The sequence below is a fragment of the Mucilaginibacter sp. NFX135 genome (assembly GCF_048565145.1).
Classification (GTDB): domain Bacteria; phylum Bacteroidota; class Bacteroidia; order Sphingobacteriales; family Sphingobacteriaceae; genus Mucilaginibacter.
Genome location: NZ_CP183412.1, coordinates 807,402 through 865,072 on the forward strand (window position 1 = coordinate 807,402; position 57,671 = coordinate 865,072).

Here is a 57,671-nt window from a genome sequence, read left to right on the forward strand (position 1 = left end):
CAGGGTATTAAACGAAATACGAACAGAAAGAATTATGAAGACCTGGCGCGCATGTTAAGCGAGATCAGTAACCGCCTTCCCTATACCAGCGAAACACTTTTCCACAATTATTACCCGCCGGGTGAAAACAATGCGTCTGCCGTTTACCCATTCCGCAAATATGACATAACCGGCGGTCAGCTAAAAGATGCTATTAATGGGATCGTGTCGAACCCACGGCCGTTTTTGGTTGATGCCTGTTACATTTATTTGTATGGACAGGGCAGAAAGGGTTTTGCACAAAAACCAGTTGATGCAGGGTTAGTGAATGACGCAGCAACTGTTGAAATGCCATATATTGATGTGTCTCCTACTGAAGGCAGTAGATTATCGCTGCTCAGAAAAATCAAAACATATCGGGCAATTGTAATCCTGCTTTGTTGTCTTTTATTAGCTGGAGGGATTTTTTTGGCTGAAGAAAATTCAAAGGAAAAAAAGCTCTTCCGTGATTTAAGCATTTTGCCCTACCAGCCCTCAAGCGCCGAAGTCGACAGCCTGGAGGGAATCTGGCTGTGCTATACCGGATCGCCGCAGGCGCGAACGTATGATGCCGGGCGGTTCCATAAAATTGTTTCTAATATCATGGATGTGAAATACCAGGATGGTTACTTCAAATTTATCCGTTACGGGTCTAATTTCGAGCATGCGGGCTTTATGCAGTTTGAAGCACCCTGGCTGGTTTCTATTCACTCGCACGTCGTTAACGCCCGGGATAGCATCGAGTCGCCTAAACTATCATTGATGCGTTTGGATGAAAGCAGGCCATATGTGGATGTCATATCCGCTTCCTGGAACTTTGACCAGGGAAAAAATAACAGGATCATCGGCATACGGGAGCTTTTCATCAAACAAGGCAAAAGGGGACGGATAGAGGAGATTATAAATACGCCGCAAAACGCAGCTTGCAGTTGTAAAATAATTAAATGGCAATCACCCGGCAATGCAATTCGCTTTTTTTATTTGAAAAATGAACTGCTGGATACGATTGGCGATAAAAGATTGAAACAAACACTCGATGAGAAAAGTATTTTACTTTCTCGGCCCGGTGATACATCCTTATTGCTGCCTAAACATTTTACAAATACGCATTGAGTTTTTATTCAAATTATCAATGGCTTGGATGCTGATCTGTAATAACGAGGCAATCTCGAGTCAGTTAACTTTTTCTTACCGCCAGGTTGAAAAGCTTCCTGAGGCTGGACTCAAGCCACAAAAAATAGATAATCTACATTTTAAAATTTCAGGCAGAAGAAATCTTGTTTTCAGCTTCCAAAATCGGCTCTACAGCTTCTAAAAACTCAAATAAGTGTTCTAAGAATCCTCTACGGGCCGGAATTTGTGTAAATTCGAGATGATAGGCATCTTTACCATCAACGGTTTAAGATGAAAGTATAACAGAATTGTTTACCCCGCCTTTCTGGAACCAAAGGCTACCACAGCATGAAAACTAACGTTATTGAAAAGCTCAGACGGGACATAGGTAAATTTAGTATTTTAAATCCGCCACATCAACAGACGATTTATAGCGCGTTGAAGCTATCCGTAACAGATTAACACCCATCAGGTAAAACATAACAAATGGAATGGCAGGCACACAGACCAAGTAACTCATGGTAGCAAAAGGTTCTGGGGCTGATGGTGGAAATAGGTTGACCAGTGCAGCACATAAGCTGATAATGACATAGGCGCGTGAAGCTGCCGGCTTGAAATACCCTGTTTTACCCAACGCCAATGCAAACATCGCCGTAGCTATATAAATCATCGAAACCTCCACTGTATTTATCAGCAGGAACAGTTCCTGAAAAGCGGGATACCAGTCAGGCCGGTTCGCTGTTTTAAAATGCCGGAATGCTTCGGTAAGAAAACTACCCCAATATGCCATGTTTATGACAAACATGGGTATGGATAAGGTCATCAGACCCATACCCAGGGTGGTAAATAATTTTTCTTTATTCCGTAACCAATGGTAAAGCAGCGCGGTTCCAAGATAAGCCAGTGTACTCCCTAATATGAGCAGGTTATACCGGGCATGCTGTTCGCCGGCAAGTTCCAGCCAGCGCCGGATGTTCTGCGGCGGTCGGCCCATTCCACCAAAAACAGGGAAAATGACCCAGGGTACAATAAGCAGCAGGGCAGCAAGGGTGAAAAGTGGGTTACCCGATGGCCGGTACTTTACCAACGGGTATAATATGGTAATCATCATCAGGGTATTGATGAGCCACCCCGACAGATACCATCGTGGATCCACATGACCGACGCCAAAACCTAACAGCATGGTCAGGAATGGGACCGACATTAGGTAAACGACACCGGCCCTTTGTATACCGCTGAATTTGTGGTGTTCATCAGATTTAAGCGTAGCAATGGTTTTCTGTCCCTCTAATTGTTGTTTTATTGTATTGCTCATAGTCAATTCAAATAGTATAGGAGCTATCACGGTAATAGCTATACAAAGCAATGCATTGGATACCGGAAAAACATTCGCATACTTTGCAAAAGCATTTGAATTTGTTTCGTTTATGGAAGTTGCCCTGTTATTTTCCAATATTGCAGGTTATAGAAACATCTGAAATTTTAAGTAATAAACGACTGATTAATATTATGTTATAACTTTATTATTACTATTGTCTCCACATTTGAAAGTGTTATTTTTGAGAACAAGGATTGCGGATATTTTGTATGTATACAAGGGATATTTTTTCATATAGGTATGTGAGGAGTTGCACGCTGCTGGGGTGTCTGGTATTATTGTGCCTGGTAAACCGGACCGTTGCGCAGCAGACAAGCATAATCCGTAGCAATGATTTTGGTAAAAATAACCAGATATTCACCAATGATTCGGTTTGGTTTTTTCATCCTGGCGATTTGCCAGGCGACAGACTGGCTGTAACTACCACCGCCGGCTGGGATACCCTGCACCACACCGTTTTTGGCAAGATCGATGCACCACCGCAATGGGCTGGCATGGGTTGGTTTGGCTTATGGGTAAAGGCCGATACGGGGCTGGTAAACAGGAAACTTTTTATCAGCATTAATCACGATGGTGCTTCAGAAATTTTCATGGATGGCAAACCCATGGGCGGCTATGGTAAGGTTGGCAATTCCGCTCAGCAAATGGAGGCCATCCGCGCCCCAAGGGAGCTAATTCCGCTTTGGTTTGCCGACACCCGCCCTCATCTGCTTACCATCCGGTATTCAAATTTCTTCGGGGTTTACTCCAACTTTTTGGGCTTCCAGCTTTCTATAGGTGATTATATAAAACGAGCCGAAAAAACCAGGGCAAGCAAAAAACTGCTTGATTACTTGCCCATGTTTGCCGCTGCGCAACTGATACTGGGCCTGCTGCATTTCCTGTTCTTTCTTTTTTATCCCCGGCAAAAACTTAATGCATACTATGCATTGTTCGTATTGCTGATAGGCATCAACGGGATGGCAGTTTATCAGTTTTACCTAACGCCTTATCCCACGGTTCAATATATTGCTGATTTTACAACGAATGTTTGTAAAGTATTAATTATGTGGTCGGCGGTGGTATTACTTTACGTGGTTAATTACCGAAGAGTACCACGCTGGCGCATGGCGGTTTTAACGGGCGTAACCCTCGTTTACCTTATAAAATATATTTTAAAGTTTTGGGTATTTAGGATAGAAACAGGGGCTGACTATTTTTCAATAGCTTACGTTATTTGTATGCTGGATGGCTTGTGGTCGGCAGTTCAGGTTATTAAAAGAGGGCAAAAGGATGCCTGGCTTATTGGTATTGGCGTAGGCACAATAATATTGGTTTACGTTTTTGCCTGGGATGATATGTTCACAATATGGCCATATGGGCTTAATTCCTTGCGTTTGTTTGTAATGGGTGCGGGGTCATTAATATTGCCGCTTTGCTTATCGCTTTACCTGGCGCTTGATTTTGCCCGTACCAATCAAAAGCTTACGTCAAAACTGAGGGAGGTAGAAAATCTATCGGCCCGCGCCCTTGCCCAGGAAGCCGAGAAAACAGAACTGATAGCCACCGAGGCCCGCCGGCTGGAGCAAATTGTACAGCTGCGTACCGCCGAACTGAAAGAACAAGCGGATAAACTACTGGAATTGGACGCGGTTAAATCGCGCTTTTTTACAAACATTACGCATGAGTTTAAAACACCGCTTACGCTGATCATGAACCCGGCTAAGGAATTGTTGTATGCACCTGTTGGGGATACCAATAAAAACTTAAAACTAATTATTAGCAATGCCGAACGTTTGCTGCGATTGATTAACCAGCTGCTTGATTTAAGCAAGGTTGAGAGCGGCCTGATGGACGTGAACCGGGCACCAGTTGATTTGGTTGCGCTTATTAAATTGCACATCCTTTCCTACGAATCGCTTGCCTTACAAAAAGGTATCAATCTGCATTTTACTGCCGACCGCGATGCTTTGTGGATACTGACCGACCGGGATAAAATGGATAAGGTGGTCTTAAACATCCTCTCCAATGCTTTAAAATTTACCGACAAAGGAAAGGTGGAAGTTACACTGTGCCAAAATGAAGAAACACCTTACAGCGCCTTTATTTTCACAGTAAGAGATACAGGAAAAGGAATCCCGACGGGCAAGCTGCCTTACATTTTTACACGCTTTTACCAGGCCGATCCGTCTGATACACGCTCGGCAGAGGGTACGGGTATCGGATTGGCGCTTACCAAAGAGTTGGTTGAACTGTTGGGTGGACAAATAGCGGTAGAAAGCATTGAGGGCTTATATACACAGACCCGGATTGATATGCCATACCAGGCTGCGGAAGCGCTTCCCGAACCAAAGGCAGAAACATTAGGTATGGAGCTATTTACAATGATGCCCGACATGGTTGAAACGTTGGTTGCCGATGAAAGCAGCCCGCTGATCCTGTTAATTGAGGACCACTACGAACTGCGGGAGTTTATGAGGCAATCGTTGGCAGGCAGATACCGGTTAATTACCGCGGCAGATGGTGAGGAGGGTATAGTTCTTGGGCTGAAACAAATCCCAAATTTGATTATTACCGACCTGATGATGCCCAAAGTAAGTGGTTATGAAGTGAGCGTGACGTTTAAAAAGGACGAAAAAACAAGCCATATTCCAGTAATTATACTAACCGCAAAAGCCGACCTGGACAGTCGTATACAAGGCATTGAGACCGGGGCAGACGCTTACCTGGCCAAGCCGTTTGATCAGCGGGAGTTGCTTGCTCTTATTGAAAACCTCATTACTCAACGTGAACAATTGCGCCTGCATTACAGCAGCCGGGACCTGTGGCTGAAAGATATCACTGCCCTGCCATCTATTGAGCAGGATTTTATCTCACGGGTACGCCTTGCTGTAGAAACACATCTGAACGAAGAAGGCTACAGCGCCGATCAACTTGCGGTAGACATAGGGCTTAGCCGCACACAGTTGCACCGCAAACTCAAAGGTCTCATTGGTCAGGCTCCCGGCGAGCTGATCCGCATTGTTCGTCTTCAATATGCCCATGACCTGTTGGAGCGTCGCGTCGCTACCGTATCCGAAGTGGCTTATATGGTTGGCTTTGGCAGCCCTGCCAGTTTTTCGGCCAGTTTTTCGCGTCATTTTGGCTTTGCCCCAAGTAAGGTGATAGAAGCCTAATCTTTAACCAATTACCTTATTGCTTTTAAGCAAAATGGTTGTTTGCCCATAAAAACGCAACAAAATCGAAAGGATTTGCAACATGTGCGAAAATGTATTTTTGATGGAGTATGTTTATTTGTGAAATGATAACGACTGCATTATAGCTTGTTTTGATATGGTATAACGCAGTTTCAAATCATTTCACAAATATGCTTATCTACCTATGAAAAACCTAAAAACAACCTTATCAATACTGCTTACCACGCTATTAAGCTGCCTGATATTTATTGGGTGCGATTTTAGTAAAGGCGTTAAAAAAGACCTGCGCACCGGTTTATCATTCAGCTATAATGGCTTTATCGTGCAGGATGTTTTATTGATAGATCCGGCTAATAAACGAATGCCCGATAATAAAGTAAATTTAAATACCCGTATAGCTATAGCAGCAATCGGACTAAACAATTATGGCCTTAAGGACGGTAAAGTTTTTCCGGGGACAATGCTTTTGGTGACCGATAAAAAAGGAACTCCCATACTTAAAGCCGACGACTTGTTTGCCGGCGACCAGGGTCATCTGCCGGCGGAAGCATCCGAGCTGCGCGGAGCCATCACCATCGCAAGGCCAATGATAGCCGGCGAAACCTATCACGTAAAAATGCATGTTTGGGACAAAGTGAAAGCAGACAATGAATTAAATATTGAAGCTGACCTGGTTGTACAATGAGTTGTTACACCCCTAAAAATTTGTTAACCATTTAAATTATTTACGATGGCCATTTTATTGCCGAGAAAACCGACCCTTATTTGCATGGCAGTGCTGGGCCCAATTTGCGTGGTGGACGGCATTGTTAAACAAGACACCAAAGAGATCCTTGCAATGTTGGCCGTATTCATATTTGCCATAGTAACCCTCATTATGGATAGCAGAAAAAAGAAAAAGCTTATAAATACGAAAAACCAGGAACATAACAATTTCCTTAATCCAAACCGATAAACCTAAACAAACAGCATTATGCCCGATGAAAAGAGCTTTAGGACAACCAAACCAGTAATAACTGCAGCATTAAGTAGGGCAGGCTTATTCTGCAAATCGGCAATGGCAAACAAGTCTTCCGCCGAAACAAAACCGGGAGTTAAAAAAGATGCGGATAGCTTACCTGGTCTGAAAAAGCCGGTGATCAATTTTTTTAAGGAGGATAAGAGCCGGTTGCCGACGGCGAAAAAATAACAATTAGCTGACAGGTGACACAGTTAGATCAACTGGAAATTTATAAAAATATAAAGACTATGAAAAACATCTGCCTGCGTTTTCTATTTCTTCCCGCATTGCTATTATGCCAGTTTGCCGGTGCGCAGGTTTCGCTGGGCGATATGGCGCTTACCACCGTTACCATTATTGATGCTAATCACCGTACTCCGCTTGCGATGCAAACGGTGCTCATTGAAGGGGGGATAATCAAGGATGTTTTTACAGATGGCAGCAAGCCCATACCCGCTTCTTATGCCGTGCTGCCGCTGAAAGGAAAGTTCCTGCTCCCGGGTTTGATCGATACCCATGTACATCTGGCTACAGACCCATCAGGAGTGGATAACCGCGCCCATACATTAAGCATACTCCGGCAAATGTTGTATAGCGGCATTACAACCGTGAGAGATATGGCAGGCGATGCACGTACGCTTGCGGGCTTGTCGCGCGATGCGTTAACCAACAATATGATATCCCCTGATATTTATTATTCTGCGCTGATGGCGGGACCTGCTTTTTTTAGCGATTTCAGGACAGGCAGCTCCACCCAGGGCGCCATATCAGGTAAAATGCCCTATATGCTGGCAGTTACAGATAGCACCAATTTGCTATTAGCCGTCGCCGAAGCAAAAGGTACAGGAGCAACGGGGATAAAATTATATGCTAATTTATCGCCGGGGCTGGTTGGCAAAATTGTTAGCGAAGCAAACAGGCAAGGCATAATGGTTTGGGGGCATGCCTGGTTACAGCAATCCAGACCGTCTGACCTGGTTAAAGCTGGTGTAAACTCCATTTCGCATGCGCCACTCATAGTGCATGAAAAGTTTGACAAGCTCCCGGACTCATGGAAGAAACAACATACAAACCGATTTTGGGACGACTCAATACCCAATCTAAACGCACTGTTTGTTCTAATGAAACAGCATGGCACCATACTGGATGCTACGCTGCTTACCTACAAAAAATGGGCTCAAACAGACACGGCCATGCAGTATGATTATGAAATTGGGAAACACCTTACTATCGCGGCTTATAAAGCTGGGGTAACGATATGCGCAGGGACCGATGACGATCAGGAGGCTTTTGTACAGGATGAAATAAGATTGCTGGTTAGTGATGCGGGTTTTAAACCTATAGACGCAATTATAGCGGCTACCCTAAACGGAGCAGCAGCGCTAAACATTGCCAATACGCATGGCACCATAGCGCCCGGAAAAACGGCAGATATATTAGTACTGGACAAAAATCCCCTGGTAAGTATGGATAACCTCACATCGGTTTATCTTGTTATGAAGAAAGGCCTTATCTTCAAAAAGTAAAAGGCCGGAATGAAAACACTTCCAAAAGCCGATAAGTCGTCTCCTTATACGGACATCTCAAGATATTGGAAATTTATAGGCGAAGATTTTAGTGCCAATAACCTGAATAAGGTCCGTTTTTGGGTAGGTTGCTGCGTTATCCTAAGCAAGAATAACCCGGTTAAAATTACCGGAAGACTGATAACCGCCTGCGGCGGCAGACGTTGACGCTACCCTTGCCTATCAACATAATGATAAAAGCTTGCCGGTTAACATGGCCATTAATGGTTCAGGTACAAATGCTTTTACTTACACTGCAAATAGGTCTTGGTATAAGCACCTGTCTTATCTTAAATAATGATGCGGCGCTCGTGCTAACAGGGAAAAATTAAATGCCTATTCGCATAGTTGCCTAAGTATGCAACAAACTCAAAAGCATTTGTAACAAACGCGAAAGTATTTTTCAAGCTATTTATGTCTCTTTGAGCTCCCTGACAGGCTTTCCTAATTAAATGGGTTCAATTATTAATAAACAACAAACACCTAATACCTATGAAAAAGATTTATAAATCTAATATTTGCTGCTTCGTAACGAGTGCACTAAAATTTACCAAATTATTGGCTGTAGCCGGCTTGCTCCTTTTTGCGGGCTGCGGTAAAGACACGCCTTCAATAACTAAAACGGATACAGGTACGGGAACAGGTACAGGTACGGGAACAGGCACAGGTACAGGTACAGTCATTGATACGCTTGCTGCCAGTAAAGTTGCCGTTGCCGCTTTAGATGACGAGGTAAATGCCTTTATGACTACTTATAACGTTCCGGCAGTATCAGTGGCGATTACCAAAGGCGAAAAACTGGTTTATCTGAAAGCCTATGGTACAAGTGATCAATCCAGAAATGTTAAAGCTGCTATCAGCGATAGATACCGTATAGCCAGCCTTTCAAAACAGTTCACCTCCGTTGCTCTCATGAGGTTGCTTGATCAGGGCAAGATAACGCTGGATGACAAAGTATTTGGCGACGGTGGTATATTAGGTAAAACCTATGGTACTAAAACCTACGGCCCGCATATTACCGATATTACGGTTAACGAACTGCTGCATCATACATCCGGAGGTTGGGCTAATGATGACAACGACCCGATGTTTACCAATCCAACCATGACAGCTGCACAACTCATCACCTGGACTTTAGATAACCGCCCGCTTGACCACACGCCGGGAAGCAGCTATGCTTACTCAAATTTTGGTTACTGTATATTGGGGCGGGTGATAGAAAAAATTACCGGACAGCCCTATGAAGAAGCTATAAAAACATTAGTATTGACACCTATCGGCATCACAGACATGACTATTGGTGGTAACACACTTGCTCAAAAACTACCCAAGGAGGTTACATATTACGGCCAGTATGGTGAGGACCCTTATGCTTATAATATCAGCCGGATGGATTCGCATGGAGGATGGATCGCTACAGCCGCCGACCTGGCCAGGTTCCTGGTTTATGTTGATAAATTTCCGGTGCGTAAGGATATCCTTACACCATCAACCTTAAATATTATGTATACAGGCTCAACAGCCAATGCTGCTTATGGGTGCGGATGGGGTATTACAGGCAATAACTATGTTCATACGGGAAGCCTGCCCGGTACGGAGACCGAACAGGCCCGTTTGGATAATGGATTTAATTTTGTGATTTTGACCAACACCCGCAGCTGGAAAACTAAGTTTGACTATGATTTGGACCAGATATTCTGGAGGGCCTATGCCAAAAATCCAACCTGGTCTGTAGACGATTTATTCACTAAATAAAAAAACTAAGTAACAGCTTCGATTTAAGTTTCCACTGTTCATTAAATTTTCTACAAGTTTTCTACAATAGCAACACCATTCAAATGAACAAAAAAATAATAATTTCATACGGCATGTATGCATGGCTGCTGACGATGATTACATGCACCGCCAGCTTTGCGCAGGACAAAAATGAAACCGCCCGGTTGGCCGCAACGAACCAAAATCATCAGTTGCTTGCCAGTATTACCGGCTCCTGGATTTTTGCCGGCAAACATACTTTTGCCGGCAGTAAGCATAAGCCCATTGAATTTGCCGGCACGATGGTAAGGAAGGCATTGTGGAACAACCGGTATTTTACATCAGAGGTTACCGGCCAGGACATCCCCATGCCGTGGTCTAATGGCGAATTGGTTACGCTGCACGAAATGACGACCGAAGGGTATGATAATGTGAAAGGGAAGTTTGTAAGCGCTTATATCAATAACGAATTTGAAACAGGCATTATCCTGTTGGAGGGCAGCTACGATGCCAGCGCAAAGATCATTACCTATGATGGCGAAACGCTATCTCCTCCAAGAGGCGATGCGCCTGCCGGTACCATGCGCAAATTTCATGTGCTTCTTAAATTTATAAATGATAGCCATTACACCCTTGAATGGCATGAAAGCATTGGTGGAAAAGAACTTTTCGACACCGTACTAAATTTTACCCGGCAATAAACTTTAAATAGAACACTATCATGAAACGCAATATTTTCCTTCGAATACTCTCCTTAACAAGCGCTGCAGTTTTTGCCAGTCCAATCGGCAGTATTGCTAAAACTTATATAATGTTTAGGGAAAAAGCTGGCTTTAAAACGGATGCCGGTGCAGATCGCTTTCAAAAACCTATTAACCTGTTTGACGGAGATACCTTTTATACTAAGGTATCTGCCAAAGATACCGATGGCGATATGTACGTGTATGAATCATCGCGCGTAAAAAAAGGCGGGCCAAATTTGCACGTCCATCCCAATCAGGACGAGTGGTGGTACATTTTGGAAGGCGAGTTTGTGATCAAAGTGGGCGATAAACTGCACCGCGTTAAACCCGGCGATAGTGTTTTTGGCCCACGTGGTGTACCGCATGCATTTTCAAAGATAGGAGACGGTGTTGGTCGAATGCTTACTACTTTTCAGCCGGCCGGTAAAATGGAAGAATGTTTTATAGCGATAAGTGAAGGGCAAATGAAAGGAAAGCCCGAGGCCGAGCAGGACGAGTTTAGAAAACAACATGGCTTTGAACGCGTAGGCCCTCCAATTGATATACTAAAAGCATTTTAATTTTAAACCACTTCACTTCATAATTAGCAGGTTAGGAAAGTTAGCAGGTTATGTTAATAATAGTTGGTATGTTGGTTGTATGGTTTTAAAACCTGCAGCCAGCAAAAGCATTAAAACCAGTGCTACTGATGAAGATATATTGAAAATAATATATACAGCAATGTATAGTAATTGATCGATCTTAAATGATTGATATATTGAAAGTAGGGTTACCTTCTGTAGTCGGTAATTAACAATGACGCTACTTGAAAGTTAATTATCTGTTAATAATGGAAAAGTATATTTGTTATCACATAAGTATACTTTTTATAGTATTATGCAGCCAATTTTTAACTTTTATAAACAAGGTCGCCATGTTTTCATTTGTCTGATGGCTGTTCTGTTTTTACAAAATTCCTGCAAAAAAGATAACTCTACACCCAATTATCCTGTTGGAAGTAATGAAAATATAAATACCTGGATACTGGATAGCCTAAAACGCTACTATTACTGGAGCGATGGGCTGCCTTCCAAACCTGCACTTAACCGGCCACCGCTTGATTTTTTTTCCGCCATACGAAATTCCAGTGACCGCTTTTCTTATATTTTATTGCCCGGTGATCCTTCCACCATTAGCCCCAGCAACAAGAGCCAGTACGGGTTTGATTATACTACGATCAAAGAAAAAATTACAGGTTTGGTTTTTGGAGTGGTTAAGCTTGTTTTAAGCGACTCTCCGGCCTCCAGAGGGGGGTTAAAACGAGGCGATTATATCAGTAAAATTAACGGTAAAACTATAACCCTGGAAAATGCCGCGGCTTTACAACAGGAATTGCTTTCGGGCAGCAAGGTTATCATCACACTGGCAGAGCTGAATGGGAATGACTTAAAAGATATGGACTCTGTTGAGTTAACAGCTGGATTTACTTTTGAACAACCCGCGGTGAGCAACATTACCGGCGTTGGCGGCTCCAAAATTGCCTATCTGTACATATATGATTTCAGCCCCGGATTGGCTACCTCGCTTTACAATACTTTTATGAGTTTTAAGAATGCCGGTGTAACAGAGCTTATTCTGGACCTTCGCTATAATTCCGGCGGACAGGTTGCTGAAGCCGCCGGGCTTTGTGCCATGATTGCATCAGGGGTAAATTATACCACTCCTTTTATCATTTATAAAGGGAATAAAAATGGAGGTTCCAGATCCGAATCTTTGGGTGATGCCGCCAGCTTTGATCATACTTTAAATTTTAATACACTTTTACAAGCAAACCTCAACTTAAAAAGAGTATTTATTTTAGGAACAGGTGCAACTGCTTCGGCTTCGGAGGTGATGATCAACAATCTAAAACCTTATATTGAGGTTATGCTGATCGGCGAAAAAACGAGAGGTAAAGACGAAGCCTCATTTAAAATTTCTGATGCCAGGGTCCCTAAACAAGTGGAATGGGAAATGCACCCGATTGTTTACAAACTATTTAACGCAGCTGGAAATGGAAGTTATAACGCGGGTATAGATCCCGATATTAGCGTTATAGAATTGAATGATCTTCCTTTGCAACCTTTTGGTGCCAGGGAAGATCCCTTGGTTAAAGCTGCCCTCAATAGAATTTCCGGGAATAATACTATCAGGATAGTACAACTAAAAAGCTCCAATAAGCGTAACCTTGCTGCCGGAAACATATTGGCCGATTCCCGTGCAATGCTTACTTCTGCAAGTACCGTGATTACTCATCGGTAAGCTGGTAAAGCTTCTCTTATAGTTAACATTAACTTCAAATTACCCGCTTAACTTGCAATGCTTAATCTCCTGCCGTATGAAACATTTGGACAACTTATCTATCAAGGAACTTTTGTGCCTTATCCAAACCGGGAATACCGATGCTTTTGGTGAAGTTTATAAATTATACAGAAGGAAAGTATATTGTTTTGCCTACCGTTTTGTACGTAGTGCTGAAGAAGCCAATGAACTAACCCAGGACGTATTTGTCCGTTTATGGGAAAACAGGATGAAAATTAATCCTGATAAAAATTTTGAGGCCTACCTGTTTAGTATGGTTCGAAGCAACTTTTTAGATGCCTTAAAAAAGCAAGCCAGGATGTCTGTTTACCGAACGGCAAACGCACAAGAACCGTCTTTTAATTCAACAGAAAGTTATATGGATTTTACCGAGTGCCGCCAGATAGCCATGAATGCTATTGAAACGCTTTCTCCGCAAGTTAAGGTAGCTTATCTGTTAAGCAGGGAAGATGGTTGCTCGCACGAGGATATTTCCAGGCAAATGGGCCTTTCCAAAAATACGGTGAATAACCATATTAAAAAGTCCTTAACCCATATTCGTACCAGGATGCGTTATTTATCTCCGGATACTGTTCTTCCTTTTATACTGCTGATGCTGGCATCCTTTCCCGAAATGTGTTAACCTGGCTTTTTATCTGCTTCTCTTCAATCTATTATTTATGTTATTTGCCCGAAAGGGCAATTATTATTTTATAACGTCAATAGCAAAACTCTGTTAAGGCTTTTCATAAAAAGTGTAAAATTATTATGTTGATTATAAGGTGTTTAATTCAAGATGAAAAATATATCGTCGGGCCATATAGCTGTTAAGTTCTTCCCGATCTTATATACATATATAAGTCGTTAAAAAATATTGAAATCATAAAGGTGAAACATCAGGAAGAAATCAGAAGGTTATTTAAAATGTACCTGGAGGGCAAAACAAATGCCCGTCAGAATACCATTTTGTTTCACTATTTAAACAACAACAAAAACGCAGAACAGGAACTGTCTGATCTCATGAGCGAAACATGGGAGCAGGAACCTGCAGTGAGGGATAACTCGGTTGAGGCTAATGAAGGGCTGGAACAATTATGGACCAAAATTGATCACAAAAAACAAAAAACCATTCAGCGATATCAGATACTTAAATACGCGGCTTCATTGGTAATGATCTGCTCTGCTGTGTTTGTATACAAAGCCAGCCAAAAAAAGCAGCCTGATGTTGCAAAATCAATTGCTGTTATCACTAAAATAACAGCAAGCGGCGAAAAAGTAAAAATGCTGCTGCCTGATAGCTCTGTTGTTTACCTGGGTAGCCGGAGTAAGATCTCCTGGCCCGAACATTTTGAAAAAGGAAAAATCCGGAGTGTTTCTCTTGAGGGCGAAGCCTTTTTCGAGGTGAAGCATGATGCTGCGAGTCCCTTTATTATCCGGTCGGGAAAAATGGAAACACAGGTTTTGGGGACTTCATTTAATATTTATGCTTACCCGGAAGATAAAATATTTACCGTATCTGTAAGGACGGGCAAAGTAGGTGTAACTGAAAAAAGCCCCCGAGCCCGTAAAATGCTTTCGCTTTTAACGGCAGGTATGAAGATCGTTTATGATACAGATAACGGAAAGTTCAGGGTGAATGTTGCGCAGGTTAGTGAAGCGGATAGCTGGACAAACAACCGCTTTGTATTTCACGATGAAAATTTAGGCTCCATGCTGGTTAAGCTTGAACGCTACTACAATGTTCATTTTGAAGTGAAGAGCGCTAAGTTAAAAGCATGCCGGTTTAACGCCACTTTTTCTGACATCAATATTAACGAAGTGATGCGACAGTTAAAAATTATGAGCAGCGGTCATATCAAATATAAAATTAGTGACGATAAAACAAAAATTGTCTTGTGGGGGGAGACTTGTGAATGAAAATTTAACACAGCTAAATCGCGTAAGCGAAAGCTTATACAAAAGAAATAGTAATTAAAATACGAAACCGCTCTGCGTCAACAGAACGGTTTCAAAGAAATAGTTTTTAACTCGTGAAAATTAAAAATCGTCGTAAACTTATGAATATAAGCTTTTACAAAAAAGTAAATAAGCATTTTTCCAGATTAAACTACAGGGCAATCCTGTTCATGTTCTTATTATTTTGCCATGTTTCCGGCAACACATTTGGTTCTGCTTTAAAACAAGAAAGAGCTCCCGGTAACATCAGTTTAAAATTAGTAGCTGTAAGTATTCCAGATGGGCTCGCCGCATTAGAAAGTAAGGCTGGTTGTGTGATCAATTATAACAAGTCTATTTTTAATGAAGGCAGTCGTATTAATATTGATGTAAAGGATGTAACCCTAACCCAGGTATTAAAACAAGTGCTGACCGGTACCCGGGTAGGGTTCAAATTTGCCGATGAGCACACGGTACTCTTATATAAACTACCTGCACCGATAAAACCAGGCAAGATCAGCGGGAAAGTGCTGGACGAAAAAGGGGAAACCCTTCCCGGAGCATCCGTCAGAATAATTGAAACCGGGAACGGTACGCAAACAAGTGTAAATGGCGAGTACATATTAAGTGTAGCTCCGGGTACTTATACACTGGAGATCACTTATATATCCTACCAAACCATGCGGATCAGCGGAGTGGTGGTAACGGAGGACAAGAATACCTCTTTAAACATCTCATTAAAACCGGCAAGCTCTGCTTTAAAAGAAGTAGTGGTAACGGCCAGCTACCGTAAGGCATCGGTTGATGGGCTGCTTATCCGCCAAAAAAACGCTTCAGAAATTAGTAATGGCATCAGTGCCGAACAGCTTGCGCGTACACCAGATAAAAATATTGGTGAAAGCTTAAAGCGGATCAGTGGTGTAAGTACCATTGATAATAAGTTTGTATTGGTTAGGGGTATTGGCGAACGCTATAATACCGCCATGATGGACGGAACTGTACTGCCAAGCACCGAGGCGCAGAGCCGCAATTTTTCTTTTGATATGATCCCCTCAAGTTTGGTTGATAACGTGGTGGTGAGCAAAACGGTCACGCCTGATATGAATGCCAGTTTTGGCGGTGGACTTATCCAGGTGAATACTAAGGATATCCCGAACGAAAATTTTATAAGTTTTACTGCCGGTGCGGCATACAATGATCAAAGCACCGGTAAAGATTTCCTGAGCCACAAACGCGGGAAATATGATTACTTCGGTTTTGACGACGGCAGGCGTGATTTGCCTACCGGGTTGGAACAAACTAACAGAAATACAGCGCCCAACGCTGCACTTTCTGACGCCGATTATCAAAAAAAGGTAACTGATCAAAGTAAAAGGTTTACGAATGATAATTTTACTATGTATAAATATAAAACGGCCCCCTCACAAAACTACCAGTTTTCTATTGGCCGTTTATTAACGCTGGACACTACCAGAAATAATAGGCTGGGTTTTACCGGCGCCATAAGCTATCGTAATACGCAAAATATTAATATTATAGATGATCAATCCAGAGGCGACTGGAATATTCAGCGTCCGGATTTGAATACAGGTGCCGCCTATGTATTTAACACCACTTTGGGCGCCTTGCTAAATGTGGGTTTGCAGCTGGGTAAAAATCGCTTTAGTTTGCGCAATACCTATACACATGTATATGATAATACATTGACAAGGATAGCCGGGTACAATCTCGTGGATGGGCCTGGTGCCGTGAAGGCGAATGAACCACCAAACCGGGTTGTGGAGGCAGATGCCCCCACCTATACTACCTTGCTGCAAAATAAACTGAGCGGGCAGCACCAGCTGGGTAAAGTAAAAATTGAATGGGATGCTGCCAGAACCTCGGTAAGCCGGCAGGAAAAAAATGTGTCTATTGCTTCGAGTGGCCCGGTTTTAATAGGCAATAGCTATCAGTATTTTTATGGGGGGGGCTCACTTACAGAACCCACGATATCACAAACCTCACGTCAGCATCTCAGTAATAAAGAACATCACTATTCTTGGGACGTGTCGGGTACCCTGCCTTTTACTTTTGCAGGTATCCGCAGCAGTATAAAAACGGGTTATTTTGGCATTCAGAAAAAAGCGGAGTTTGACTGGCAGATTGCTGTACTGGCTTATAATGGCCCCGATAGCTTAAAATACAAGCCAATAAGTGAAGCATCTAAACCGGAAAACCTGTCTTATGATAAATATAGTTATGGTATTCAACCCTTTTTTTTAGATAGTTATAAGGGTAAAAGCCAAACACACGCCGGTTATGTGATGTTGGATAACCGGATATTTGATAAGCTCAGATTAGTATGGGGCTTACGGGGCGAGTATTATAAATATACGGAGATCAAGTACGGGGCAAATATCAAAGGCGATAAAGGCGTATTCAGTGTAAAACCAGATAAGCGCTGGCAATGGCTTCCTTCGGCTAATTTAACGTACAGCCCGATCCAGTCATTGAATGTAAGGGCGGCGGTTTCCAGCAGTGTGGTGAGGCCGGAGCTGATGGATAATAACCCGTTTTTCAGATATAGCGCTTACCTGGATGGTTTGTATGGTAACAGAGGCCTGTACAGTACCCGCATCAATAGCTATGACCTTAAAACCGAATGGTTCCCTGGCCTAGGTGAGATCATCTCGGTAGGTGGTTTTTATAAGCGTTTTGATAAACCTGCCGAACTATCATATTTTTATAATGGCACAGATAATTATTACCTGCAAAGCGCGGATTGGGCAAAAGTGTATGGATTGGAGTTCGAGCTTCGTAAAAACTTCGGTTTTATAGCCGATGAGGGAATCCTGAAAAATATAACTGCTTATGGTAATCTTACGCTGCAAAAATCAAGGGTACAGGCTACCTATGCGGTTGATAATCCGGAAGTTGGCAAACCTCAGCTGCAGGTTCCTGTTGAGCAAAAGCGGGCCATGTACGGGCAGTCGCCTTACTTGTATAATGTGGGTTTACAATACATAGGTAATCATTTAGGTTTTAACGCGGCATATAATAAATCGGGCTATAAAACCTATATCGTTAGTGATGACCCAACCGCCATCGAGTATGAAAAGCCACGGGAGCAACTGGATATTCAGATCAGTTACCGGTTCCTGAAAAATAAAATAGAAATTAAGTTCAACGCGGGTAATCTCACTAATAATATTTCTACGTTTTATCGCAACACTGCCAGTTATGAAAATATTCCCAATTATGGAGGCGCGGATAAAAGCAAAGGCATGCGTTTAAAACCTGGCTTTACTAATAAATATGAAAACGGTGACCAGGTGAGGTTTCAACAGAAATTTGGCCGTACCTACAGCACATCACTTATCTATAATTTTTAACAACGAGAATACATCATGAATGTAGATATATAATGGTTAAACAATTAAAAAATGAAGGAAAAATAAAATCCTGCTGTGCTATAAAAAGTAAAACGAAGGGTGCTCAAAACCCTTCGTTTAAAAACCGAATAGCTTGCTCGCTAACGGCACAACCAGGATAAGAACCCTGAGAGTAATATAAAAATACCCGAAAGGATGCCTGTTACTAAGCCAAGGGTTTAGACCAGAAGATCGATACAGGTGAATTATGTTCAGCCGTAAAGATAATAAAAAATTAAGTCTGAAAATAGCTTCTCTTTTTGATCTTGAAAAATAAGAGATGCTATTATGCTGAATTACAGAGAATTCCAAGTAAACCGAATAACGGGGGTTAAAAATTAACTGCCTCCCTGAAAAACAAAAAAACAACAAAATGAAAAAAGTATCTTTAGTAGCCCTATGCCTGGCTGCAGGAATTTTAGTAACATCTTGTAAAAAAGAAGCCAATAATGGTGCTTCGTTTGATAACCGTAGCACTGCTGCTACCGATTACCCATCTTCAGTTACATCATTACCGGTAACTACTGTAAGTGGCGATATTACTACCAACACTACCTGGGATGCGGCTCATGTTTGGGAAATCAGCGGTGTTGTTACCGTAAGAAGCGGCGCTACCCTGACTATCAACGCAGGTACTTTCATCAAATCAACTGTAAATACCGCAGGTGTTCAAAATGGTGTATTGGTAATTGCCAAAGGCGCTAAAATTAATGCTGTTGGTACTGCAAGCAACCCTATCGTTTTCACCAGTCGTTACTTGTTAGATGGTAATAACGCTACTGTTGGAAAACCTGGTGATTTTGGTGGTGTTATCCTTTTAGGTAACGCTGTAATTAACGTAGGTGATAAATTAATTGAAGGTTTGGCTGATGATCCTAAATTTCACTATGGTGGTACCAATGATGCTGATAACAGCGGTACAATAAAGTTTGTTCGTATTGAGTTTGCTGGCTATGTATTAGCTCCAAATGTTGAAGTGAACTCTTTAACTTTAGGCGGTGTAGGTAGCGGTACTACTATCGATCACGTACAGGCTTCTTATGGTCTTGATGACGGATTTGAGTTTTTTGGTGGTAAAGTAAGCCCTAAATTCCTGATCTCATTTGCAAATGACGATGATCAGTTTGATTTTGATAACGGCTTTACCGGTACTATCCAGTTTGCTATCGGTGTAGTTGATGCTTACTCAACTCATAGCGCCAGCAGCGGTGCCAGTGATTCAAATGGTATCGAGTCTGATAATAATGCACCTGCAGAAGATGCAACTTTTAGCAAATTACCTAAAACTCACCCTACATTGTCAAATTTCAGTGTAATAGGTACTTCTGCTGCAACTTTATCACCAGCTATTACTGCTCCAGGCCTTAAATGGGCTTTCCGTAACCGTCGTGGTGCTGAGGCTACTGTAAACAATTCACTGTTTACCGGTTATCCTACAGGTATCGTAGCTGATGTTGACGCAAATGCTTCACTGGTAGCATTAAACAATGTTTCTGTTCATGGCTTTACTGCTGCAACTTCAGTATTGGGTACCGGTGCATTTGTCACCTCAGGCGTATTAAATACTTCAACTGCAACTGCCGCTCCTACCTGGGGTATGACTCAGCCGTTCTATAATTCAGGTGCGGTTAATTTGGGCCCTGCACAAACTCGTGGTGCCATTACTTCTGCTTCTGGTAACTGGTTAGCTACCTGGACTAAATTTACTTTCTAAAACTTAGCATAAGTTTTTTATTACAACCGGGGCATCATTTGATGCTCCGGTTTTTTGAAGAATAGTACATATTAAAAAAAATTCATGATCAAACTAAAATACCTAATCTTAGTTTTCGCGCTGTTTTTACTGGCGTGTAAAAAGGAGCAATTGCTCAATCCCAATCAAGGTAAACCGGTTAACCTTACCATTAAGGGTTATGTGATGACGGATACACTGGAGTTTGTGTTTAATAATAAAATATTAGGGCAGGCGATTGATGACGCATTCACAACAAGTAAAACCGGGGCCCTTTTTACCCCAGGAGATAAGATTCAGGTCCGTAAAAAAGCGGATGGCAAAACAGTTGGTAATATCGAAGTAGCTGCAAGTCCATTTAACCAGGTTAAAAAGATATTTTATGATGGCACCACTTTATCAAATAATTTAGTGCTCACTCCTGTCACAAACCCAGAAAATATGGGTTTACGGTTAAGGTTCAGTACGCCCTTTAAAGATTTTTATGGAGGCCCGGTGGATATTGAAATTTTTGAGTATACGGTTAATAACGATACATATGAGATTACTTATACTTCCGTAAAAGAAGTGAAAAATGTAACCGGGGTGTTTGGGGATTTCGTCGAATTAGAGCCGCTTATCAGTACAGAGTTACTTACTAAGCAATATAATGTAAAAGTATATAAAGCCGGGACAAAAGAGTTACCCTACACCAGTATGGACCATGTTTTTCTGGATGACCCGGATCCGAATAACAATTACAGCGAAGCTATAAGCTTCGAAAAAGGAGCAAGCAAATTAATTTCGATCTCTCCTAATGGAAACGATGATAAAACAGAGATTGGTTCTGGCTATAGTATAGCTGATTTTTCGGCAGCTTTTAAATAATAAACAATTTTTTCAATTCAAACTTTTAACTGATCTTACCAATTATATAAAAGAGTAGTAGGTAGACATGTTCGTGAAAGACAAACTCAAACAACAACATTCTTTAGAGGATTTTTCTGAACAGTGTTCGTCCAATAGTAATCCTCACCTCCTCGTCACCGGGAGCCTTGCCGCACTCGGTGGTTTAATTATATTTTCGCTGATCGTATGGTTAAGAAGTGTATGTGTACAATAAGACCATTCACTTCCTAACCTGGTTCAGCATTCCCCTCTTCACCTGCTGTATTATTTAAATAGACGCCCGCGTAAAGGCATAAAGCTCCTGGCAGCACAGAAATGTCATAAAAATAAATTTTTAAAAAAAAGTAAAAATAAATTTGCGTAACTCAGAAGTTACATATACTTTTGGGTAACTTAAAAGTTACGCATTATGGCAAAGATCATTCAACACCAATTTTTTTACCCTAATCCGCCTGAGCTGGTTTGGGAATATCTCACCAAGCCTGAGTTAATTGCTCAATGGCTTATGAAAAACGATTTTGAGCCCACCATAGGGCATGAATTTAATTTCCATGCCAGCCCGATGCCTGATATGGATTTTGATGGCGTTTTTCATTGCAAAGTATTGGAGATCGTTCCGTTCAAAAAGCTTTCGTATTCATGGGATTTTGGACCGGGCGACGGAACGTTAACCCGCTCGGTGGTGAACTGGACTTTAACAGAAAAAGACAATGGCACCGAACTGCTACTGATACATCGCGGTTTTGAGGGAACAAACAACTTCCTGTCTATGTTCAATTCAATGGAAAAAGGCTGGTTAGAGCTTATCCAAAAACTTTTAAAAGTAATTAACGCAACAGCAAATGGAACAACACAGGCTTGACGCATTCCAGGTAATTGCCGACCCGAGCCGGAGACAAATGTTATACCTGCTCTCGAAAGATAGCTTAACCATTAATGCCCTGGCCGACAATTTTGAAATGAGCCGACCCGCCGTGTCCAAGCATATTAAAGTGCTGTACAACGCTGGCTTTATTTCAATACAGGATATTGGCAGGGAGCGGCATTGCATCCTGAAACAGGAGGGCTTTAACGAATTACATAAATGGCTAGAGTATTTCGACGCGTTCTGGGGCAGCAAATTGAAAAATTTAGAGACCCTCCTTAATGAAAGAACCAACAAAAAATAAATCAATAGAAAATCATGAAAAATCAAAGTTTCAACACTGCCATTTTGGTAGACCAAACCCCAACACAAGCTTTCGATGCCATCAATAATGTACGCGGATGGTGGTCGGAAGAAACTAAAGGCGATACTGATAAGCTTGGCGCCGTATTTTATTACCATTATCAGGACCTTCACTCCTGCACATTCCAGATCACTGAATTAGTACCCGGTAAAAAAGTTGTTTGGCATGTGCTGCATAACTACTTTAATTTTGTAAAGGATCAGAACGAGTGGATAGATACAGACGTTGTTTTTGAAATTACCAGTAAGGGCGATAAAACAGAGATCCACTTTACACATGTTGGACTTGAATCGGCACATGAGTGTTATGATATTTGTTCAAACGCGTGGGGGACATACGTTACCCAAAGTTTGTATGACCTCATTACTAAAGGGAAAGGCCAGCCTAACCCAATAGAAGAAGTTGTAAAAAAAGCCCGTGAAATGAGTGCGGCGTTATAAAATAAGGAGAGAAAAAAATGAGAGATCAAAATTATACCATCGTTTTTACGGTTGACCAGTCGCCGGAAGAAGTTTTTGACGCCATCAATAACGTTTGTGGATGGTGGACAGAAAACATGGAAGGTGGTTCACAAAAGCTAAATGATGAATTTGAGGTCCGTTTTGGCGATGTGCATTATTCCAAACAAAAATTAATACAGCTGATACCCGGCAAAAAAGTTGTTTGGTTTGTAACTGATAGTAACCTCAATTTTGTAAAAGATAAAAGTGAGTGGACGGGTACCCAAATTATTTTTGAGATTGCTGAATATGGCAACAAAACAGAACTGCGTTTTACACACGTGGGGTTAACACCTCAATATGAATGCTATGGTGCTTGTTCAAATGCCTGGTGTGGTTATATAAGTAATAGCCTGAGTAGCCTGATCACTACAGGTAAGGGGCAACCAACCGAAAAAGAAGAAGTGAATTCTTAAGATTACCATAGAAATAACACAGTATCCTTACCTTAAAAGGTGCTATAAAGCCCCCGGTTTTCACTGGAGGCTTTTGGTCTGTGTGGTTGTTTGTGAGTTGCGATACTATTGCCGCTTTTATTCAGAATTGCCAGTATAATTTCAAGCTGCCTGTTTTATACCACGCAAACGTTTGTTTGCGGTTGGAAGCTTTTAATGAAAAAAAATAAAGATTGTTGGTCAAATGCAAAAAAAATGCTTTTTGATCGACACCATTTTCAGAAAGTAATGATCTTGGAAATCTTCATAAAACAAATGGCAGGTGCCCCTGAAAAAACGAAAAGGGCTTTCGGTCATCGCTTTATATTTTAGTTGAACTTTGTCGGGTAGCAGCGGAGCATTAAATTTTTTAATTCTTTCAATAATAGTATCCATGTTGTGCAGCATTTAAAATATAAAAAATAATGCAGGGCAGATGAAAAAGGATTTTTATGAGGGGCTACCACTCAAAGGATTGGACCATGTTTTGCTCCAGCAGCCATTCATTAAACAACTCGAGTTGTTTCCCTTTACCGGATACCAGCACTTCCAGGATCACCTGCTCTCCGGAGCGTAACAGCTTGGAATTGGTAACCTGCAGGTTCAGGGTTTTGATTTGCTGTTGAATAGCAGCCGAAGGATATTTATCCTTAAAGGTGATCTTATAATCGCGGTGCTGAAAACGAAGATCTATCCTTAACTGGATAAAATCAAGCGCATAGAGTATAAATAATGATAATATCAATGATATTCCGGCCAGTACATATTCGCCAATACCTATTAACATGCCTATGGCGGCGGCTATCCAGATAGAAGCGGCGGTGGTAATGCCCGAAACGCTCACATTGTTACGAAATATAACGCCCGCCCCTAAAAAACCCACGCCGGTGATGATGTTGGCGGCTATACGGTCGCGGTTAGAGTCGACACCTAAAAGGTAGGAGCAAATGGTAAATACCGTTGAGCCAAAGCAAATGAGCGCCAGTGTACGGAAGCCTGCCGATTTACCCCTTATCTCCCGCTCAAACCCCAGGATACTGCCGGCTATAACGGATAAAATTATTTTTAATACCTCATCGCCGCTAATAGCATGAGAGGTATTGATAACTGAGCTAAATAACATTTTAGGTTTAACATTAAATATTTTTCGAATAGCAGGTTTCGTAAATATAAATAAAATAAAGTGATGAATGATGGCCTAATGTCGACTCACCCTGTCATCACTGCGCTCGACATCCCTCTCTCCGCCTTCGGCGCAAAGAGGGTCGCCCAGCGAAGCTTAGGCGGGGTGAGTCGACACCGTGTGCTAATCTCGCGGAAGGATAAAAAAAATAACCGTTTTAAACGTTTATACCTAAACAAAGTCATATACACGTCTGTTGAAGCCGGGATGAAATATTAATAATATGCTATTGTTAAATCATCTGTTATTAAATTCTTCAACCCCGCATTTTTAATACATTTGGTCGGCAAAGTTTGCATTACCAATTTGCAGACAAAACGATTATAGGCCTAACCAAAATGATGATAGCCAAGAGCTTACTAAAAGGGACTGAACGACCTGACTTTATTAAAAACGAAACCATTGCCGACATCTTCAGGACATCGGCATCACAATATGCCCAAAATACCGCCCTCATTTTTGGCAACAGACAACTGAATTACGCCCAGCTTGATTCCTGGAGTAATTATATCGCTGCCTTTATTGCTTCAAAAGGTATTGGCGAAGGCCATTCCATAGGGGTATGGCAATCACGAGGGCTCGAACTGCAGGCCGTTATTTTGGGAATTGTAAAATCGGGTGCAGCCTATGTTCCGCTGGACAGGGAAATGCCTGAGGAAAGGTTGCAGATCGTATTGCAGGAGATTGGGGCTGCCGCTTGTTTCAGTGATGCCCAACCCGCGCTGGATTGTCCTGTTTTTGCCGTTCCGGAATTTAAGGACGAATATGGAGACTATGTGTTGCCTATTGGTCCGGATGCAGATGATCGTGCCTATGTGCTGTATACATCGGGCAGCACGGGTAAACCCAAAGGCATTCCCATCCTCCATAAACATATCTGCCACCTCATCCGCTCGGAACAAAGTGTGCTCGGGATAACCCCGCAGGATAAAGTATACCAGGGTTTTTCGGTATCATTTGATATGTGGTGCGAAGAAACCTGGATAAGCCTTTTTGCGGGCGCTAATTTATGGATAGCTGATGCCACTACGGCAAAATCTATCGATGAGTTGAGTGACATATTAAAGCAACAACAAATTACCATACTGCATGCCGTACCCAGCTTGCTGGCTGTTATGGATGATGATATACCATCCCTGCGCCTCATTAACGCGGGTGGAGAAGCCTGTACCCCAGCTGTATTAAACCGCTGGAGCAAACCCGGCAAAAACATATTTTACAATAGTTACGGTCCTACCGAAACAACGGTAACCACTACTATGGTTCCGCTGGTTCCCGGTGATGCCATTACCATCGGTGGCCCGTTACCTAACTATGACCTGGCCGTAATTGACGATAAATTTAACCTGCTGCCCACCGGGCAACAGGGCGAGCTCATTATCTCGGGCCCCGGTGTGAGCGAAGGTTATGTGAACCGGCCTGAGCTTACCCGCGAAAAATTTCTGACTAAACCGGCAACCTTGATGGAACTGGCCGGCGACCGTATTTATCTGAGCGGCGATGCTGTGGTGATGCAACCCGATGGCCGGATCGATTTTCATGGCCGTCTGGACGACCAGGTTAAATTGCGTGGTTACCGGATAGAGCTGGGCGAAATTGAATCAAGATTGAACCAGCTTGAAGAAGTGGCTACAGCAGCGGTTGCCCTCAAAAAAGATTCAACAGGGCAAGATCAGCTGGTGGGCTATGTGACGCTGAAGCCTGGTCAAACATTTGATCAGCAGCATAGCCGGACCCGGCTCTCCGAAGTTTTGCCGCCCTATATGGTACCACTGGTGGTTATGCAGATGGATAAATTCCCCCGGCTGCCAAGCGGAAAGATAGATCGTAAATCGCTGCCGGTGCCCGAGGCTTTACAAAACGTACCAGAGCAGCAGGAAATTCATATCAGCGCTGATGACCCGCTGGCGGTAAAAGTAATGGCAGGCTTAAACCACCTGTTTCCTGGCAGAGATATTACACCTGAATCAGACTTTTTCGCAGACCTGGGCGGGCATTCCTTATTAGCCGCAACATTTTCATCATGGCTGCGCAAAGAAGCCGGGATCCAACATGCCTCATTAAAAGATATTTATACCAGTCGCCCGGTAAAAAATCTCATCAATACCTGGGAACTTGCCGAAAAGAAAACCCGCGAAAAGAAAACGGTAGACAAGGAGATCTTTCATAAGATTCCCCCTTTGCGTTATTTCCTGTGCGGTTTGGCACAGGCTATCTCTCTGTTGTTTATATACGGCTTGTTTGCCGTTCAAATATTTGTGCCCTACCTGGGCTACTATTATGTGGTGAGCAAAACAGAATCGGGTCAGGATAATTCTGGCATCGGTTTGGCAGTGGCCTTGCTGTTATACTGCCTGATACCGCCATTTTTATCTTTACTGGGCATTGCCGCCAAATGGATATTGCTTGGTAAGGTTAAAGAAGGCGATCACCCTTTATGGGGTTCTTATTATTTCCGTTACTGGCTGGTAAACAGGCTAACACAACTGGCCCCTGCACAGTTCATGAATGGCACGCCGCTTTACCCTTTATACCTGCGTATGCTGGGTACCCGCGTGGCTAAAGACGCGCAAATAAGCGCGATTACTATTGGGGCTAATGATCTGCTGGAAATTGGCAGTGATGTGAGCCTGAGCTCGGGTGTAGTGCTGGATAACGTATCTGTTGAAAACGGATTGATCAAATTTCGCAAGATCAGCATTGGTGCCCATGCTTATATCGGCAGCGGCGCGGTGTTGTCTGGCGATACCGTGGTAGAGGACTGGGGTGAACTGCAGGACCTGAGCCATTTGCAAAGCGGCCAAACCATCAAAGCTTACGAAGTGTGGAAAGGCAGTCCGGCAGAGAAGGTGCACCAAATGCAACCCGAAGAGTTACCGCAGCCACTTAAATCACCTTTCCTCAAGATCAAAACCTACGGGTTTTTGTATACGCTGCTGCTCATTATATTTCCGGCGGTTGTGTTGGTGCCATTGCTGCCTGTGATTAGACTGTTGAACTACCTGGATCTGCAAACCGGCGATTATGATTTTAGTTATTTCATCCACGTACCGGCGCTCACCCTGGTATATATTTTGCTTTACGCGTTTGAAACCGTGCTATTATCGCGCCTGCTGCTGTGGAACATCAAACCCGGAACATACCCGGTTTTCAGCAGTACCTATGTGCGCAAATGGCTGTCCGATCAATTGATATCTGTCGCATTGATTGTATTGCACCCGATTTACGCCACGGTTTTTGTTTCCTTTTTCTTCCGGATGCTGGGCTCAAAAATTGGTAAAAATACCGAGATCTCTACCGCCAGTAACGTAACCCATACCATGCTCGAGATAGGTAACGAATCGTTTATCGCGGATGCCGTTACCCTGGGCGAAGAAGATATCCGTGCGCAACGGCTCATCTTAAAAAAGACCACCATTGGCAACAGCAGCTTTGTTGGTAACAGCGCCTTGATTCCCCAGGGATATGAACTGGGTGACAATATGCTGATAGGTGTACTATCGGTACCGCCAACCATCGAGCAACAGCAGGATAACCCCCGTGGCGACTGGTTTGGTTCGCCGGCCATCGCTTTGCCCCGCCGGCAGAATAGCGGTACCTACTCGGCATCGCTTACAACCAACCCATCATGGTCAAGGAAAGTAGCCCGCGGCCTGATCGAAACCCTCCGCATCTTGCTGCCCGAAACCGTGATCATTTGCTGCAGCGTACTGTTCATCGCTTACTGCCATGACCTGATCAAGGAACGTACTGTTTTACAGATTGTGGAACAAATACCCAAAGTGCCATTCTATTATCTTTTCTATATGGGGCTTCCGGCCTTCCTCATCTCCCTGGCTTTAAAATGGGTAGTGATAGGCAGATTTAAAAAAGAGCAAAACCCCATGTGGACGCATCGCGTTTGGAGAAGCGAAGCCATCACCACAACCTACGAAGCCCTGGCTGTTCCCTTTATGCTGGAATTTTTAAAAGGGACTCCGTTTTTACCCTGGGCCCTGCGTTTGTTTGGCGTGAAGATTGGTAAACGGGTATGGCTCAACACCACCGATATTACCGAATACGATATGGTTTCTATTGGTGATGATACCGCTTTAAACGAAGACTGCGGCCCGCAGACCCACTTATTTGAGGACCGGGTAATGAAGGTTGGCAGCATCAAAATAGGCGCCCGTTGCAGCATAGGCGCACGCAGTATTGTTTTGTACGATAGCGAGATAGGCGACGATGTAAAACTGGAACCCCTATCCCTGGTGATGAAAGGCGAAACCCTGGCTTCCGAAACCGAATGGACAGGCAGCCCGATCAAAGCGCTGGGGTAAGTTCCACGTAGAGACGCATATTTGCATCTCTACAACAAAGTGTATATGGCTTTTTTGACACCGTTGTCTGTGTCCTCACAGACAACTTGCCCACAGGAAATTGCCTGTGAGGACACAGGCAATGGGAGATTTGAAATTTGAATTAGCAATACAAACCAATATATGGCCTCTGAATTTAATAGCAGTACTACAATAACCGAAGGTGAACAATTTACAATTGATGGCCTGAACATATGGGCATATCCCTGGACCGACACCAAAGAGCGGATATCAATTCAAACCCTTAACGTTCCGGTTTATGAAATTAAGAAAGATGATGTAACGGTTAGATTTGCTGCCATTGAGCAGTCAAACAATGTTTGGAGCATCTACCATAAATACTGATTTAGGTCAGAAATTGCCCGCCATTGCCTGTGTCTTCACCGACGACTTATAAAGGTTCAACTCAAGATTTAAAACTTCGGACTTAAATCCCTCAAATTCCCCGGTCCCGTCAATGCAAACGTTTGTGTTATTTTATGCTTTAAGATACCAGGGTTTTATAAGTACCTTGTTGGCATCGCCATAACATTCATTTGTATGCCTTATTGAATTACGTCGGTATAATGAAGAACAAGCTCCTGCTGAAAATTATAAACACCTTTTTGTTGCTTGTTGGTCTGACCTCTGTGAGCCATGCCCAGCAAAAACCAAATGTAATATATATCTACGCCGATGATCTGGGTTACGGCGATCTGAGTTGCTATGGTGCTACCAAATTGCATACACCCAACCTTGATAGACTGGCCAAAGGCGGTATCCGTTTTACCAATGCACATGCTACTTCGGCTACCTGTACGCCATCGCGGTTCGCACTGATGACCGGGAAATACCCCTGGCGCAAAACCGGCACTGGTATATTGCCGGGCAATGCGGCGCTCATTATCCCCACCAATAAAACTACCCTACCCCAGGTGTTTAAACGGGCTGGTTATGCTACAGCTATTGTTGGCAAATGGCACCTGGGCTTGGGCGACAGCGTCAACAAAAACTGGAACGGCGAAATTAAACCGGGCCCTAATGAGGTTGGCTTTGATTATTCGTTCATTTTTCCGGCTACTGCCGATAGGGTGCCTACCGTTTTCCTGGAAAATCACCGGGTAGTAGCCAGTGACGCCAATGACCCCATAACGGTTGATTACAGCAAAAAGATAGGTAACGATCCTACAGGAAAAGAGCATCCGGAGCTGCTGAAACTCAAATCATCGCCCGGGCAGGGACATGATAATACCATTGTGAACGGTATTGGCCGTATTGGTTATATGAGCGGTGGTTACCAGGCCCGCTGGGTTGATGAGGAGGTGTCATCTACCTTCTTATTCAAGGTGGAGCAGTTTATAAGCGATCATTGCCAAAAGCCTTTCTTTTTGTACTATGCCTTAACAGAACCCCATGTACCGCGTATGCCGGCTACCCGATTCAAGGGCACAAGCGGACTGGGTTATCGTGGGGATGATATCCTGCAACTGGACTGGACCATCGGTCAATTGATGAAAACATTGGAATTGAATGGTATGGCCAAAAATACGCTCATTATATTTTCGAGCGATAATGGTCCCGTGCTTGATGACGGTTACCAGGACGGCGCAGTTACCCTATTGAGCGGGCATACACCCTGGGGCCCGATGCGGGGGGGTAAATACAGCGCGCTGGAGGCCGGTACCCGTGTCCCTTTTATTGTGAATTGGCCGGCACAGGTAAAACCGGGTGTTTCGGACGCATTATTTAGTCAGATGGATATTTTGGCATCAATGGCTCATTTGCTAAATCAAAAGATCCCTAACGGGGATGCAGAAGATAGTCAGGATCATTTAGACGCGCTTTTAGGTAAAAGTAAACAGGGACGATCAACCTTGATAGAACAGGGCAGCGCCGATCCCACGGCTATCATCAAAGGCTACTGGAAGTATATTCAACCGCATCCCGGTGTGGCCTACATGAAAGATGTAGGTATAGAATCGGGCAACTCGCCGTCACCACAACTCTATAATCTGAAGGATGATATCGGCGAAAAAAAGAACCTGGCCGATGCCTATCCGAATAAAGTAAAAGAGCTCGGTCAGCTATTAAAGAATGAGGTAAGCAAAAACACGGAGAAAAAGTAAGCAGGAATTATGATCGCAAAATATTGGTTAAGGGTATCGGTTGTTTTTTTAGCTATAGGTTTTAATACGCTGACTGTAAAGGCACAGCAAAAGCCAAACATCATTTTTATACTGACCGATGATCTGGGTTATGGCGATATCGGCGTGTTTTTTCAAAACCAGCGGAAAGCATCCGGCGATCATAGCAAACCCTATGAATTGACACCCAATCTGGATAAAATGGCACTGAGCGGGGCACGTTTTACCCAGCAATATGCCAATGCGCCGGTTTGCGCACCATCAAGGGCTTCGCTTCTCACCGGGCTTAATCAGGGTAATGCCTCGGTGAGAGATAACCAGTTTGATAAAATGCTGGAGAATAATTACACCGTAGCTTCTATGCTAAAAACAGCGGGCTACAGCACCACCGCCATTGGTAAATGGGGGTTGCAGGGTGTTAAAGAGGAAGGCCCCAACTGGCCCGGCCACCCTTTGAAACGTGGTTTTGATAATTATTATGGCTATATGCGGCATGCTGATGGTCATGAGCATTATCCGTTTGAGGGTTTATATCGTGGCAAAAAACAGGTATGGGATAATTACAAGGAAGTATCAGCCGGTCTAAGCAAATGCTATACCGCCGACTTATGGACCGCGGCCGCCAAAAAATGGATCGTCGACCACAAAAATGGAAAAGATGCCAATAAACCATTTTTTATGTACCTGGCTTATGATACGCCTCATGCGGTTATCGAATTGCCTACGCAGGCTTATCCCGTTGGCAAAGGTCTAAAGGGCGGCTTGCAATGGTTAGGCGATGCGGGGCACATGATCAATACGGCCTCAGGAGCGATTGACTCTTATATGTACCCCGAGTATGCTAACGCTACTTATGACGATGATCATAACCCAACCACGCCCGAAGTGCCCTGGCCCAATACTTATAAAAGATATGCCACAGCAGTGCGCAGGATAGATGACGCGGTAGGCGATATCAGGCAATTACTCACTGATCTGAACATGGCCGATAATACGCTGGTGATCTTTACCTCTGATAATGGTCCATCTATTGAATCCTATTTACCGGCCGCTTTTGTGCCTAATCATCCTACATTTTTTGGGAGTTATGGTCCGTTTGATGGTATAAAGCGAGATTGCTGGGAGGGCGGACTAAGAATGCCAACGATAGCTGTATGGCCAAGCCGTATTAAGGCCGGGAAAGTGGTCAATACACCCTCCATGCTGTCGGACTGGATGCCCACCTTTGCCGATGTTGCGCACATTCCGGCTCCGGCACGTACAGATGGTGTTTCTTTGCTACCCTCATTAACCGGCATAGGCAAGCCAAAACAAGGTCTGGTATATGTGGAGTATTTTGAAGGCGGTAAAACACCCGATTTCAAAGAATTTGAAGCCGACAAACGCGGAAGAAAGCGCGACCAGATGCAAGCCATCCGCATAGGTGACCTGGTGGGTGTGCGTTATGCTATTAAAACCGCGGATGACGACTTTGAAATTTACAATGCCATAAGTGATCCTAAAGAAATAACCAACCTGGCCACCAGGCCTGGCTATGCGAAAACTCAGGAAGCAATGAAAGCAAAGATATTGCAGCTGCGGCACCCGGATGCAGAAGCTCCACGGCCCTATGATAACGAGCCTATACCGGCAGATAAAGTTGCAGCCAAACTATTACCGGGCCTTTCCTGGAAGTATTATGCCGGGAAATTCCCTTGGGTAGCTAAAATGGATGGGCTTGTGGCGACTACCAAAGGAACAAGCCAAATGGTAAACGGTACAGAAGCAGGCAGTAAACAAGGCATGGTATGTTATCAGGGCTTTATAAAAATCCCTGCGGATGGGCATTATACCTTCTCACTACAGGCATCCGGAAAAGCCTATCTGCGTTTGCATGAGGCCACATTGATCGATGCCGATTTTGGATATCAATCGGGTACGGTGCTTACGCAGGAAGTCAATCTACAAGCCGGTACCCATGCCATAACCCTGTACTATCTGTTGCCGGCGGGCGGTACGCCACAGGTAACGCTTAAATGTATGGGGCAAGATGGAATAGATATGGGCGGGAGGTATCAGGCGTTCAGTCATTGAGCCTTGAGTTTAAAAGTTATAAGTCTTGAGTCATAAAAATTGATTTGAGACTTTCGGCTAAAGACTTATGACTTAACCGTAGTATATTTGAATTTTATAAATTCTTTGTGCCATGGATGTTACTACGCTGAATGATTTTTACGAACACGCTGCTTCTGTAAGCGGCGAAAGTGTGAACTCGTTATTGCCCGAAGGTATCAACAAAGAGATTGGCCATTTCAATATATTTGATGTGGCTGAACTTTTTACCCGTATCAAAAAATCGCCCGGATTGATGCCCTATAACCGCCGGGCTTACTACAAAATAAGCCTGATTAGTGGTCATAGTATGGCTGAGTATGCCGACAAAACCATCGAGATCGAAAAGAATGCCCTGCTTTTCGCCACTCCCAAAATACCCTATAACTGGGTGCCACAGACTGATCAGCAATTGGGTTTCTTTTGCATTTTTACAGCCGATTTCCTGTTGCCCAGTAAAAGCGGTGTAGTATTGGATGAGCTACCTATATTTAAGCCGGGTGGTTACCCCGTGTTTCAGCTGAGTGATCAAGAGGCGGCCGATATTCGTTACATTTTCAGAAAAATGAGTGAAGAGATAGGTTCGAACTATGCTTATAAATATGACCTGCTGCGCAACTATGTATTGGAGCTGATCCATTACGGGCAAAAGCTGCAGCCGCTTACCACGCTGTATGCGGGGCATAATGCCTCGGCGCGAGTATCATCCCTGTTTATTGAATTGTTGGAACGGCAGTTCCCTATCGATTCGCCGCACCAGAAGATCAGCTTACGCACTGCCAAAGATTATGCCGACAGACTGTCCGTCCATATTAACCACCTCAATAAAGTGCTTAAAGAAAATACGGGTAAAACCACTACCGAGCATATCAGCAACCGGATTATACAGGAAGCCAAGATCCTGCTGAAACAAACCGCCTGGAACATTTCGGAGATCGCGTATTGCCTGGGTTTTGAGGAAGTGGCACATTTTTCTACCTTTTTTAAAAAGCAAACTAATATTGCTCCGCTAAAATTTCGCACGTAAGCGATATTTGAATTTTGCAAAAAAAGGATTGATATTCACAAACGGCTGAGCCATCATTTACCTGAACTTTGTTTTATCAAAATCAAGATAAAACAACAATGTCAACAAATCATAAAATTGCCCTGGTGACCGGCGGCAGCCGCGGTTTAGGGAAAGATATGGCGCTTAAACTTGCTCAAAAAGGCTTGGACGTCATTATAACATACAACAGCAGAAAAGAAGATGCCCTGGCCGTAGTAGCTCAGGTTGAGCAAGCCGGCAGTAAGGCGGCAGCTCTGCAACTCAATGTAGGAGATATAAAAAGCTTCGGTACCTTTTTTGAAGAGCTAACCGGTATGCTGAAAAATACATTTAATACAGATCACTTCGACTTTTTGATCAACAACGGCGGCATCGGTGGTCACGCGCCTTTTGGTCAGGTTACCGAACAAATGTTTGACGAACTGTTGAACATCCATTTTAAAGGTGTTTACTTTTTAACACAGGGAGCACTCAACCTGCTGAACGATGGCGGCGGCATCATCAATATATCATCAGGGTTGGCCCGTTTCAGTATGCCCGGCCCTTCAGCCTATGCCTCCATGAAAGGCGCGGTTGAGGTGTTTACCCGGTACCTGGCTGTTGAACTGGGAGGCCGTCGTATTAGGGCAAACATTGTTGCTCCCGGCGCCATTGCTACAGATTTTTCGGGTGGCCGGGTTCGGGACGATGCAAACTTAAATCAAATGGTAAGCAACGCAACTGCCTTAGGTCGTGTAGGCCAACCAGAAGATATCGGTGGTGTGGTAGCCTTTTTATGTACCGAGGATGCCCGCTGGATAAATGCCCAGCGTATCGAAGTATCAGGTGGTATGCACATCTGATCATGTGAGATACAACAGATGATACGGGTCGAACACGCGATATCGACTCACGACATCGCTGCGCTCGTCACCCCTCTATGCGCGAAGCGGAGAGAGGGGGTTTTATTTTCTTTCTTCTCAACCCTCTTTCCGGCAAAGCCGCAGAGAGGGTGGTCCAGCGAAGCGTAGACCGGGTGAGTCGATTATGCATCATGCTATTTCTCATTAAGGTTTGAACGATGTCTAATCATAGGCCATTACTTTTTTAAGAGTAAAACCCGCTTTATTATAAGGCGGGTTTTGCCGTTACAGGGAAATCGTTTATCACAACTTGAATATATTTCATAAAACCTCGTAATCTTGCTGTAAGGTTTATCCGCTTTGACCGACTAAGCCTCAAAACAGTGATCGGTTGTCTGAAGCAGATTGTCAGCCTATCATCACATTCAGCTAAATAAAATATATTTAATTAACCGGGGGCAAACTTATTACGTTAGTAGTAATAGAACCCGATTAAGTATAAAACGTAAAATCTAAATTTCAATGAAAAAGAATATCGCTCTTTTAATATTGTTCATCGCTAATTGCACTGCCGCCTTTGCCATGGCAGGCAATACGCATATTGACCAACCGCCAACCGGCAGCCCGCACATTGCAAAAGGACTGGATACTGCTACCTTCGCCACAGGCTGTTTCTGGTGTACCGAAGCCAAGTTCCAACAGCTAAAGGGGGTAAAAAAAGTGATCTCGGGTTTTAGCGGCGGCCATGTGGCCCATCCTACCTATGAACAGGTTTGTACCGGCACTACCGGGCATGCCGAAGCTTGTAATATTATTTATGATCCGGCTCAGATCTCTTTTGACGAACTCCTGGAGGCCTTTTTTGTAGCCCATGATCCTACCCAGCTTAACCGCCAGGGCAATGATGTGGGTACGCAATACCGTTCGGCCATATTTTATCACAATGCGACTCAAAAACAAAAAGCCGATTACTACATTGGCAAGCTCAACGCAGAGAAGGCGTACAAAAGTAATATCGTAACCCAGGTGGTGCCATATAAGGTATTTTACAAGGCCGAAGATTACCATCAGAACTATTTTAACCAGAATGGCAGTCAGCCTTATTGCAAATACGTGATACAGCCCGAACTGGAAAAATTCAAAAAGGTATTCAAAGACAAATTGAAGTCATAACAAATTAGTTTGAACGTTTAAATGCCCCAAGAGAAAAAAGCCACTAATTCACTAAATCAATAATTCACTAATTATACTGATGAGAGCAATAATTTTAGCAGGCATACTGGTGCTTTTTTTTGGAGCCGCCAATGCCCAGCACCTGAAAAGCGACAAAGGACACGAAAAGAACCCCTACTACTCCAATACCGATACCAAAAAACTGAATGTACCCGATGCGGAGTGGAAAAAGATATTACCACCTGCCTTATATGCCACTGCAAGGGAGCAGGCCACGGAAGCTCCGTTTACAGGCCAGTATTGGGATAAAAACGCCAAAGGAACCTACTATTGCGCCGTATGTGGTAACGAACTATTCCGGTCTGATGCTAAGTTTGCCAGCAATTGTGGTTGGCCAAGTTTTTACCAGGCCGTAAGGAAAAACAGTGTGATTTACCGGGAGGATAACTCGGTTGGCATGCAGCGCACGGAAGTGCTTTGCGCACGATGTGGCTCGCACCTGGGGCATATATTTGATGATGGCCCTGCCCCAACCTATAAAAGGTATTGCATGAACTCCATCTCACTTGATTTTGCCCCTGACGCATTGAGCGGGAAATAGAGTCGGAATAGAATCAAGAGATAAGAGTCAGGAATCAAGAGCTTCACTCTACCTCTCCAAAGAGAATAGCCCATGAAAAGGCATAAGCGAAAACTAAGCATCTATCGACTCACCGACATCGCTGCGCTCGTCACCCCTCTCTCCGCTTCGCGCATAGAGGGGGTTCTTTCTTTTTTTCTTTACCCTCTTTGCGGCAAAGCCGCAGAGAGGGTGGTCCAGCGAAGCGTAGACCGGGTGAGTCGGCTATGCGACTTGTTTTTAGCCTTGTAAGTTTAAACTCTGCCTCTTCATGGGCTATTACTCTCCAATGGTGAGCGCTTTAAAGTCTTTTTAAAGTCTTTCCCTTTGGGGAAGATTATTACATAAGGGCTTCGCCGTTTAGAGGGCTCTTGATTCCTGGCTCTTATTTCTTGCTTCTCAAAAGCTACTTGATCAGTATCCCCGCTTCCCTAAACCCACTCAGGTCTGCGTTGGATGGATCCTTTTCGGTAACAATAACATCAATAGCATTCGCCGCGCAAACATAATAAGGGTCGGACGCGCCTATTTTATCATAAGTGGATAAAGCGATCACATATTTCGATGTTTCGATCATGGCTCTGTCTACCAGGCTTTCCTGGTAAGTAAAGCCGGTGATGCCCAATTTCAGATCGATACTGCAAATACCCAGCAGGCATACATCAGCCCTAAAATTGCGGATAGCTTCGATAGTTTCATGCCCGGTAGTTGAAAAGGCGTGTTTATTGAGCTCGCCACCAATAAAAAAAACGGTAACATGAGGATAATCTTCTAAGATAGACACCACCGGAAAGCTGTTGGTAATAACGGTTAAGTTGATGTCTCTTGGTAAAGCGGCAATAACCGCGGTAGTGGTGGTGCCCCCGTTAAGAATGATAACCTGCCCGGGTTTTATAAACTCTAAAGCTTTTTGAGCTATTACTTTTTTATGATGGGTATCAATATGCTGACGTTCCTTAAAATGCGGATGTACGGGTGAGCCCATAATAGCGCCACCCCGAACGGCTTTCAGCAGGCCTTTGTCTGATAATTCTTTAATATCTCTTCTAACCGTATCTGTAGACACATTGAGCAAGCGGCTCAGATCGTCCAAAACTACTTTATTGTCCTGTGCAATCTGTTCAATTATTTTTTGAAGACGTTCTTCTTTCAGCATAAAAACAAATATAAGCATAAATTACTTATTGCAAATTGTTGCATAAAATTAACATTTAATTTGCAATTAATTGAATTATATTGCATAATATTGCAGTATGAAAAGCCTGTTTAACCAAACTGATGCGTCGGAAATCCTCGGTCGTGTTGAGTATCTACCACAAACTGCAAGGCGGCTTTGGGGTAAAATGGAAGTTGCGCAAATGCTGGCTCATTGTTCGGCTGTGTTGCAAATGGCCAATGGCGAAAAGATTTTATCAAGAACCCTTTTAGGCTGGATCTTCGGTCGGATGGCCAAAAAGGAATATTTCAACGAAAAACCTTTTGCAGAGAATGTTCCATCAGACAAGCATTTGAAAATTACCGATAACAGAGATTTCGTGACAGAAAAACAAAGACTAATAACGTACATCAAGAAATTTCAGGCCGCTGGCGAAAATGGGACAACCAAACACCCGCATCCCTTTTTCGGGGAATTGACACCAGCTACCTGGGGTACTGGCATGTATAAACACCTTGACCATCATTTACGACAGTTTGGAGCTTAAACAACAATAATATGAAAAAACTAAAAAGAATTGCAGTTGACATGGACGGCGTTTTGGCCGATACTGATGCGCATTATTTAACCTGGTATTATAATGCCTACGGCGTCCGGATCCCTTATGAACAAATGCTGGGCAAACCAGAAGGAGAAGGTTTCCCGGAAGAAGGCGCTATCCGCAGGTTTATATTATCACCCGGTTTTTTCCGTACCCTGCCGGTGGTTCCCGGTGCGGTGGAAGCGATAAAGGAATTGATGGAAGATTTTGAAGTTTTTATAGTATCGGCAGCCATGGAATTTCCATTATCACTGCCCGAAAAATACGAATGGCTGCAGGAGCATTTTCCATTTATACCCTGGACCCACATTGTTTTTTGCGGCGATAAAAGTTTGATCAATACCGATTACATGATTGACGATCATCCTAAAAATCTGGATAAATTTAAAGGGACAACCATTATGTTTAACGCTGCTCATAATGCCAATATTGATCATCACCAACGCGTAAGGTCGTGGACAGAAGTATTGGCTTTATTAAAAAATGAAAAGAACCTGATACCTGAAATTGAATAAGCAAACCAAAACCTATGAAATTATGAGAAAGCTAATTTTAATGGTACAGCTATCTATAGATGGATATACGTCTGAAAAGGATGGCAATACCGATTGGATGGTTTATAACTGGGGCAGTGAATGGACCTGGGATGATGAGCTAAAAAAATATTTTACTAACCTCACTGCATCTACCGATTGCATCCTGCTTAGCCGTAAAATGGCGGTAGAAGGTTACTTTGATTATTGGGCAAGTGTGGCGGCAAATAGCAGCTTGCCGCAATCTGGATTTGCAAAAAATATTGTTGCCGCGCATAAAGTTGTTTTTACCAAAACCCTGGAGCGGTCGGTATGGGATAATGCTGAGCTGGCCAAAGGCGATCTTAAAAAAGAGGTAAAGAAGCTGAAAAAACAGGAAGGCAAAAATATGATGGTTTATGGCGGAGCCACTTTTGTATCTGCATTGATAGAAGCCGGACTTATTGACGAATACCAGCTATTTATTAACCCAACCGCCTTGGGCAGTGGAACAAGTATATTTAAAAAGCGAACAAACCTGCATTTAGTTAATGAGCGGTCGTTTGCCTGCGGAGTAACCGTATTAAAATATGAGAGGCCCCTGAGTTAAACCATGTAAACCCTGTTTTAGGGTCAATCAACCCAGGACTATACATTGTATAAGTAGCTGAATAAATCAAAAAAAGAGGCTGATCATGATTGATGATACAGCCTTTTGTTTTTATGGTTTCAGCAGAAAATCCTATTCGGCGTCGTATATCACTACTTTTTCGAAGTAAACGCGGAACTCATCCAAAAAAGCTAAGTGTAATGGATGGGTTTGGTAAACATCGTGCCCGGCCAGATCATCAAAAAATACGGTTAAACTGAAGGTATAAGTGGTATCTACAACTGCGCGCTCAATAGGGGCAGGTGTGCCAATATGCAATGTTTTAACGCTTTCAACGCCTTCTAATGTTTCCAGGCTTTTACGAAAGGCAATTTTTTGATCGGCGGTAGTGTCGGCTTTTAGCCAGAATAAAACGTGGTGTACTATCATTGTTTAAATTTTTCCAAAGGTAATTGAATAGGCGTTTCTGCAGAATTGTATCTTATAGTTTTTTGAAACAGATTATTTAACCCAGGCTTAAGCTAAAATCCAAACAGATAAAGCACCTTTGCATCTACAGAATATAGAACTATGCAAAGAAGATCGGCCCTGAAAAATATCGGAGGACTACTTTTGGTCCCTTCCCTAACGTTTGGCAGCAATTCTGCAAAAAAAGAACCTGTTTTACGCGTGGCTCATTTAACAGATATCCATCTCAAAAATAAATTTGATGCACCGGCCCGGTTTGCAAAATGCCTGCACCACGTGCAGCAGCAAAACCCCAAAGTTGACCTTATATTAAACGGTGGCGATGTGGTGTTTGACATGAACAAGGAAAACCTTAGCACCATAAACGATCAATGGCAGCTGAGTAAATCGATCATGAAAGCTGACTGTAGTGTACCTGTACGTTATTGCCTGGGTAACCATGACATCTGGTGGAACGAGAACGATAAGGGACAGGCAATTTACGGCAAAAAATATTCTATGGATCAGTTGGGCCTGGTTAAGCCCTATTATAGTTTTATACAAAGCGGATGGAAATTCATTATCCTGGACAGCGTTCACCTGGATATTGACAATACCTGGTATATTGGCAAATTAGGCGACGAGCAATTTAACTGGTTGGAGCAGGAATTGAAAACTACCGATCCCGCTATGCCGGTACTGGTCATGACGCATATCCCTATCCTGACTGCCACTAACCTGATCGAAGATAACACCGTGAACAGATGGACAATGTACGGCGGCGATATGCATACCGATAATGCCAGGATCATTAGCCTGTTTTATAAACACCCCAATGTTAAGCTATGCTTGAGCGGGCACATCCACCTGCGCGAAAAACTGGTGTATAACCATGTTACCTACCTGTGCAATGGCGCGGTTAGTGGTGCCTGGTGGGAAGGTAACAGAAGAGAAACCGCCCCGGGCTATGGCCTTATAGACCTGTATGCCGATGGTAGTTTTACCGAAGATTATATTAATTATTAAAGCAATTTTTTAACCGCTGCTGTTAATATACCGGTAGCGGTTTCTAACTCATTTGGGGTTAAAGCGGCAAATCCTAACCGTACCGACGAAGGGGTATAAGCCGCATCATTAAAATAACCCATACCATTACCTACAGATAGTCCCATGGCCGAAGCTTTTTCGGACACTTCATGGGCTTTAATGCCATTGAGATAATTTACCCAAACGGCAAAACCACCATCCGGTATCTTATAGCTGATATATCCATTAAGGTTTTCTTTAAGCAGGCGGCACAGTACATCGCGCCGTTCATGATAGGTTTTGTTAGCTTTTTTCAGGTGCCTGTTGATATCACCGTTCTTTAACAGGTTGGCCATAGCTTCTTCTAACAGCAACTCACCTTGCCGGTCTATCAGTTTGCGCAGGCGGGCCGCCTGTACAATTAAGTTGGATGGAGCCACCATAAAGCCGATACGGATACCAGGTGCTATAGTTTTACAAAACGACCCGATATAAATGATGCTGCCATAATAGTCGGCACTGGCCAGCGGTAAAATGGGGCCGCTTGAATAGTGGAAATCATAATCATAATCGTCCTCGATGATCGCGAAACGGTATTTATGGGCAAGTTCCAGCAGCTGCATCCGCCGTTCAGAGCTTAACGTAACCGTGGTTGGGCGGTGATGGTGCGGAATGACGTATACAATTTTTACTTTTTTCTTTTTGCAGAGGGCTTCTACGGCGTTAAGATCTATTCCATGATCGTCAACCGGTACCAGGGCCATTTGTGCACCGGCTTGCTGAAACGTATGGTTTGCTTCCGGATATCCCGGATCGGCAGCAATTACGGTGTCGTTTTTGGAGAGTAATATCTGGGCGGTAAGGTATATAGCCATTTGCGAACCTTTGGTAATAATAATATGCTCGGGGTTAACCTGTAGTCCGCGGGTTTCGCCCAAAAAGCGGGTAAGTTCTGTTCGCAGATTTTCGGAGCCATACTCCGACCCATACATCCAGTATTTTGAAGTAAAATGGTAATTGCCAAAACGCCGGTATTCGCGTACCAACAGCTCGATAGGGGCCAAACGCGTATCCGGAAAACCATCATTGAATACAAGATGGGTACTATTAACGGGCTGAAATAACTGCGGAAAAGGAATCCTGTTATCATCTACCTCAAAATGTGTTTTTGTACTGTAACAGCTTGGCCCGGGAGATTCGGCTAATTGCCGGGGTTTAATATCCGGGAGGTTTGTAGCTACAAAAATGCCCCTGCGCGGATAAACTTCAACCCAGCTTTGCGCATACAGCTCATCATAGGCTGCCACCACGGTTTGGCGGTGTATAGCCAGTGTTTGTGCCAATGCACGGCTGCCCGGCAATGCCGATCCCGGTTTTAATTTACCCTGACGTATCTGGGTGATAATACCGTTGGCGATTTGGAGATAAACCGGCGTTTGCGCAGTTTTGTCAATATGTATTAAAATTTCGGCTAAATGCATACTGGACCAGTTGATTGGTAGTTTATGAATGATAAATATAGGCCAATGCTTTTTTAATTGAACACAATAAAAACAAAATTTGTACATTAATCGGTATAATGACGGCAGAACTTAAAGCTTTTTTAAAACAATACGCGGATCTTGATCAGGATAAACTGGAGGCTATTACACAAAAGTTTAAGCAGCGCAGCCTCAAAAAAAATGATTTTCTACTGGAGGAAGGTCTGGTATGCGCCGATCTTGTTTTTGTGCAGAAAGGCTGCCTGAGGTTATATTATTTGCAGGATGAGGTAGAAATATCGGTATGGTTTGCCTTTGAACATTCATCGGCTATTGAGATCTATAGTTTTATCAGCGAAAAGCCCTCTAAATATTTTTTACAGGCTATTGAGGATACCGTAATATGGTACCTGCCCAAAAGCGAGCTGACCCACTTGTATAAACAATACCCTGAAATGCAGGAAATGATGCGCAATTTTTGGGAGGATGTGATCCTTAACCTGTTGGAACGCTTTACTTCCCTTCAACGGGATTCGGCCGAACAGCGTTACCTTGATCTGCTGACCAAGCCTGCATTTTTACAAAAGATCCCTCAAAAATATCTCGCCTCGTTTATCGGCGTTACACCAACCTCCCTGAGTAGAATAAGAAAGAACATCCGCTAATTAAAGTGGACTACCTTTGTTATTCTTAGTGGACTATCTAAATGGTCCACAAGTGGCGTAATTTTAAATGTTATTTAAAAACACAAAGATTATGCAGCTGATTCAAAACTTTAAACTTCCATCCCTGTACCTGCGCTTAGCTATTGGTTCGGCTTATTTGTGGGAAGTTGCCGATCGTTTGGGCATGTTGGGCGCCAACGGCAAGCCGCATGTAGGTTGGGGCGACTGGCAGCATTTCATCGCCTATGCCCGTCAGGTAATGAGTTTTTTACCCGCATCGGTGATCCCGGCTTTTGGTACCATTGCTACTATAGGCGAAGCCGTTTTTGGCTTCCTGATCCTGATAGGTTTATTTACCCGCCTGGCAGCCATTGGCTCAGGAGTGTTAGGCTTTTGTTTTGCCATAGCCATGGCCATCTCATTTGGTATCGAATCGCCGCTGGGCTATTCGGTATTTACGCTGAGTGCCTCGAGCATTTTGCTGGCCACATTACCATCCTATGCCTGGAGTATAGATAGCGTGTTATCGCACCAAAAAATCAATAAACAATCGAGTATTTACCAGGATAAAAACGGTGTGAAAACCGTTTGATCCTATCAATTTTATAAAAATGAAAGCATTATTTATTGTCATACTGACTCTGTTACCACCATGTTTGGGCAAGTTAAGTACACCAAAACATGCACATCAAAAAATGCAGGGCAACATTACCGAAACCTACCTGATTAAAACATTGCTTAACCAGCCCGGCATCAGCAATAAGGAAGTGCAAATGCTGGTAGTTACCTTTCCGCCGGCAAGTGTATCTGCCGCGCACAGACATCCTTGCCCAACCTTTGGCTATTTGCTGGAAGGTGAGCTGGAATCAACCTTTGAGGGTAAAACCTATCATTACAAACCCGGCGATTCATTTTATGAAAAACCCAATGGACTACATGCCGTAACCCGTAACAGCAGCAAAAATAAGCCGGCTAAACTGCTGGTGTTCTTTATCGCCGAAAAGAATAAACCTACTACTGTACCTGTAAAAACTAAATAACATGAAAACTGCAACATCAAATAAACCATCAACCCTTTTAGTGGTAATAGCCTTTGCCATTGTTTACGTGGTATGGGGTTCTACTTATTTCTTTATCCAAATGGCAGTACACGGTTTTCCACCCATGCTGATGGGGGCCGTACGCTTCTTTACAGCCGGGATATTATTATTAGCCTGGTGCCGGTTGAAAGGCGACAAGCTTTGGATTAAAAGAGACGTCATCACCTCGGCCATCAGCGGTTTACTGATGCTTTTTGTGGGTACCGGTATCGTGTTCTGGGCTGAACGCACCCTGCCAAGCGCTATGGTTGCCATCCTGGTATCAGCCAACCCCATCTGGTTTGTGATCCTGGACAAGGTAAACTGGAAGGTGAATTTCAAAAGCCGTACCACTATAGCCGGGCTTGTGCTGGGCTTTGCCGGAGTAATCCTGCTATTTGGCGAAGCCATCAGCAAATCGCTGTCCGGCGCGATAAGCAAGGAACAATTAACCGGACTGATCCTGTTACTGGCCGGCCCAATCGCCTGGTCAGCGGGCTCGCTTGTTTCCAAAAAACGGGGTAGTGATGCTCCGGCGAGGGTAAACACTTCATGGCAAATGATCATATCGGGCCTGGCATTTATACCTGCAAGTTTGTTTAACCACGAGTTTAGTGCCTTTCATTTGGCCAGTGTGCCATTACAATCATGGCTGGCTATAGTGTACCTGATCTTCTTTGGTTCTATTGCCGCATTCAGCGCTTACGTATGGTTGTTAAAAGTTCGCCCGGCAACAGAAGTAAGTACGCATTCCTATGTAAACCCGGTTATAGCGGTATTATTAGGCACCTTGTTTGCCCACGAAAACATTTCAGGTTTGCAAATATTTGGCCTGATAGTGATACTGATCAGCGTGTTGTTGGTGAATATGAGTAAATATGGCAAGATCACCTTTATGCATTCCTGGTTCCGATCAGGTACACGTGATCCGCAATTAGCAGAGCATTTGAGCTCCGGCCAGCGTACTAAAGTTTGTCTTGACTAATTTTGTTTGATGCTTTGCTTTGAGGGCATGTACAACTTAGTACATGCTCTCATAACTAATGAGCCATTGATTGCCGAACCTATCAGTAAGGTCACCAAATATAGAGCCCCAGAAAGTGTTCTCCAGGGGATGGGTAGCCTCGCCGCCGTCGGATAGCCTGTTGTAATACTCCCTCGCTTCTTCTTCGCTGTTACAATTTAACAATAAGGATACCGAATTACCTTTGATCAGCCCATTTTCGGGTACCATATCTGATGCGGCAAGTATCAACGCGTCATTAACCAACAGGGCATGTACAATACAGTTTTCCATGCAGGGTGGCATAGGTTCATTGTGTGGCAAGGGTAATTCACCCAAGGTTTGAAAAGTAAGCTCACCGCCAAGGCATTCTTTATAAAAGGTCATTGCCTCCAGACAATTGCCATTAAAAGTGAGGTATGAATTGATATTTGCCATGCCGATATGCCTTTAATTTGTACAGATTATTTGACTATACAAAAATGCGTGTTGCAACGCAATTTAATGAGGGCCTAATACGACAATTGAGCGGGGAGATAACGACAAAGTGAGAAGAGAATCAAGAGGTAAGAGTCAAGAATCAAGAGAGCCTCCTCTGAATCAAACGCGTGCTATCGACTCACCCCGACGTCGCTGCGCTCGTCACCCCTCTCTCCGCTTCGCGCATAGAGGGGATTTTTAATTCTTTTTTTCTTTACCCTCTTTGCGGCAAAGCCGCAGAGAGGGTGGTCCAGCGAAGCGTAGACCGGGTGAGTGGTTATGCGATTTGTTTTTAACCTTGTAAGTTTAAACTCCGCCTTTTTTGGGCTATTACTCTCCAAAGGAGAGGGCTTTAAAGTGCTTTTTCTGAAGTCTCTCCTTTTCTGAGATTATTACATGAAGGCTTCGCCGTTTAGAGGGGGCTCTCTTAATTCTTGACTCTTATCTCCTGACTCTAATTAATCACAGCCCCTTGTTTCAGCTCATCGCCCGGATGGTTAATGACCTGATCGCCGGCCTTTAGGTTACCAAATACTTCGGTGGAGTCATTCCTGGCTAAACCTTCTTTGATATCAACCAATACGGCTTTGCCCTGTTTAACGGTAACCACGTATTCGCGCTCTGTGGACCGTACGATGGCGTTGTTAGGAACCAATAATGATTTGGCGCCCGAAAGCATAGGGATCCTTACTTCGGCATACATACCCGGCTTTAGTTGTCCGTTTTTATTTTGCACATCAATCTCAATCGCTTCTGAACGCATACTACCCAATGAATTGGCCGAGCGACTTATTTTGGCGGTTTGCTCGCTACCGGGCATGGCATTAAATACAAAGGTAACGGGCTGCTGCAGATCAACCTTATCTACATAATCTTCCGGAATAAATACCTCCAACCGCATTTTGCTGATATCCTGCAGAATCAGCATCGGCTGATCGGTACCTTTTCCCGGCGATACCAATGCTCCAGGCGATACGTTACGCTGTACGATCATGCCATCAAATGGTGCGCGGATATTCAAATAATCTTGTATGGTGCGTACCGAAGCCACATTGGATTGTTCTGACCGGGCCATGGCGTCATCGGCTTTCATTTTGGCTGAGGCATTATCCAGATCGAGCGGTGATACTGAGCCGGGCTCTTTGGCAGCCTCTTTCAATCGCTGATATTTTTCTTTACTGGCGATGGCGTTTTCCTGGGCCTGCAAAAAGCGCGAATTGGCCGCTTGTAATTGCGATTCCATTTCGGGGGCTTCCAGCGTCATCAGCAACTGCCCTTTTTTTACGTTGGCGCCGCGGTCAACATATAGTTGTTTTACAAATCCGTTCACCTTCGGAAAAATGTTTACCTCGTTAAAAGGCTTTAACTGCCCCGGTAAGCGGGCTGTGCTCGAGAGTGCTTTTTCGGTTATAATACCTATTTCATAAGCCGATTTTTTGCTGGTGGCCGCGGCTGCCATATTTACCGGCGTTTGGTTACTGGAGCAAGCTGCCAGCATACTGGCGGCAGCTGCTAATACTATGATTGATTTAAATTTCATGATCTTATACTGTTAAGGTTTCTATCTCTGTTATTTCGGCTGCGTGTTCGGCAGGTTCATCGGGCATTAATGATGGCGAATCGTAGGTGGTTTTATTTTGTACCCAGGCAAATACCTGTGGTAAAATAAATAAGGCTGCCAGTGTTGAGGCAAACAAACCGCCTATTACCGCCCTGCCTAACGGAGCCGATTGTTCACCGGCCTCACCCATACCCGAAGCCATCGGTATCATCCCCGCTATCATAGCGAGGCTGGTCATCAGGATGGGGCGCAAACGGATGGATGCGCTGGTGATGGCCGCTTTGGTAGCATCATGATAATCTAACCGCAGCTTTTCGGCATTGGTCACGATCAGGATGGCGTTGGCTACCGATACACCAGTCGACATGATCATACCCATGTATGACTGCAGGTTAAGCGTTGAGCCCGTAGCCAGCAACATCAATAAGGAGCCCAATATTACCGCGGGTACGGTGGATAATACCGTTAATGATACCTTGAACGACTGGTAGTTAGCCGCCAATAAAAGGAATATCACCAGGATGGCTAAGCCCAGACCATTCTGCAAACTGCTCAGTGTTTCTGTAAGCAAGTTGGCCATACCATTTTGGGATGCTACCAAGCCTTTTGGTGCTGTACCCAGGGAGTTGATAGCCCTTTGCACATCGTTGGTAGCGGTACCCAAATCCTTTTTATAAATATTGGCGCTGATGGTGATAAAGCGGCGTGGCCCTGCCCGGTCATATTCGCCTGGTACGTAGCTGGTCGTAAAAGTGGCGATATCGCTCAGCACCGGGCTGCTTTGGCCTTTTACCAGCGGTATTTCCTTTAGCTGGTCCATGGTGTTCATCACATACTCCGGAATTTGTACCTGTACCTGGTAAGTGTAGGCCCCTTTTTCATCCAGCCAAAGGTTTTTATCTGTAAAACGGCTTGATGAGGTACTGGCCGTAACCGAGCGGGCAATATCCTTGATATTTAGCCCCAGTTGCGCGGCCTTCAACCTGTCGAGCGTGATCCTGATCACCGGGAATTTCAAGGGTTGGGCAATCTGCACATCGCGCAGGTAACTGATGCCTTTGAGCTTATCTACCACTTTGTTGGCATAACCCTCAATCTGGGCCATATCCTTACCGGCCACCTGTACCTCAATAGGCGATGACGCGCCCTGGCTCATGATCTTCTCGGTCATGTCAATGGGTTCAAAGCTTATCCTTAGCTCGGGCAGTTTATAATGGATGTTTTTGCGCAGGGCATCTTTCAGTTCATCCATGTTCACCTTGTACTTTTCGTCAAGGTTTACCTGTAATACGGCTTCCTGCGTACCGGTGTTAAACACGTACAGGTTACTGGTTCCATAAGCGGTAGGCACCAGCCCAATATAGCCCGAGGTAATCTCCACATGGTTATTCACCGTTTGGTTAATGATCTGCAACACCTGTTTAAAGGCATCCTCGGTACGCTCTAACCGGGTACCATCAGGTTCTTTGATACGGATCTGGAACTGGCCATTATTGATCTTCGGCATCATGTCCTTACCAATAAACACAAAGCAAAAACCGGCCAGGATGATCACACTAAAAAGATACACCAACACAATGCCTTTTTTACGCGGCATACTCTTATTGAGCACCCGGATAAGCCATAGTTTGATCCGCTCAAACAGATCATTCTTTTCCGGGTGATGCTGTTCATTATTCAGGTGTTTTTGCACCTGTTTTTCTTCCTGTTCATTCAGCGCTTCACCGGCATGAGCATGGATATCCTCATGGTGATAATGCTGGTAATGTTCGGCCTTAATGAGCCAGTTGCTCAGGATGGGTACCACGGTTTGCGCCAGGATGTATGACACGATCATGGTTAGCCCGATGGATAAGGAAAGCGGTAAAAACATGGCCTTAGGCACGCCGCTCATCATAAACGATGGCGCAAATACAGCCAGAATACAAAGCAATATCAGCAAAAGCGGGAACGAGATCTCTTCGCAGGCATCATAAATGGCCAGGCGTTTGGATTTGCCCATTTCCAGGTGCTGGTGGATATTTTCGATGGTTACCGTGGCCTGATCGACCAGGATTCCGATAGCCAGTGCCAGCCCGCTCAGGGTCATGATATTGATGGTTTGCCCGAACATGCTCAGCAGCAATACCCCTATCAGGATAGATACCGGGATGGTGATCACCACGATGAGACTGCTGCGCCAGTCGCGCAGAAACAAGAGTACCATTAAACCGGTCAACAGTGCGCCTAATCCACCTTCAGTCATTAAACTTTTCACGGCGTTCACCACAAACACCGACTGGTCAAACTCATAGCTCAGTTTCACGTCATCGGGCAGCAGGTTCTGCATTTCGGGTAGTTTGCTTTTGAGGTTTTGCACCACGGCCCAGGTAGATGCATCGGCGGTTTTAACTACCGGGATGTATACCGAGCGTTTGCCATTGATGAGGGCATAATCAACCGTAATATCGGCAGCATCGGCCACACGGGCTACGTCCTTTACAAAAATAGGTACGCCATTCTGGGTTTTTACGGGGATATCGCCAAAATTATCCGGGTTTTTAATGAGCGTGTTCATGGTGGTCAGGAACATGGTATTATCCAGCCGGAGGTTACCAGAGGGCGATGTTACGTTGAACTTAGCCAAGGCGTCAACCACCTCGTCGGGTGTTAAATTGTAACTGCGCAGCTTATCCGGATCAAGGTTTACGGTGATGGAACGCGCGTTGGCCCCAAACGGAGGCGATGGCGACAAACCCGGAACGGTGGCAAACATAGGGCGGATCTTGGTAGCCGCCATGTCATAAATATCCTTTAAACTGCGTGTCGGGCTCGAGAACACCAGTTGGCCAACGGGCAGCGATGAGGCATCAAACCTAACTACCTGCGGCGGTAATGCACCGGGAGGAAAAAAGCTGGAGGCCCGGTTTACCTGCAGCGCTACCTGCGCCGAAGCTTCGGCCATGTTGGTGCTTTCATAAAACGACAATTTAATGAGGGTTAAACCCTGTATGTTTTTACTGGTGATACTTTTAATACCATTGATGTACAGGAACTGATCCTGGAACTTGGTAGAGAAAAAGCCTTCCATTTGCTGCGGCGACATACCGCCGTAGGCTTCGATTACATATATGGTGGGCAGGTTGAGCTGCGGGAATATATCTATCGGTATTTTGACTGCGCTGAGCACTGAAAATATCAGCAGGCTCATGGTGATCACTATGGTAGTGATGGGCCTTTTGAGCGCGGAGGTGACCATTGACATAGCTAAATTATTTTAAAAGGTTTAAAACGGTATTCACCTGGTTTTCGGTAACGGCTTTCTGGAACAGTGCGCCGGAGTAAGCGAATTTGGCCTGTGCCAGGTCTGTTTCGGCACGGTAAAGGATATTGAGGGCCGCATTGAGCTCGATAATATCGGTTAAGCCGCTTTTATATAGCGACAGTTTTTGTCGATAACCATCGTTGGCCGCCTTTAACTGGCGCGGAATTTCCTGCAGGCGCTGCCGGGCGGTTTCCAGCTCTACATCGGCCTGGTTGGCACTGGTAGACAGGAGTTGCCTTTGCTCAGACAGCTTTTGCAGACTGTAATCTGTAGTAGCTTTTTGGGTACGCAGCTTGAGTTGGCGACGGCGGATATCAAACAAATTATAGGATACACCTATACCCACCAGGTAATTGCTACGATCGACACCTAAGCCGCTCGACAGGCTGTTGAAATGATCGTTAGCATCGATGCTCGATCCTCGCCCCCAGGCCGCGGCTTCCAGCATGATCTTGGGGTTATAGCTTTTTTTCACCATAGCCTCGCGCTGTAAACTGTTTTGATATACCGATTTGTAATAGTTGATCAGGGGGTGATTAACCGTATCGGGATTTAAGGATTGTACCACTGCCAATTGGCCTATCAGTGTCATCTCGGCTGTAGTATCAGGGATGATGGACTGATACGGCAAACCACTAACGGACGACAGTTGTAATTGTACCTGCTTTTGCTGATTGATTAGCTCGATATAGTTTAACCTGGCTTTTGACAGTTCGGCTTCCGAAATACTGGTATCCACACCTGCCCGTACACCGCTTTTAGCCAATGATTGTATAGAACGAAGGATCTCAGTATTGCGCTTTATATTGAGTGACTGTATGGCCAGCAGATCATGCAGGCGCAACAGTTGCAGATAATTGCTAATGGTATAAGCCCGTAACTGGTACCTGGAGTTGGCAAATTGATTTTGCTCTACCTGGATATCAGAATTGGCCACTTTATTTTGAGCGCCATAGGAGCCAAAATTGTAAATCTCCCAGTCGAGCGCAGCTACGCCCACGGCTGCCGATACGGCAGAGTTATTACTTTCTGCGCGTACTTTGGAATCGGCCGGGATAATGCCAAACCCAAAATACGGGCCGGCCACGTTGTTGTTGGTGCCTATATCGGCCTGGTAGTTAAGTCGCAAGTTGGGCAGCCAGTTGCTATGCGTTTCGGCAGCCTGGGTACGGCGGATCTTGATAGCCGCGGAGTCGGTGAGCAGTGTAGGTGCATTTTGATCAACCCGGTTGAGCAGCGTTTTTAAGCTGACCGCCGGATCATTGTTTTGCTGTGCATAGGTATTTACCGCTATGAGCAGGCCCGCAGCAATCAATACGGTTATTTTTAAACTTTGCATAAGTTTCTGAAATGAACTTGTACCGGCGACTATTTAACTTAAGCAGATAAGGACGCATTAAAGCATAACCCTAAAGGCAAAGCATACAGTAAATACCGGTAAATGATAGATAAACTAATTTGAATATATGATGGAGCATAAGCTCGGGGCCTGAGGAGGCCTCATCAACTCAAATTTTAAATGTGCAGAAGGACAAATAGGAGTATTGTGAATCGGTAACTGACCAATTAATGTTAAGTAAACGCTGTGGATTGAGTTTCCAGAGGCGTTGTGCAAACAACAGCAATATAAAGCTGCCAACAACCATATTTAACAGATCAATAGCCGATTTTTTATCATTCATGATAAACTTATCGGTACGCTGGAAAAAATTGGTATGGGAAAGGCTGGCCACTGTGGTTTCGGTCTTCCTTTTAAAGATGGAGTTATGGCTTACAGCCGCCTCGGCAACCGGCCCGGTTAACCGGGGTAAAAAAAAGATGTGCGATACAGCAATAAAGATATAGCAGGCAGCTATGAATAGCACTTGCAGTTTTTTAAAGATATCTGTACGGCTTTGTTTCACGCAGGTAACCATTTATACAACAAAGGTCAAAAAAATCAAATTGTATTTATGCAAAAATATTGTTGCAATATGAAGTATAGATGAACGTAATGCAAAATAGTTGCGATAGGCAGATATAAAAGTTGCCCGTGGGGACACGGGCAACGGTGTGAATATAAAAGTTGCCCGTGAGGACACGGGCAACGGGAAATAGTTTGTGTATTATTGTTTGGCAGCCCAGGCGTCCATTTTGGCTTCAAATACAGCAAGCGGCATGGCGCCGTCTTTCAGTACCTGGTTATGGAATTCGGCCAGGTTAAATTTGCTGCCCATCTGTTTTTCGTATTTATTACGAAGCTCGCGTATTTTAAGCGCCCCTATTTTATAACCCAACGCCTGACCCGGAATGGCCATATAGCGTTCAATTTCGGCAGTAGCGCCTTGTTCACTGATGGCTTCGTTATCCATCATATATTTAATGGCTTGCTCGCGGCTCATGTTTTTGGTATGTATGGCCACATCAACCACTAAGCGGATGGCACGGTGTATCTCATCGCCCAGCGCGCCCATATATTGATAAGGGTCGGTATATAGTCCCAACTCCTTACCTAAGGATTCGCAGTATAAGGCCCATCCTTCTACATAAGCATTTTCGCCGCCATCAAACCTGCGGAATTTGGGTAGTGAGGTGTTCTCCTGGGTCAAAGAGATCTGGTAATGATGACCCGGAATAGCCTCATGCAGGAATAAGGATTCCATACCCGAAGTAATGTTAAATTTGGTAGCATCCAATATGGGCACATAAAATATACCCGGTCTGCTGCCGTCTGCCGAACCCTGGTTGTATTCGGCGCTGGCCGATGCTGCCCGGAAAGCCTCCGTTTGCCTGATCTCGAAAGGCGTTTTAGGCACATGGTTAAACATTTTTTTCAGGTTGGGCTCCATGCGTTTATGGATGTTTTCAAACGCTGCCAGAACCTCTTTTGGGGTTTTGTAGGGAGTAAACTTAGGGTCGGTTTTCATGTATTCAAAAAACGCTTGCAGGTCGCCTTTAAAGCCAACGCTGGTTTTGATACTATCCATAATACCACGGATGCGGCTTACCTCTTTCAATCCGGTCTGGTAAATTTCTTCAGGTGTTTTGTCGGTAGTGGTTTGTTGTTTAACCAGGTATGCATATCTGGCCGCACCATCCGGCAAAGCCGAATAACCCGAAGTAGCACGCGCATGCGGCAGGTATTCTGTTTTTAAATAATCTGCCAGTTTTTTATAAGTAGGTGAAATAACAGTGGTGATGGCCTTTTTATAAGCTTCGGTGAGTTGTTTTTTATCCGTGTCCGAAAAATCTTTGGGTAGATTAGTGATCGGCCCATAAAATAAGCTTTTTGTAGGGTCGGCAACTACCAGATCCTGTAGTTCAGGGATAGCTTTTACCACCAGCGCCCGGGGTAAAACCACGCCTGCTTTAACGCCTTTGTTAAAATTGCTGATGGCAGTATCGGCCCATACCGAAAACGCAGATACACGTTTTAGCCAATCATTATAATCCTTAACCGTCTTAAAGGGTTGTGCACCGGAGCCCGAACCCAGTTGACCCATGGTAAGCGGCAGGGCATAAAACTGGTTAAAGGGCATGTATTCAAAATGCTGCTTAAAGCCATCAAGGGCAAGCTGCGCCTCATAGGTAAAAATATCGTACGAAAGCCGATCGGCTTCACTCAGGTCTTCGCGGTTAAAGTGTTTTACCTGGGCCAGGTAATTGGTATAAAAGGCCTGCGCTTTGGCCAAAAACGCTGCGGAACCATCATTAGGCAACTGATCATTATAGCGGTTATCGCCAATATAGGTGGCATTAAGCGGATACAGCTTTAATGATTCTTCAAAGTAATTATCAAATACTTTGGCCAGCTCCGGATTGTCGGTTTTAGATGAATTGGTTGTTTTAGATTGGTTGCAGGCAGCTAATAGAGCTACGGCGAAAATGTATAGAATGGTTTTTTTCATTTCAGTTAGTAGTTAATGAGTAAAGCTAACAAAATGAAAATAAAGGAGACTGTGCGCGAATCACCTTTTGTAGAAAGACTTATTTGAACTACGTTGTTTAATAATGATAACGGCATTGAAGAATAAAAATAGATTCATGCTCTACCTTATACACCAGGCGGTGTTCCAAATTAATTCTGCGGGACCACCAACCAGACAAATTATGTTTTAGTGGCTCTGGTTTTCCACTGCCATCATAAGGAATACGTTCTATTTCTTTAATTAAGGTATTGATTTTTTTTAAAATAGATTTATCTGTGCTTTGCCAATATAAATAATCATCCCATGCGGGGCTCAGAAAAACGATCTTCACTAATCAATAAGCTTTTTTTCCTGACCTAAACCCTTTTCATATTCTTCAATGCCTTTTAGAAGCCGTGTAGCATTGTTGGGACTTTTGAGCAGATAAAAAGTTTCTTCCATGCTTTCATAATCGGCTTTTGAAATTACAACTACATCATCGCCGGTGGTACTGGTTACCAACAATGGTCTATGATCATTACGTACCTTATCCAAAAAGGATTTTAGCTGCTGTCTGAAGGCAGTATATGTGGTAATTTCCATTTGTATCTTTATATCAATGTAAAGATATAAAAACAAAACAACATGTACAATATATTGTACATGTTGTTTTGAAGAACATTAAATTCAAATTCTATTTTATGCCCATTTCCTTTTTCAAAAACTGACCGGTGAAGCTGTTTTTAACCTTGCATAGTCCTTCGGGCGTACCAGAGAACAGGATATTACCCCCGCCTGATCCACCTTCGGGGCCAAGATCGATCACATGGTCGACCACCTTGATCACATCCAGGTTATGCTCGATGACCAGTACGGTATTGCCTTTATCTACCAGTTGGTACAGTACGCCCAACAGTACATTGATATCCTCGAAATGTAAACCGGTCGTAGGCTCATCTAGTATATAAAAAGTATTGCCGGTATCTTTTTTAGATAGTTCGGTGGCCAATTTAACACGCTGTGCTTCGCCGCCTGATAAAGTGGTTGACGCCTGGCCAAGCGTAATGTATCCCAAACCAACATCATACAAAGTTTTAACCTTACGGTAGATAGATGGAATGTGCTCAAAAAACGGTGTAGCATCCTCAATGCTCATATCCAGTACATCGCTGATGGATTTACCACGATAGCGTACTTCCAGCGTTTCGCGGTTGTACCGGCGGCCCCCGCATTCTTCGCAAGGCACCTGTACATCGGGTAAAAAGTTCATTTCGATCACCTTCATACCGGCACCCTGGCAGGTTTCGCAACGACCGCCTTTTACATTGAATGAAAAGCGACCAGGCTTGTATCCCCTGATCCTTGATTCGGGCAGGGCCACGTACAGGTTGCGGATATCCGAAAATACGCCGGTATAGGTAGCCGGGTTGGAGCGCGGTGTACGACCAATAGGTGTTTGATCGATCTCGATCACTTTGTCGATATTTTCAAGCCCTTCAATTTTTTCATAAGGCAAGGGTTGTTTCTTGGCCCTGAAAAAATGATGGTTCAGTATAGGATATAATGTTTCGGTAATTAAGCTTGATTTACCACTGCCCGATACCCCGGTAATGCCGATAAGCTTACCCAGCGGAAAATCAACCGATACCTTTTTCAGATTATGGCCGGTGGCTTTTTTCAGGCTCAGTGTTTTGCCGTTACCCTCCCTGCGTTTTGCTGGGATGGCAATGGAGCGTTCGCCGTTGATGTAGGATGTGGTGAGGGTATGTTTGGCCATTAGCTCGGCCGGTGTGCCTTCGGCTACTACCTGTCCGCCATGTACACCCGCTGCCGGTCCCATATCAATTACGTGGTCGGCTTCCAGTATCATATCCTTATCATGCTCTACCACCAAAACGGTGTTACCCAGGTCGCGCAGGTTTTTGAGCGCGTTGATGAGGCGTTCGTTATCACGCTGATGCAAGCCAATGCTGGGTTCATCCAGAATGTACATCACGTTCATGAGTTGTGATCCTATCTGGGTAGCCAAACGGATCCGCTGTGCCTCGCCCCCTGATAAGGTTTTGGCTGTACGGTCGAGCGTTAAATAGCTCAGGCCTACATCCAGCAAAAACACAATACGCGCGCGGATCTCTTTCAGGATCTCCTTGGCTATCACATTCTGTCGCTCGGTTAGGCGGTCTTCCAGGTTGGTGAACCATCCCTGCAGGGTACGGATGTCCATACAGGCCAGCTCAAATATATTCTTATTATCGACCTTAAAATGCAGCGACTCTTTTTTGAGTCTTGCGCCATCACAAACCGGACAGGTTTTCAGCACACGATAGTTTTCCATATCGTCCATGCCTTCGTCGCCGCGGCGCTCCTGCTGCTCTTCCAGCATGCGCACAATACCGTCAAAGGTGATCTGGTAGCTTTGTACGTTCCATTTGTTGTATTCCACGGCAACGGTGATCATATCCGGCGATCCGTTCAGGATGATATCCTTTTGCTCGGGCGTCAGCTTTTCGATCGGGGTCGAGAGTGAAAACTCATATTTCTTGGCCAACGACTTTAACACCTGGAAGATCCAGGTTTCACGGTACTCGCCGATAGGTGCCAATCCGCCATTCATGATGCTTAGTTTGGGGTTGGGGATAACTGAAGCTTCATCAACCTCAAAAATATAACCCAAACCATTACATTTTTCGCAGGCGCCATAAGGCGAGTTAAAGGAGAAAGTATTGGGCTGAGGTTCATCATAAGAGATGCCCGATACCGGGTCCATCAGGTATTTACTATAGTACGCAACGTTATTATCCTTATCGCCAACGCGGATGATGCCCTTGGCAATTTTAAGGGCGGTTTGTACCGAAGTATATAAACGCTTGCTGTCTTTTTCAGATACCACCAAACGGTCAACCACAATATCAATATCATGGATCTTGTAACGATCCACCTGCATTTTGGGCTCCACATCGGCCATGGCGCCGTCTATCCATACTTTGAGGTAGCCCTGTTTGCGTATAGATTCAAAAAGCTCGCGGTAATGACCTTTACGGGCTTTTACCACCGGGGCCAGGATGTTTACCGGCTGTCCATCGAACTTTTCGGTAATGGTTTTCAGGATCTGATCTTCGCTCATGCGCTCCATCTTTTCGCCGGTGGTATATGAGTAAGCCTCGCCGGTACGGGCAAAAAGCAAACGCATAAAATCGTAGATCTCGGTAATGGTACCCACGGTGGAG

At 44.1% G+C, this 57,671-nt stretch carries 51 protein-coding genes (2 of these 51 cut by a window edge); 36 read left to right on the forward strand and 15 right to left on the reverse strand.

The genetic code is table 11. From position 1 onward, the window contains the following. Nucleotides 1-1,131: the 3' portion of a hypothetical protein gene (locus ACNURT_RS03585; RefSeq protein ID WP_419700576.1), read on the forward strand. The gene continues 78 nt to the left of window position 1, outside the view; the window shows 1,131 of its 1,209 coding nt (coding positions 79-1,209); its start codon lies beyond the left edge, outside the window; it ends in the stop codon at nt 1,129-1,131. A gap of 394 nt (nt 1,132-1,525) precedes the next feature. Here the strand turns inward: ACNURT_RS03585 and ACNURT_RS03590 are convergent, their stop codons facing one another. Then, on the reverse strand, nt 1,526-2,446 hold the full coding sequence (locus ACNURT_RS03590; RefSeq protein WP_419700577.1) for a hypothetical protein: 921 nt from the start codon (nt 2,444-2,446) through the stop codon (nt 1,526-1,528). A gap of 305 nt (nt 2,447-2,751) precedes the next feature. Here ACNURT_RS03590 and ACNURT_RS03595 point away from each other — a divergent pair, with 305 nt between their 5' ends. The 19 genes from ACNURT_RS03595 to ACNURT_RS03685 all read left to right on the forward strand — a co-directional run bounded on the left by ACNURT_RS03595 (nt 2,752) and on the right by ACNURT_RS03685 (nt 23,177). After that, a complete protein-coding gene (locus tag ACNURT_RS03595) occupies nt 2,752-5,664 on the forward strand; it encodes an ATP-binding protein (protein ID WP_419700578.1) in 2,913 nt (970 codons plus the stop codon). Between the two features lie 205 nt (nt 5,665-5,869). Next, entirely contained in the window at nt 5,870-6,370 is a 501-nt protein-coding gene (locus ACNURT_RS03600) for a hypothetical protein (RefSeq protein WP_419700579.1), read from the forward strand. A 45-nt stretch (nt 6,371-6,415) separates the two neighbouring features. Continuing rightward, nucleotides 6,416-6,640 (forward strand): hypothetical protein, encoded by a 225-nt coding sequence (locus tag ACNURT_RS03605; RefSeq protein WP_419700580.1) that lies wholly within the window; start codon nt 6,416-6,418, stop codon nt 6,638-6,640. Nucleotides 6,641-6,658: 18 nt separating this feature from the next. Beyond that, nucleotides 6,659-6,874: a hypothetical protein gene (locus ACNURT_RS03610; RefSeq protein ID WP_419700581.1), complete on the forward strand. Its 216-nt coding sequence runs from the start codon at nt 6,659-6,661 to the stop codon at nt 6,872-6,874. 59 nt (nt 6,875-6,933) lie between these two features. Continuing rightward, nucleotides 6,934-8,211 carry an amidohydrolase family protein gene (locus ACNURT_RS03615; protein WP_419700582.1) on the forward strand — a complete coding sequence of 426 codons (1,278 nt, stop codon included), beginning with the start codon at nt 6,934-6,936 and terminating at the stop codon, nt 8,209-8,211. A gap of 9 nt (nt 8,212-8,220) precedes the next feature. Further along, nucleotides 8,221-8,418 (forward strand): hypothetical protein, encoded by a 198-nt coding sequence (locus tag ACNURT_RS03620; protein ID WP_419700583.1) that lies wholly within the window; start codon nt 8,221-8,223, stop codon nt 8,416-8,418. Between the two features lie 324 nt (nt 8,419-8,742). Continuing rightward, nucleotides 8,743-10,005, forward strand: a complete 1,263-nt coding sequence (locus tag ACNURT_RS03625; RefSeq protein WP_419700584.1) for a serine hydrolase domain-containing protein — start codon at nt 8,743-8,745, stop codon at nt 10,003-10,005. An 83-nt stretch (nt 10,006-10,088) separates the two neighbouring features. Next, the gene (locus ACNURT_RS03630; protein WP_419700585.1) at nt 10,089-10,706 is read left to right on the forward strand and encodes a DUF1579 family protein; all 618 of its coding nucleotides are present in this window, start codon (nt 10,089-10,091) and stop codon (nt 10,704-10,706) included. A gap of 110 nt (nt 10,707-10,816) precedes the next feature. Further along, nucleotides 10,817-11,308 carry a cupin domain-containing protein gene (locus ACNURT_RS03635; protein WP_419700586.1) on the forward strand — a complete coding sequence of 164 codons (492 nt, stop codon included), beginning with the start codon at nt 10,817-10,819 and terminating at the stop codon, nt 11,306-11,308. A gap of 316 nt (nt 11,309-11,624) precedes the next feature. After that, nucleotides 11,625-13,028, forward strand: coding sequence for a S41 family peptidase (locus ACNURT_RS03640; RefSeq protein WP_419700587.1), 1,404 nt, complete (start codon nt 11,625-11,627; stop codon nt 13,026-13,028). 76 nt (nt 13,029-13,104) lie between these two features. After that, a complete protein-coding gene (locus tag ACNURT_RS03645) occupies nt 13,105-13,710 on the forward strand; it encodes an RNA polymerase sigma-70 factor (RefSeq protein ID WP_419700588.1) in 606 nt (201 codons plus the stop codon). 245 nt (nt 13,711-13,955) lie between these two features. Continuing rightward, on the forward strand, nt 13,956-14,984 hold the full coding sequence (locus ACNURT_RS03650) for a FecR family protein (RefSeq protein ID WP_419700589.1): 1,029 nt from the start codon (nt 13,956-13,958) through the stop codon (nt 14,982-14,984). A 140-nt stretch (nt 14,985-15,124) separates the two neighbouring features. Further along, complete coding sequence (locus ACNURT_RS03655) at nt 15,125-18,373, forward strand: TonB-dependent receptor domain-containing protein (protein WP_419700590.1); 3,249 nt, start codon at nt 15,125-15,127, stop codon at nt 18,371-18,373. Nucleotides 18,374-18,785: 412 nt separating this feature from the next. Next, nucleotides 18,786-20,126 carry a hypothetical protein gene (locus ACNURT_RS03660; protein ID WP_419700591.1) on the forward strand — a complete coding sequence of 447 codons (1,341 nt, stop codon included), beginning with the start codon at nt 18,786-18,788 and terminating at the stop codon, nt 20,124-20,126. A gap of 84 nt (nt 20,127-20,210) precedes the next feature. Further along, nucleotides 20,211-21,011 (forward strand): hypothetical protein, encoded by an 801-nt coding sequence (locus ACNURT_RS03665; RefSeq protein ID WP_419700592.1) that lies wholly within the window; start codon nt 20,211-20,213, stop codon nt 21,009-21,011. A 430-nt stretch (nt 21,012-21,441) separates the two neighbouring features. Beyond that, entirely contained in the window at nt 21,442-21,894 is a 453-nt protein-coding gene (locus ACNURT_RS03670; RefSeq protein WP_419700593.1) for an SRPBCC family protein, read from the forward strand. Then, on the forward strand, nt 21,875-22,201 hold the full coding sequence (locus tag ACNURT_RS03675) for an ArsR/SmtB family transcription factor (protein WP_419700594.1): 327 nt from the start codon (nt 21,875-21,877) through the stop codon (nt 22,199-22,201). The genes ACNURT_RS03670 and ACNURT_RS03675 overlap by 20 nt, the downstream gene beginning before the upstream one ends. Nucleotides 22,202-22,215: 14 nt before the next feature. Continuing rightward, a complete protein-coding gene (locus ACNURT_RS03680; RefSeq protein WP_419700595.1) occupies nt 22,216-22,701 on the forward strand; it encodes an SRPBCC family protein in 486 nt (161 codons plus the stop codon). A 17-nt stretch (nt 22,702-22,718) separates the two neighbouring features. Beyond that, nucleotides 22,719-23,177: an SRPBCC family protein gene (locus ACNURT_RS03685; protein WP_419700596.1), complete on the forward strand. Its 459-nt coding sequence runs from the start codon at nt 22,719-22,721 to the stop codon at nt 23,175-23,177. A 219-nt stretch (nt 23,178-23,396) separates the two neighbouring features. Here ACNURT_RS03685 and ACNURT_RS03690 read toward each other — a convergent pair whose 3' ends face one another. Next, nucleotides 23,397-23,603: a DUF2252 family protein gene (locus tag ACNURT_RS03690; protein WP_419700597.1), complete on the reverse strand. Its 207-nt coding sequence runs from the start codon at nt 23,601-23,603 to the stop codon at nt 23,397-23,399. A gap of 52 nt (nt 23,604-23,655) precedes the next feature. After that, on the reverse strand, nt 23,656-24,318 hold the full coding sequence (locus ACNURT_RS03695) for an MgtC/SapB family protein (RefSeq protein ID WP_419700598.1): 663 nt from the start codon (nt 24,316-24,318) through the stop codon (nt 23,656-23,658). A 398-nt stretch (nt 24,319-24,716) separates the two neighbouring features. Between ACNURT_RS03695 and ACNURT_RS03700 the strand changes: the two genes are divergently transcribed. From ACNURT_RS03700 to msrB, 8 genes are all read left to right on the forward strand, one after another. Continuing rightward, on the forward strand, nt 24,717-28,697 hold the full coding sequence (locus ACNURT_RS03700) for a Pls/PosA family non-ribosomal peptide synthetase (RefSeq protein WP_419700599.1): 3,981 nt from the start codon (nt 24,717-24,719) through the stop codon (nt 28,695-28,697). A gap of 162 nt (nt 28,698-28,859) precedes the next feature. Next, on the forward strand, nt 28,860-29,081 hold the full coding sequence (locus ACNURT_RS03705) for a hypothetical protein (RefSeq protein ID WP_419700600.1): 222 nt from the start codon (nt 28,860-28,862) through the stop codon (nt 29,079-29,081). Between the two features lie 221 nt (nt 29,082-29,302). Continuing rightward, nucleotides 29,303-30,841 carry a sulfatase family protein gene (locus tag ACNURT_RS03710; protein WP_419700601.1) on the forward strand — a complete coding sequence of 513 codons (1,539 nt, stop codon included), beginning with the start codon at nt 29,303-29,305 and terminating at the stop codon, nt 30,839-30,841. A gap of 9 nt (nt 30,842-30,850) precedes the next feature. Continuing rightward, nucleotides 30,851-32,932: a sulfatase-like hydrolase/transferase gene (locus ACNURT_RS03715; protein WP_419700602.1), complete on the forward strand. Its 2,082-nt coding sequence runs from the start codon at nt 30,851-30,853 to the stop codon at nt 32,930-32,932. Between the two features lie 112 nt (nt 32,933-33,044). After that, nucleotides 33,045-33,977 carry a helix-turn-helix domain-containing protein gene (locus ACNURT_RS03720; protein WP_419700603.1) on the forward strand — a complete coding sequence of 311 codons (933 nt, stop codon included), beginning with the start codon at nt 33,045-33,047 and terminating at the stop codon, nt 33,975-33,977. 98 nt (nt 33,978-34,075) lie between these two features. After that, nucleotides 34,076-34,840, forward strand: a complete 765-nt coding sequence (locus tag ACNURT_RS03725; protein ID WP_419700604.1) for an SDR family NAD(P)-dependent oxidoreductase — start codon at nt 34,076-34,078, stop codon at nt 34,838-34,840. A gap of 522 nt (nt 34,841-35,362) precedes the next feature. Further along, nucleotides 35,363-36,013, forward strand: a complete 651-nt coding sequence (gene msrA / locus ACNURT_RS03730) for a peptide-methionine (S)-S-oxide reductase MsrA (protein WP_419700605.1) — start codon at nt 35,363-35,365, stop codon at nt 36,011-36,013. A gap of 79 nt (nt 36,014-36,092) precedes the next feature. After that, on the forward strand, nt 36,093-36,614 hold the full coding sequence (msrB, locus tag ACNURT_RS03735) for a peptide-methionine (R)-S-oxide reductase MsrB (RefSeq protein ID WP_419700606.1): 522 nt from the start codon (nt 36,093-36,095) through the stop codon (nt 36,612-36,614). 424 nt (nt 36,615-37,038) lie between these two features. Here msrB and ACNURT_RS03740 read toward each other — a convergent pair whose 3' ends face one another. Further along, nucleotides 37,039-37,806, reverse strand: coding sequence for a DeoR/GlpR family DNA-binding transcription regulator (locus ACNURT_RS03740; RefSeq protein WP_419700607.1), 768 nt, complete (start codon nt 37,804-37,806; stop codon nt 37,039-37,041). A 79-nt stretch (nt 37,807-37,885) separates the two neighbouring features. Here ACNURT_RS03740 and ACNURT_RS03745 point away from each other — a divergent pair, with 79 nt between their 5' ends. From ACNURT_RS03745 to ACNURT_RS03755, 3 genes are read left to right on the forward strand one after another with little or no spacing between them, the layout of a single operon-like run. Next, nucleotides 37,886-38,335, forward strand: a complete 450-nt coding sequence (locus ACNURT_RS03745) for a DUF1569 domain-containing protein (protein ID WP_419700608.1) — start codon at nt 37,886-37,888, stop codon at nt 38,333-38,335. Between the two features lie 11 nt (nt 38,336-38,346). Continuing rightward, nucleotides 38,347-38,904, forward strand: coding sequence for a 5' nucleotidase, NT5C type (locus ACNURT_RS03750; protein WP_419700609.1), 558 nt, complete (start codon nt 38,347-38,349; stop codon nt 38,902-38,904). 22 nt (nt 38,905-38,926) lie between these two features. Next, nucleotides 38,927-39,511, forward strand: a complete 585-nt coding sequence (locus ACNURT_RS03755; protein WP_419700610.1) for a dihydrofolate reductase family protein — start codon at nt 38,927-38,929, stop codon at nt 39,509-39,511. 132 nt (nt 39,512-39,643) lie between these two features. Here the strand turns inward: ACNURT_RS03755 and ACNURT_RS03760 are convergent, their stop codons facing one another. Beyond that, nucleotides 39,644-39,940 carry a Dabb family protein gene (locus ACNURT_RS03760; RefSeq protein ID WP_370997487.1) on the reverse strand — a complete coding sequence of 99 codons (297 nt, stop codon included), beginning with the start codon at nt 39,938-39,940 and terminating at the stop codon, nt 39,644-39,646. 141 nt (nt 39,941-40,081) lie between these two features. Between ACNURT_RS03760 and ACNURT_RS03765 the strand changes: the two genes are divergently transcribed. Further along, nucleotides 40,082-40,984, forward strand: a complete 903-nt coding sequence (locus ACNURT_RS03765; RefSeq protein ID WP_419700611.1) for a metallophosphoesterase family protein — start codon at nt 40,082-40,084, stop codon at nt 40,982-40,984. On the opposite strand, the gene ACNURT_RS03770 is transcribed toward ACNURT_RS03765, so the two are convergent. Continuing rightward, nucleotides 40,981-42,465 (reverse strand): PLP-dependent aminotransferase family protein, encoded by a 1,485-nt coding sequence (locus tag ACNURT_RS03770; RefSeq protein WP_419700612.1) that lies wholly within the window; start codon nt 42,463-42,465, stop codon nt 40,981-40,983. The genes ACNURT_RS03765 and ACNURT_RS03770 overlap by 4 nt on opposite strands. A 98-nt stretch (nt 42,466-42,563) precedes the next feature. Between ACNURT_RS03770 and ACNURT_RS03775 the strand changes: the two genes are divergently transcribed. From ACNURT_RS03775 to ACNURT_RS03790, 4 genes are all read left to right on the forward strand, one after another. Then, complete coding sequence (locus ACNURT_RS03775) at nt 42,564-43,130, forward strand: Crp/Fnr family transcriptional regulator (protein ID WP_419700613.1); 567 nt, start codon at nt 42,564-42,566, stop codon at nt 43,128-43,130. Nucleotides 43,131-43,221: 91 nt separating this feature from the next. Continuing rightward, nucleotides 43,222-43,722 carry a TQO small subunit DoxD gene (locus ACNURT_RS03780; protein WP_419700614.1) on the forward strand — a complete coding sequence of 167 codons (501 nt, stop codon included), beginning with the start codon at nt 43,222-43,224 and terminating at the stop codon, nt 43,720-43,722. Nucleotides 43,723-43,741: 19 nt separating this feature from the next. Beyond that, nucleotides 43,742-44,170, forward strand: a complete 429-nt coding sequence (locus ACNURT_RS03785; RefSeq protein ID WP_419700615.1) for a cupin domain-containing protein — start codon at nt 43,742-43,744, stop codon at nt 44,168-44,170. Nucleotide 44,171: 1 nt separating this feature from the next. After that, the gene (locus ACNURT_RS03790) at nt 44,172-45,194 is read left to right on the forward strand and encodes an EamA family transporter (protein WP_419700616.1); all 1,023 of its coding nucleotides are present in this window, start codon (nt 44,172-44,174) and stop codon (nt 45,192-45,194) included. A 36-nt stretch (nt 45,195-45,230) separates the two neighbouring features. On the opposite strand, the gene ACNURT_RS03795 is transcribed toward ACNURT_RS03790, so the two are convergent. The 9 genes from ACNURT_RS03795 to uvrA all read right to left on the reverse strand — a co-directional run. Further along, a complete protein-coding gene (locus tag ACNURT_RS03795) occupies nt 45,231-45,650 on the reverse strand; it encodes a VOC family protein (protein WP_370997498.1) in 420 nt (139 codons plus the stop codon). A 496-nt stretch (nt 45,651-46,146) separates the two neighbouring features. Next, nucleotides 46,147-47,232, reverse strand: a complete 1,086-nt coding sequence (locus ACNURT_RS03800; protein WP_419700617.1) for an efflux RND transporter periplasmic adaptor subunit — start codon at nt 47,230-47,232, stop codon at nt 46,147-46,149. A gap of 4 nt (nt 47,233-47,236) precedes the next feature. After that, nucleotides 47,237-50,497 carry an efflux RND transporter permease subunit gene (locus tag ACNURT_RS03805; RefSeq protein WP_419700618.1) on the reverse strand — a complete coding sequence of 1,087 codons (3,261 nt, stop codon included), beginning with the start codon at nt 50,495-50,497 and terminating at the stop codon, nt 47,237-47,239. A 7-nt stretch (nt 50,498-50,504) separates the two neighbouring features. Next, nucleotides 50,505-51,896: a TolC family protein gene (locus ACNURT_RS03810; protein WP_419700619.1), complete on the reverse strand. Its 1,392-nt coding sequence runs from the start codon at nt 51,894-51,896 to the stop codon at nt 50,505-50,507. A gap of 169 nt (nt 51,897-52,065) precedes the next feature. Next, complete coding sequence (locus ACNURT_RS03815) at nt 52,066-52,461, reverse strand: hypothetical protein (RefSeq protein WP_419700620.1); 396 nt, start codon at nt 52,459-52,461, stop codon at nt 52,066-52,068. A 201-nt stretch (nt 52,462-52,662) separates the two neighbouring features. Then, nucleotides 52,663-54,444: a DUF885 domain-containing protein gene (locus tag ACNURT_RS03820; protein WP_419700621.1), complete on the reverse strand. Its 1,782-nt coding sequence runs from the start codon at nt 54,442-54,444 to the stop codon at nt 52,663-52,665. 97 nt (nt 54,445-54,541) lie between these two features. Beyond that, complete coding sequence (locus ACNURT_RS03825; protein ID WP_419700622.1) at nt 54,542-54,796, reverse strand: Txe/YoeB family addiction module toxin; 255 nt, start codon at nt 54,794-54,796, stop codon at nt 54,542-54,544. Further along, the gene (locus ACNURT_RS03830; RefSeq protein ID WP_370997507.1) at nt 54,796-55,047 is read right to left on the reverse strand and encodes a type II toxin-antitoxin system Phd/YefM family antitoxin; all 252 of its coding nucleotides are present in this window, start codon (nt 55,045-55,047) and stop codon (nt 54,796-54,798) included. The genes ACNURT_RS03825 and ACNURT_RS03830 overlap by 1 nt, the downstream gene beginning before the upstream one ends. 91 nt (nt 55,048-55,138) lie before the next feature. Continuing rightward, nucleotides 55,139-57,671 carry the 3' portion of an excinuclease ABC subunit UvrA gene (gene uvrA, locus ACNURT_RS03835; protein ID WP_419700623.1) on the reverse strand. It continues 314 nt past the right edge of the window, so only the last 2,533 of its 2,847 coding nucleotides appear in the window; its start codon lies beyond the right edge, outside the window; it ends in the stop codon at nt 55,139-55,141.

Bases quoted from the DNA above. Each gene is read 5' to 3' on its own strand.
- ACNURT_RS03590 (WP_419700577.1), bottom strand. From the start codon at position 2,446: ATGAGCAATACAATAAAACAACAATTAGAGGGACAGAAAACCATTGCT.
- ACNURT_RS03600 (WP_419700579.1), top strand. From the start codon at position 5,870: ATGAAAAACCTAAAAACAACCTTATCAATACTGCTTACCACGCTATTA.
- ACNURT_RS03605 (WP_419700580.1), top strand. From the start codon at position 6,416: ATGGCCATTTTATTGCCGAGAAAACCGACCCTTATTTGCATGGCAGTG.
- ACNURT_RS03610 (WP_419700581.1), top strand. From the start codon at position 6,659: ATGCCCGATGAAAAGAGCTTTAGGACAACCAAACCAGTAATAACTGCA.
- ACNURT_RS03615 (WP_419700582.1), top strand. From the start codon at position 6,934: ATGAAAAACATCTGCCTGCGTTTTCTATTTCTTCCCGCATTGCTATTA.
- ACNURT_RS03620 (WP_419700583.1), top strand. From the start codon at position 8,221: ATGAAAACACTTCCAAAAGCCGATAAGTCGTCTCCTTATACGGACATC.
- ACNURT_RS03625 (WP_419700584.1), top strand. From the start codon at position 8,743: ATGAAAAAGATTTATAAATCTAATATTTGCTGCTTCGTAACGAGTGCA.
- ACNURT_RS03630 (WP_419700585.1), top strand. From the start codon at position 10,089: ATGAACAAAAAAATAATAATTTCATACGGCATGTATGCATGGCTGCTG.
- ACNURT_RS03635 (WP_419700586.1), top strand. From the start codon at position 10,817: ATGTTTAGGGAAAAAGCTGGCTTTAAAACGGATGCCGGTGCAGATCGC.
- ACNURT_RS03640 (WP_419700587.1), top strand. From the start codon at position 11,625: ATGCAGCCAATTTTTAACTTTTATAAACAAGGTCGCCATGTTTTCATT.
- ACNURT_RS03645 (WP_419700588.1), top strand. From the start codon at position 13,105: ATGAAACATTTGGACAACTTATCTATCAAGGAACTTTTGTGCCTTATC.
- ACNURT_RS03655 (WP_419700590.1), top strand. From the start codon at position 15,125: ATGAATATAAGCTTTTACAAAAAAGTAAATAAGCATTTTTCCAGATTA.
- ACNURT_RS03660 (WP_419700591.1), top strand. From the start codon at position 18,786: ATGAAAAAAGTATCTTTAGTAGCCCTATGCCTGGCTGCAGGAATTTTA.
- ACNURT_RS03665 (WP_419700592.1), top strand. From the start codon at position 20,211: ATGATCAAACTAAAATACCTAATCTTAGTTTTCGCGCTGTTTTTACTG.
- ACNURT_RS03670 (WP_419700593.1), top strand. From the start codon at position 21,442: ATGGCAAAGATCATTCAACACCAATTTTTTTACCCTAATCCGCCTGAG.
- ACNURT_RS03675 (WP_419700594.1), top strand. From the start codon at position 21,875: ATGGAACAACACAGGCTTGACGCATTCCAGGTAATTGCCGACCCGAGC.
- ACNURT_RS03680 (WP_419700595.1), top strand. From the start codon at position 22,216: ATGAAAAATCAAAGTTTCAACACTGCCATTTTGGTAGACCAAACCCCA.
- ACNURT_RS03685 (WP_419700596.1), top strand. From the start codon at position 22,719: ATGAGAGATCAAAATTATACCATCGTTTTTACGGTTGACCAGTCGCCG.
- ACNURT_RS03690 (WP_419700597.1), bottom strand. From the start codon at position 23,603: ATGCTGCACAACATGGATACTATTATTGAAAGAATTAAAAAATTTAAT.
- ACNURT_RS03695 (WP_419700598.1), bottom strand. From the start codon at position 24,318: ATGTTATTTAGCTCAGTTATCAATACCTCTCATGCTATTAGCGGCGAT.
- ACNURT_RS03700 (WP_419700599.1), top strand. From the start codon at position 24,717: ATGATGATAGCCAAGAGCTTACTAAAAGGGACTGAACGACCTGACTTT.
- ACNURT_RS03705 (WP_419700600.1), top strand. From the start codon at position 28,860: ATGGCCTCTGAATTTAATAGCAGTACTACAATAACCGAAGGTGAACAA.
- ACNURT_RS03710 (WP_419700601.1), top strand. From the start codon at position 29,303: ATGAAGAACAAGCTCCTGCTGAAAATTATAAACACCTTTTTGTTGCTT.
- ACNURT_RS03715 (WP_419700602.1), top strand. From the start codon at position 30,851: ATGATCGCAAAATATTGGTTAAGGGTATCGGTTGTTTTTTTAGCTATA.
- ACNURT_RS03720 (WP_419700603.1), top strand. From the start codon at position 33,045: ATGGATGTTACTACGCTGAATGATTTTTACGAACACGCTGCTTCTGTA.
- ACNURT_RS03725 (WP_419700604.1), top strand. From the start codon at position 34,076: ATGTCAACAAATCATAAAATTGCCCTGGTGACCGGCGGCAGCCGCGGT.
- msrA (WP_419700605.1), top strand. From the start codon at position 35,363: ATGAAAAAGAATATCGCTCTTTTAATATTGTTCATCGCTAATTGCACT.
- msrB (WP_419700606.1), top strand. From the start codon at position 36,093: ATGAGAGCAATAATTTTAGCAGGCATACTGGTGCTTTTTTTTGGAGCC.
- ACNURT_RS03740 (WP_419700607.1), bottom strand. From the start codon at position 37,806: ATGCTTATATTTGTTTTTATGCTGAAAGAAGAACGTCTTCAAAAAATA.
- ACNURT_RS03745 (WP_419700608.1), top strand. From the start codon at position 37,886: ATGAAAAGCCTGTTTAACCAAACTGATGCGTCGGAAATCCTCGGTCGT.
- ACNURT_RS03750 (WP_419700609.1), top strand. From the start codon at position 38,347: ATGAAAAAACTAAAAAGAATTGCAGTTGACATGGACGGCGTTTTGGCC.
- ACNURT_RS03755 (WP_419700610.1), top strand. From the start codon at position 38,927: ATGAGAAAGCTAATTTTAATGGTACAGCTATCTATAGATGGATATACG.
- ACNURT_RS03760 (WP_370997487.1), bottom strand. From the start codon at position 39,940: ATGATAGTACACCACGTTTTATTCTGGCTAAAAGCCGACACTACCGCC.
- ACNURT_RS03765 (WP_419700611.1), top strand. From the start codon at position 40,082: ATGCAAAGAAGATCGGCCCTGAAAAATATCGGAGGACTACTTTTGGTC.
- ACNURT_RS03770 (WP_419700612.1), bottom strand. From the start codon at position 42,465: ATGCATTTAGCCGAAATTTTAATACATATTGACAAAACTGCGCAAACG.
- ACNURT_RS03775 (WP_419700613.1), top strand. From the start codon at position 42,564: ATGACGGCAGAACTTAAAGCTTTTTTAAAACAATACGCGGATCTTGAT.
- ACNURT_RS03780 (WP_419700614.1), top strand. From the start codon at position 43,222: ATGCAGCTGATTCAAAACTTTAAACTTCCATCCCTGTACCTGCGCTTA.
- ACNURT_RS03785 (WP_419700615.1), top strand. From the start codon at position 43,742: ATGAAAGCATTATTTATTGTCATACTGACTCTGTTACCACCATGTTTG.
- ACNURT_RS03790 (WP_419700616.1), top strand. From the start codon at position 44,172: ATGAAAACTGCAACATCAAATAAACCATCAACCCTTTTAGTGGTAATA.
- ACNURT_RS03795 (WP_370997498.1), bottom strand. From the start codon at position 45,650: ATGGCAAATATCAATTCATACCTCACTTTTAATGGCAATTGTCTGGAG.
- ACNURT_RS03800 (WP_419700617.1), bottom strand. From the start codon at position 47,232: ATGAAATTTAAATCAATCATAGTATTAGCAGCTGCCGCCAGTATGCTG.
- ACNURT_RS03805 (WP_419700618.1), bottom strand. From the start codon at position 50,497: ATGTCAATGGTCACCTCCGCGCTCAAAAGGCCCATCACTACCATAGTG.
- ACNURT_RS03810 (WP_419700619.1), bottom strand. From the start codon at position 51,896: ATGCAAAGTTTAAAAATAACCGTATTGATTGCTGCGGGCCTGCTCATA.
- ACNURT_RS03820 (WP_419700621.1), bottom strand. From the start codon at position 54,444: ATGAAAAAAACCATTCTATACATTTTCGCCGTAGCTCTATTAGCTGCC.
- ACNURT_RS03830 (WP_370997507.1), bottom strand. From the start codon at position 55,047: ATGGAAATTACCACATATACTGCCTTCAGACAGCAGCTAAAATCCTTT.